The sequence below is a fragment of the Cupriavidus sp. FW305-26 genome, from assembly GCF_058787975.1.
Genome location: NZ_JBYTAH010000037.1, coordinates 1 through 54,651 on the forward strand (window position 1 = coordinate 1; position 54,651 = coordinate 54,651).

Below are 54,651 nucleotides of genomic sequence, written 5' to 3' on the forward strand. Positions count from 1 at the left end.
TGTCTGCAGCAGAGAAACGAGATTATGCAGAGCTTTCTTCGTTTCGTCAACCGTTTCAGCATCTTTTTTTGCTGCGGCCAGCGCGCCAACTTCGCTGCGCCAACCATCCCGGTCGACCCCGCAACCCTTGCGGCGTCTGCTTTGCAGCGCTGCGTTGTGTTGCGAGGGGGCGAATATTAAGGGACGCAGGACCGACTGGCAAGCGATTTCGCGAAATAATTCGAACCCCCCGTAAAAGCGGCGCACGAGGCTCAAATGTCGCGGTGGTGACAGCATCCAGCGGCGCCTCGGCTTAAGCTGAGACCGTGGGCGTTGGCCCAACCCGAGACGTCCTCTCTATATATAGACGTCGAATGCCAAGCAGAGCAGTTGAAGGAGACAAGATGACCCGACCCGTGACGCCCGGCCTCTCCGTGGTCGCCGGCAGCACCGACATCCCCCTGTCTGATGAGACGATTCCGGCATTGCTGGCGCGCACGGTCGCCGCAAACCCGGGCGCCCCGGCCGTGGTGTTCCGCGAGCATGGTGTGCGCTGGAGTTGGGCGGAGTTCAGCGACCAGGTCGATCGCCTGGCCAGCGGCCTGCTCCGGCGCGGGATCCAGCCGGGCGACCGGGTCGGCATCTGGGCGCCGAACCGGCCCGAGTGGCTGGTGACCCAGTTCGCCACCGCTCGTATCGGCGCCATCCTGGTCAATATCAATCCGGCCTACCGCCAGGCGGAGCTGGAATATGCGCTGAACAAGGCCGGCGTGCGCATGCTGATCACGGCCGCGCGTTTCAAGGCCAGCGACTACCTGGCCACCCTCCAGGCGCTGGCGCCGGAACTGGCCGAGGCCGAGCCGGGGGCGCTGCGCTCCGCCCGGCTGCCCCGGCTGCAGTGGGTGATCCGCATGGGAGGCGAGGCGACGCCCGGCATGCTCAATTACGATGCACTGCTGGCCGAACCCGATACTGTGCGCCTGGACGCGGTGACCGCGACGCTCTCCGCGCTCGACGCCATCAATATCCAGTTCACCAGCGGCACCACCGGCAACCCCAAGGGCGCCACCCTGACGCATCACAACGTGGTCAATAACGGCCGCTTTGTCGCCATAGCGATGCGACTTGGCGACAGTGACGTACTGTGCATCCCGGTGCCGCTCTATCACTGCTTCGGCATGGTGCTGTCGGTGCTGGCCTGCGTCTCGGTCGGCGCCTGCATGGTGTTCCCGGGCGAGGCCTTCGATCCGCTCGCGACCATGCAGGCGGCCAGCGAGGAACGCTGCACCGCCCTGCATGGCGTGCCGACCATGTTTATCGCCCAGCTGGACCATCCGGAGTTCAGCCGCTTCGACTTCTCGACCCTGCGCACCGGCATCATGGCCGGCGCCCCCTGCCCGATCGAGGTCATGAAACGCGTGGTGGCGGACATGCATATGTCGGAGGTCACCATTGCCTATGGCATGACCGAGACCAGCCCGGTCTCGTTCCAGAGCGCCACCGACGATCCGCTGGACAAGCGCGTCGCCACTGTCGGCCGGGTGCAGCCGCACCTGGAATGCAAGGTGGTCGACGCCCTCGGCGAGGTCGTGCCGACCGGCGCCACCGGCGAGCTTTGCACCCGCGGCTATTCCGTGATGCAAGGCTACTGGGAAGACGACGAGCGCACCCGCGAGGCCATCCGCGACGGCTGGATGCACACCGGCGACCTTGCCACCATTGACGACGAGGGCTACTGCAACATCGTCGGCCGGGTCAAGGACATGCTGATCCGCGGCGGCGAGAACATCTACCCGCGCGAGATCGAGGAATTCCTGTTCCGCCATCCCAAGGTGCAGGCGGTGCAGGTCTTTGGCGTGCCTGACCAGAAGTACGGCGAGGAGGTCTGCGCCTGGATCGTGCTCAAACCCGGCCAGAGCGCCAGCGAGGAAGAGATCCGGAAGTTCTGCCGCGATCAGATCGCCCACTACAAGATTCCGCGCTATATCCGCTTTGTCTCGGAAATGCCGATGACTGTGACGGGCAAGGTGCAGAAGTTTGTCATGCGCGACACCATGATTCATGATCTGGGACTTTAGCCGGACGCACATGCGTCGGCAGACATGAGCGGGATCCCCCATGACCATCCGAATCGTAAGACTGGGCACGCCGCGCGCGGACGATGAAGGCCTGCGCATCGGCACTGTGCGCCGGCCGCCGCGTGGCGTGCCCAAATCCGAGTTTGCCAGCCGCGATTTCTACGATGTCTGGTATCCCGTGCTGTCGCCATCGCCCGAGCTGGTGGCCCAGGCGCTGCAGGCCACCGATGACAAGCAATGGCGGGCGTTCGTGCGGCACTTCCGCAAGGAAATGGCCGAGCCGGACGCCAGCCGCACGCTCGACCTGCTGGCGGCGCTGTCGCACCAGACCAATTTCTCGGTAGGCTGCTACTGCGAGAACGAAGCGCACTGCCACCGCTCGATCCTGCGCGAGCTGCTGGCCGAACGCGGGGCCGTGATCGGCTGAGCTGCACGCCGTGCCGGGAATCTCCCCGGCTTTGATTTCCCCGCTTCCCGCATTCCGATGGCCCTGAACGTTGTCTGGCTCGGTTTCTTCCTGATTTCCTTTGTCGCCGCCTGCGTCCGCCTGGCCAGCGGCGATCTCACCGTGTTCCCGGCGATGCTGGCGAGCCTGTTCGACAGCGCGCGCACGGCCTTCGAGATCGCGCTCGGCCTGGCCGGGGTGATGAGCCTGTGGCTCGGCATCATGCGCATCGGCGAGCGCGCCGGCGTGGTCGATGCCTTTGCCCGGCTGGTGAACCCGCTGCTGCGCCATTTCTTCCCCGGCGTGCCGCAGGGGCATCCGGCACAGGGGGCGATGATGATGAACGTGTCGGCCAACCTGCTCGGGCTTGACAATGCCGCCACGCCGCTCGGCCTGAATGCCATGCGCGAGCTGCAGACACTGAACCGGCGCCCAGACGTGGCCACCGATGCGCAGATCATGTTCATCGTGCTGAATACGGCCGGGCTGACGCTGATCCCGACCTCGGTGATCGCGATCCGGCAGGCCATTGCGGTCAAGCAAGGGCTGGCGGGTTTCAATGCGGCCGATATCTTCCTGCCGACGCTGCTGGCCACCGGCGGCTCATGCCTGGCCGGCCTGCTGGCGGTGGCGTGGGTGCAGCGGCTGAACCTGCTGCGCCCGGCCGTGCTGGTGGCATTCGGGCTGGTCGCTGCGCTGCTGGGCGGGATGTTCGCCTGGCTGCGGCACGCGCCGCCGGAGCAGGTCGGCAGCGTGACGGCACTGGCCGGCGCCGGCTTCATCCTGTCGCTGATCACGCTGTTCCTGCTCTGCGGCGCGCTGCGGCGGGTCAATGTCTATGAAGCCTTTATCGATGGTGCCAAGGAAGGCTTTGGCGTCGCCGTGCAGATTATTCCCTACCTGGTGGCAATCCTCGTAGCCATCGGCCTGTTCCGGGCCACCGGCTGCATGGACGTGCTGATGGGCTGGCTGACGCTGGGCTTTGCCGAGCTGGGCATGAATACGGACTTCGTGCCGGCGCTGCCGGTCGGGCTGATGAAGATCCTGTCCGGCGCCGGCGCGCGCGGGCTGATGGTGGATGTGATGACGACCTATGGCGTGGACTCGTTCCAGGGAAGGCTGGCGGCGATCATCCAGGGCTCGACCGAGACCACTTTCTATGTACTGGCGGTCTACTTCGGCAGCATCAATGTGCGCAATACGCGCCACGCACTGGGTTGTGCACTGGTGGCCGATGCTGCCGGGATCATGTGTGCCGTAGGTGCCGCATATCTGTTCCGCTAGGACATGGATGCTGGAAACCGGATTTTGTCGCATCGATACAACACCATTGTGCGCAATGTCGGACATTGACACATGACCACTTGGTGCGTCGCAACAAATCATGTATATTGGAGTCTGTCTCCTCCACCACCTCGGTGGATTCCAACCCACGCACAACCTGCGTGGGTTTTTTTTCGCCTTCGCGCCGAAACGGTCACAACCCCTGTGCACGTTTGCGCCTGCTGGCGCAGCAATCGTGCTTGGATCCTCGCCACGGGGCTTGCTCGCGCCACCTTGGTGCGGCGACCTGATGCTGTGGCCGACAGGCCAGTTTTGTTGCAACGCAGCAAACGGTATCGTAGAGTGGTCTCACGACGGGCGCCCGACCGGGCAGGCCCGCGTGGATCCCGGCCCGCATGTTCGCCTCCGCCCTCCTTGCCCGCTACTGGCCTGACCCCGTCCTGCTCCGGCGCGGGATCATCTATGCACTGTCGTTCCTGGCCCTTGCCGGTATTGGCTGGCTGACCGGGGATGCAGGCTACCTGTGGTCGGCAACGGCCTCGATCTGGACCTGCCTGGCGGACCGGCAAGGCACGGCGTCGGCACGGCTATCCAGCCTGGGAGCGGTCGGCATTGGCGGGGCGGTAGCCAGCGCGCTGGGCGCGGCCGTCGCGCCTTCGCCCTGGCTGGCCGTACTGGTCGTGATGGCAGGAGGGCTTGCCGCAGGTCTGGCAGAGACGCGCGGCCCGGCCAGTGCGCTGGCGGCCAAGCTGCTCTATGTCGTGCTGGTGGCCGCGTGCCTGCAGCCTGCGGCCGGGCCTGAGCTCGCCGTGCAGGCCCTGCAAAGCGGGCTCGACTTCCTGCGCGGCGGCGTGTTCGCGTGCCTGGCTTGCCTGGCATTGATCCCGTCGACCCGCGACGACCGGCCACGCACCGAGATCGTGGCCGCATACGACGCGCTGGTCCGGCTCGCCACGGCACTCGCCGACACCCGCCACGGCAATGACCTCGCCACCTGCAAGCAGGACATCCGCAACCGCATCGAGGCTGCGCGCGGGGCCATCGAGGCCCGACGCAGCCTGCGCGACCCCAGCACGCTCCTGCACTATGGCTATGCCGTGGGTGTCGCCGACGCCCTGTTTGCGCTGCTGATCGTCGCGGGCGAGCTGCGCGAGCGCGCCGGCACCGCCCATGGCTTGCCGATGCAGCCGCCGTTGCGTCATATCGCACGCTGCATCGCCGACGCCCGCGAGCAAGTTGGCCAGGCCCTGGCGCGGCACGCGCCCGACCTGCCGGCATTGAGCGCGGCGCTGCGCCACGAACTGCGGCGCCTGACCGCGCCCGTGGCCAATGCCAGCGCCCCGCCCCCCTACCAGTCGGCACTATCCGCCCTGGCGCGCCATCCGGATTTCGACCGATGGCGCGCAAGCTTCCGCTGGCCGCGGCGCGGCATCGGGCACGGGCTGGCCCAGATGCTGCGCGGGCTGGCCGACCACGCCGCAGGCGATGCGCTGGCCACGCGCCACGCCCTGCGCCTGGCGCTGGCCGGCAGCCTCAGCCTGCTGCCGGCGCAGTGGTGGCGGCTGGACCATGGCTATTGGGTGGCGGTGACCGTGATCATGGTGCTCAGCCCCCAGTTGCAGACTACCCGGCAGGTTTCCGTAAAACGCTTTGCGGGCTCGCTGGCTGGCGCATTGTGCGCCTGTGTGATCGGCCTGCTCCATCCGGCGCCGGTGGTGGCGCTGGGCATCAGCGCGGCCTTCCTGGCCGGGGCCTATGCCAGCCGCCTTGCCGGGCAGCCCGGGGCGTTCGCGTTCTGCCTGACGCCGGCCGTGATCCTGTTCTCATGGGTGGGCGCGCCGGCCCTCGACAGCAGCCACTTTGCCGCGCTGCGCGGCATCGATACCGCGCTGGGCTGCCTGATCGCGCTGGCCACGTACTATGTGCTGGCACCGCGCGTGGAGATGTCGCGCGTGTTCCGCCATGCCGTCGACGCGGTGGCGGTCAACGCGGTCTACCTGCGAGCCGCCTTCGCGGCCAGCCGCGTGGCTGAGGCCGCGACGCCGCCTGCCGTGCCGCGGCTGGAAGCCTTGCGCATTGCCGCCGGACGGGCTTCCACCCGCGCCGAACTCACGCTGGCACAGACCGCCGGCGCGCTGGCGCCGGACTATACCGGGGCCTACCAGCGCGTGCATGCGAGCGCACGCCGCATGGCCGCGCTGGCCGGCGTGGTGCGAGCCGGGGTGGAGTCGGGCGTTTTCACGCTTCCCGCCGGGGCTGAAGTGCGCGCACTCCTGACGCAGCTGGAAGCCCAACTGGCCGAGCTGGCGATGCGGCCGGGCCTGGCAGACGCTGCCGGCGACACCGAGCGGCCCGCGCTGCCACCCGCTGGCGCGCTCGACGCCTTCCTGGCGGAACAGGCCGACTACGCCGCCGCGCATATCGCCGCCGCCCATGCCGCGGTGGCGGACCTGCGCACGCTGGGCGCGGCCGCGCGCAAGCCGCCGGTGCGCCGGCGGGCGCACAGCGGCTGAGAGGCATCAAGAAAGAAGCTTGCCGGCCCGGCCAGCGTACCGGCCGGGCTTTACGGAACGCGGCAATGGCCTATATTGATCTAATACGCTCGCCGCCAGCACGAGGCACGCCATGTCCGACATCACGTTCCCTCGCAGCCTCCCGACCTACTGCGCAGCCAGCCTCACGCTGTCCTGCCCCGCCACGGTCAACGGCAGTCCCACCCTGTATTCCGTCACCGCCGAGGCCCTCGAGGCCCATTTCGGCGCGCGTTCGCCGCGCGAGGAAGACCTGGTCGCAGCGTTCACCAGCAACCGCCAGCGCATCGAGCGCCTGGCCGAAAGCATGTTCGAGCTGACCGAGGCGCGCGAGATCGTGCTGCGCAGCGGCCATTTCCGCTTCGCCGGCTGAGTCCCGTCGGCTGCCCTGGCGTCCCCGATGGGGGGCACGATTTCATTCGGCCGTTCAGTCAGCCTTCGCCTCGCCGCGCACCAGCAGCACCGGCATGGTGGACTGGCGTATCACCGCCTCGGCCACGCTGCCCAGCACCAGACGGCGCACGCCGCGGCGTCCGTGCGTGCCGATCACCAGCAGGTCGGCGCCCCATTGGCGCGCGGCCTCGTTGATCGAGGCCCCCATGTCGCCTGGCACCGGCGCTTCGGTCACCAGCCGGGTTTCATGCGCCACGCCGGCCGCGGCCAGCCGCTGCGAGGCGGCCTGCAGCGCGCGCTGCCCGCTTTCCTCGAACGCCTTCTGCAGCTGGCTCGGATCGTAGTACCCGGCATCGAACATGGGCGTGCCGGTGTCCACGACATAGAGCGCCAGCACGGTGGCGCCGCCCGGAGCCGCCACGCGTATGGCTTCGCCCAGCGCCAGGTCGGACGTGCTGCTGCCGTCCACCGCCACCACGATCTTGCTGTATGCCGCGCTAGTCATAGGAATTGCCTCCGTTGGAAAGGGATGGCGGCGGTAACGCCGCCTGACTTCGATACTACACGTGCGGCAGCCGCCACGAGGCGAGCGGGATCAAGCCACGGCCACGGTAGCGGGCCTTCCCTTAAATTGACCGACCGGTCGGCATATATATAATAGGGCCAGCACTGCCCGCGATCCGGGCGGCATCCCGTCAGAGGAGACACCATGTACACGCAGAGTCTTGACCTGCCCGGCCAGCACGCCGATACGGCACCGGCCAGCGCGCCCCAGGACGAAGCCGCCCGCCAGGCCGCGTTCGACGCCTGCATGGCCGCCGACGGCAAGATCGAGCCGCAGGACTGGATGCCGCAGGCCTACCGCAAGACCCTGGTGCGCCAGATCTCGCAGCATGCGCACTCGGAGATCGTCGGCATGCTGCCGGAGGGCAACTGGATCAGCCGGGCCCCGTCGCTCAAGCGCAAGGCCATCCTGCTGGCCAAGGTGCAGGATGAAGGCGGCCATGGGCTCTACCTGTATTCCGCCGCCGAGACGCTCGACGCCTCGCGCGATGACCTGGTCGACGCGCTGCACAGCGGCAAGGCCAAGTATTCGTCGATCTTCAACTACCCGACGCTGACCTGGGCCGACGTGGGCGTGATCGGCTGGCTGGTCGACGGCGCGGCGATCATGAACCAGATCCCGCTGTGCCGCTGCTCGTACGGCCCGTATGCGCGCGCCATGATCCGCATCTGCAAGGAAGAGTCGTTCCACCAGCGCCAGGGCTTCGACGCGCTGCTGGCGATGATGCGCGGCACCGAGGCCCAGCGCGAGATGGTGCAGGACGCGGTCGACCGCTGGTGGTTCCCGGTGCTGATGATGTTCGGCCCGCCCGACGCGGCCTCGACCAACAGCGCCCAGACCATGGCCTGGGGCATCAAGCGCATCTCCAACGACGACCTGCGCCAGAAGTTTGTCGATGCCACGGTCGAGCAGGCCCGCGTGCTGGGCGTGACCCTGCCCGACCCCGGCCTGCAATGGAATGCCGAGCGCGCCCACTATGACTACAGCCCGCTGGACTGGGATGAGTTCTGGCGTGTGATCAACGGCGACGGCCCCTGCAACAAGGAGCGCCTGGCCACCCGCGTGAAAGCGCACGAGGACGGCGCCTGGGTGCGCGAGGCCGCGCTGGCGCACGCCGCCAAGGTGGCCGAACGCGAAGCCCGCGCCAGCCGCGCCGCGGCCTGACAACACGCCCGAGGACGGAGACAAACGATGCAACGCAAGGAATGGCCGCTGTGGGAAGTGTTCGTACGCAGCAAGCAAGGCCTGGAACACAAGCATTGCGGCAGCCTGCATGCCGCCGACGCGCAGCAGGCGCTGCACATGGCGCGCGACGTCTATACGCGGCGCCAGGAAGGCGTGTCGATCTGGGTGGTGCCGTCAGCGTCCATCACCGCGAGCGTGCCCGAGGAAAAGCCGGAGCTGTTCGACCCGATGGCCGACAAGATCTACCGGCACCCGACGTTCTACCAGCTGCCCGACGAAGTCAACCACATGTAAGGCCCGCACCATGACTGCGTCCCCACAGCCGACCGCGCCCGCCTCGCTCGACCACCTGCCGCCGGCACGCACTGCGGGCTTGCGCTACGTGCTGCGCCTGGCCGACAACGCCCTGGTCCTGGGCCAGCGCAACGCCGAATGGTGTGGCCACGGCCCGGTGCTGGAAGAAGACATCGCGCTGGCCAACATCAGCCTGGACCTGATCGGCCAGGCACGGCTGCTGTACGGCCGCGCCGGCGAACTGGAAGGCGAGCTGACCGGCCTGCCCCGCCATGAGGACGACTACACCTACTGGCGTGCCGAGCGCGACTTCCGCAACTGGACGCTGCTGGAGCTGCCGCACCGCGGCCCGCTGGCCGGCAACGCCGCAGCCGAGCGCGACTACGCCGTCACCATCATGCGCAACTTCCTGTACAGCGCGCTGATGGTCGAGCTGTGGGAAGCATTACTGGCCAGCCGCGACGACCAGCTGGCCGCGATCGCCGCCAAGTCGGTCAAGGAAGCGCGCTACCACCTGCACCACGCGGCTGGCTGGGTAGTGCGCCTGGGCGACGGCACCGAGGCATCGCACGCGCGCATGCAGCGCGCGCTGGAGCACCTTCTGCCCTATATGAACGAGTGCTTTGCCGAGGACGCGGTCGAAACCGAGGCCGCCACGCAGGGCATCGGCGTGGTCACGGCCACGCTGCGCCCGGCCTGGGACGCCACCGTCGCCGAGACACTGCAGGCCGCCACGCTGGACTTGCCCCAGGCCACGAGCTTTGTCTCGACCGGCAAGCACGGCGTGCACTCCGAACACATGAGCTACCTGCTGGGCGAGATGCAGGGGCTGGCGCGGGCCCATCCGGGCGCGCAATGGTAAGCGCCCGCTTCGGCGCAAAGGGTTGACCAACATGAACATCGCCGCCCTCCCCCTGCGCAACGACCGCGCCACCGACGGCCGCATCGCGCGTGCATGGGCGGCGCTGGGGGCGGTGCCGGACCCGGAGATCCCGGTGGTATCGATCCGCGACCTGGGCATCCTGCGAGATGTCCTGACCGCCGCCGACGGCGCGCTTGAGATCGTCATCACGCCCACCTATTCCGGCTGCCCGGCGATGTCGCAGATCGCCGAGGACATCGGCCGGGCGCTGGACGGCGCCGGGCTGGCGCCGTGGCGCATCCGCACCGTGCTGGCGCCGGCCTGGACCACCGACTGGATCACCCCGGCCGCGCGCGAGCGCCTGCGCGCCTTCGGCATAGCACCGCCGGGCCAGTGCGGCACGCCGGCCGCGGCGCAGCCGCTGCGCTTTGTGCCTCGCGCCGCCCGCGCGGGCGCGCCCGATGCCGTGGCCTGCCCGCGCTGCGGCAGCATGCATACGCAGGAAATCTCGCGCTTTGCCTCGACCGCCTGCAAGGCGCTGTACCGGTGCCTGGACTGCCGCGAGCCGTTCGACTATTTCAAACCTTACTGAGCCCCGCCGGGCCGAAGCCAGGCTGCCATGACTCCACAGTTCCATCCGCTGCGCGTGGCGCAGGTGCGCCCCGAGACCGCCGACACGATTTCGATCGCCTTCGAGGTGCCGGACGCGCTGCGCGACGCCTACCGCTTCACCCAGGGCCAGTTCCTGACGCTGAAGGCGCCGGTCGAAGGCAAGGACCTGCGCCGCTCCTACTCGATCTGCTCGGCCGTGCAGGACTACGACGCGCACGGCGAGCTGCGCGTGGCGGTCAAGCTGGTCGAGGACGGACTCTTTTCCACGCACCTGCATGATTCCATCGCCCCGGGCCAGGTGATCGACGTGATGACCCCCGACGGCCGCTTTCACGTGCCGCTCGATGCCGGCGCCGCGCGCCACTACGTGGCTTTTGCCGCCGGCAGCGGCATCACGCCGGTGCTGTCGCTGATCCGCACCACGCTGCAGGCCGAGCCGCACAGCCGCTTCACGCTGGTCTATGGCAACCGCAACGTCGACAGCATCATCTTCTCCGAGGCGCTGGAAGACCTGAAGAACCAGTACCTGGCGCGTTTCACGCTCTACCACGTGCTGTCGCGCCAGCCGCAGGAGGTGGACCTGCTGCATGGCCGGCTCGACCATGCCCGCGTGACCGCCTTCCTGCAGACCCTGATCCCCGTGGAAGACATCGACGCGGCCTTTGTCTGCGGGCCGGCCTCGATGATCGACGAGTCCGAGGCGGCACTGCGCGACGCGGGCGTCGACCCGCACCGCATCCACGCCGAGCGCTTCGGTGTGCCGCTGGCCCAGGCCAGGCGCAAGCCGGCCCCGGCGCACGCCGACCATGCCGGCACCGCCGAGCTGGTGGTGGTGCTCGACGGCAAGCAGCACAGCATGCGCCTGCCGCTGGAAGACGCCGTGCTGGACACCGCGCTGGCCGCCGGCCTGGACCTGCCTTTTGCCTGCAAGAGCGGCGTCTGTTGCACCTGCCGCGCCAAGGTGCTGGAGGGCCAGGTGGACATGGAAAAGAACTACACGCTCGAGCCGTGGGAGATGGAAAAGGGCTTCGTGCTCACCTGCCAGGCGCGGGCGCTGACGCCGCGGGTGGTGGTCAGCTACGACGAACGCTGATCCGGGCACGCCGGGGCGTGTGTATTCAGACAATTGCCGACATTGGCCAGCACCGGCCGTGACTACAATGGCGGCAGGCGGCTTCGGGCTGGCGCGATGCTTGCAGGACAGTGACCGGGCGGGCGGCGATCGCGCCTGTCGCACCGCCGCCGCGGCGGTGCCAGCGAACCGTCCACCCATATACAATCACGGCCATGCAATATATCCACGTCGTCAACGGTGATGTAGCAGGCACGACCCTGCGCCAGGCCCTGGCCCAGGCTGCGCGGCCGGACCCTGTCGTGGTGCTGCGCGACGACCTGGCGGTAGGCCCGCTGGCCGACATCGACAGCACCGGCCTGATCCGCTCCGGCTTCTGGCAGCGGGTCGCCCCGCATACCGACATCGATTTCGGCGCCGAGATGCGCCAGGCGCTGGACCAGCTCCAGGGACTGCGCCAGGACAACATGGAAGTGGCCATCTGGCACGGCCAGAGCGCGGCTGACCAGCTGATGCTGCGCCGGGTGGTGTTCCACCTGTACCAGGCGCCGCAGCGGATCAATGAAGTCGCCATGGACCTGCGCGAGCTGGAAATGCCCGCGCAGGGCAACCTGGCGGCGATCGGCATGTACACGCCCGCGCGGCTGGCGCGGCGCTTTTCCACCATCGCCCCGGTCTCGGTGCTGCGCCTGGGCCGCCTCGGCTACGAGTGGCAGCAGAACGTCAAGGAAAACGCCGACGTGCGGCTCTGGAAGGGCAACACGCTGGTGCCGGCGGCCTACCACACCATCGACGAGATCATCATGGAACGCGCCCCGTCCGAGTGGACGCCCGCGGCGCAGATGGTGGGCAGCGTGATGGGCGCGATCGAGGGTCTGCTGGCCAGCGACTGGTTCGTGTTCTGGCGCTGCCGCGAGCTGATCGCCATGGGCCAGCTGGTGCTGCGCGGCAATGCTGACTCGCTCGATACCTGCGAACTGCGCCGCCATCTCGGCAGCGGTGGCACCGGCGGCGAATAAACGAGAATATGGCCCGTACCAAGGCACCCGATTTCGAGGCGCAGCGCGAGCAGATCCTGGACCTGGCCGCCGCCGCCTTTGCCAACAGCAGCTACCCCAGCACCTCGATGGCCGACCTGGCCGCCGCCTGCGGCACCTCCAAGGCGCGGCTGTACCACTATTACGAGAGCAAGGAAGCGATCCTGTTCGACCTGCTGGACCGCTACACGCGCCGGCTGATGCTGCTCGTCACTGAAGTGGAGGCCGACGCCGAGCGCCACGCGCGCACCGACAAGGAAGCCTTCGGCAACCTGATCCGCGCCTTCCTGGCCGAGTACGAGACCTCGCAGACGCGCCATATCGCGCTGATCAACGACGTCAAGTTCCTGGCCGAGACCCAGCGCGACCTGATCCTGGGCCGCGAGCGCGACGTGGTCGCGGCGTTCTCGCGCCTGCTGCGCCGGGCCTACCCGGAGCGCGTCACGCGCGAGAACCAGACCGCGCTGACCATGACCATCTTCGGCATGATCAACTGGACCTTCACCTGGCTCAAGCCGGGCGGCCGGTTGTCCTATGCAGAGTTTGCCGAGATGGTGGTCGACCTGCTCGAAGGCGGCCTGCCCGGCCGGGCCGCGGCCGCGCGCTGACGCGGCGCTGGCCCGCCACCCTGCCGCTCACATCCACTCGGCCTCTTCGCGCTGGCGCCGCTGCTCGCGGTCCTGGCGGAACATCTCTTCCAGTTCGTCGCGCGCCTGGCGCGCCAGCGAGACCAGCTTCTTCTGGTCGGTGTAGTGCGGATAGAAGCGGTCGATCGCCTGGATGTTGTGGCGCCGGAAACGCAGTGCCACGTTGCGGGCCTCGGCCGGATCGAAACCCAGCCCCTCCAGCACGCGGCGGCCCAGCATCAGCGAGCCCTCGAACATCTCGCGCTCGAACAGGTGCACGCCGCGGTCCTTGAGCTGGTAGACATGTGACACATGGCGCGCCCGGGCGTAGATCTGCAGTTCGGGAAAGCGCTGGCGCACGCGGTCGATCAGTTCCAGGCTTTCGTCCATGCCGTCGATCGCCACCACCAGGATGCGCGCGTCGGCAATGCCCGCGGCCTCCAGCAGGTCCAGCCGGGTGGCGTCGCCATAGAAGACCTTGAAGCCGTACTGGCGCAGGAACTCGATCTGGTCGGGGTCGTGGTCCAGCACCGTCACGCCCACGCCCTGGGTGTACAGCAGGCGGCCGACGATCTGGCCGAAGCGCCCGAAACCGGCGATCAGCACCGGATTGTGCTGCGGCGTGATGGCCTCGTCCGGGCGGGCCTTGCCGCTGCCCAGGCGCGGCGCCACCAGCCGGTCATAGGCCAGCAGCAGCAAGGGCGTGGCCACCATCGACAGCGCCACCACCAGCACCAGCAGGGCCTCGGTCTCGCGCGGCAGCAGGCCGGCGGTGCCGGCCACGCCGAACACCACGAAAGCGAACTCACCGCCCTGCGAGATCAGCAGCGCAAACAGCAGCCGCTGCCCGCGGGCGATGGCAAAATACCGCGCCAGCAGCGCCAGCACCGCGGTCTTGGCAACCACGAAGGCGGCCACCAGACCCAGCACCAGCCAGGGCGAGTGTGCCAGCACGGCAAAGTCGATCGACATGCCGACAGCCATGAAGAACAGGCCCAGCAGCAGGCCCTTGAATGGCTCCAGGTCGGCCTCGAGCGCATGGCGGTATTCCGAATCGGCCAGCAGCACGCCAGCCACGAAGGTGCCCAGCGCCATCGACAAGCCCACCGCGTCCATCATCAACGCAATGCCCACCACCAGCAGCAGCGCAAACGCCGTGAACATCTCGCGCATGTCGGTGCGGGCGATAAAGCGCAGCGCCGGGCGCACCAGGTAGCGGCCGCCGACCACCACCGCACCGATCACCGCCACCGCCTTGCCCGCCGCCAGCCAGCCGGCCGCGCCCGGACCCGCGCCTGCGGCGCCCTGCGTGGCCAGCAGCGGCAACAGCGCGATCATCGGGATCGCGGCGATGTCCTGGAACAGCAGGATGCCGAAGCTGGCGGCCCCCGCCGGCGTGCCGAACAGGTTGCGCTCGGTCAGTGTCGCCAGCGCGATCGCGGTGGACGACAACGCCAGTCCCAGGCCCGCCACCAGCGCCACCTGCCACGGCGCGCCCGCCAGCGCCGCGACCGCGCCGATCACCAGCGCGCACGCAGCCAGCTGCGCGCCGCCGTAGCCAAAGATGCTCCGCCGCAGCGCCCACAGCTTGCGCGGCTCCAGCTCCAGGCCGATGACGAACATCATCAGCACCACGCCGAACTCGGAGAAATGCAGGATCGATTCGACATTGGTCACCAGGCGCAACGCAAACGGCCCGATCGCCGCCCCCGCCAGCAGGTAGCCCAGCACCGCGCCCAGGCCACTGCGCCGCGCCAGCGGCACCGCCACCACCGCCGCCACCAGGAACACCAGCAGCGCAATCAGGAAGTCGTGCTGGTTCATGCCTGTCCCCCCGCCGGCGCGGCGCCGGTGCCCAGCCGCCCGCAGACGTGGGCGATATGCTCGGCCAGCGCCTGGGCATCGGCATTGTTGGCGTCGTGCAGCACCACCGGCGGGAGCCAGCTCATGCCGCACAGCAAGGCGGTCTGTTCCAGCGGCAGCAGGAAGTCCCCGATCGGGTGACCATGGGTGCCGTCCGGCCCGTAGGAATCGGCGGTGCCGCCGGTGCTTACCACTGCCAGCAAGGACTTGCCACGCAGCGCAGTGCCGCCGGGGCCATAGGCCCAGCCTGGCTCCAGCACCTCGTCGAGCCACAGCTTGAGCAGCGCCGGCACGCTGTACCAGCGCACCGGGAACTGCAGCACGATGGTGTCGGAGACCGACAGCACGCGCTGCTCGGCGACGACATCGATGTCATAGTCGACATAGCTGCGGTAGAGATCGCGTACCTGTACCTGCGGCAGCGCGGCCAAGGCATCGGCCAGCGGACGGTTGACGCGCGAACGGCTGGGCGTGGGGTGCGCGTAGATCACAACGATTGGGGGCTCGGTCATCAAAGGCGATCGGCTGGGCAAGGGGAAGTCAGACGGACATGCGGGAGAACGCGGGATTGTGGCGTTGCACCAAATCCACATCCGGCACCACGCAACAATTCATCACATTTTCTCAAGCTTTTGATTTTATTCGATTTTTATTGATGCTGTGGTGAGACGGCGGCCTGCTGCGACGCGGGAAGCTTACGCCGAACCGACAATTCCACTACAATACTTTTGGCTCCGCATCAAGATGGTGTTTCCCCGAATTCTGCACCGAAGCAGGGAAAAGTGCCTGGAAAAACACCAACGCAGTGCTATGTTTATCTGTGATTGCACCTGGAAGGAAATAACGTGAATCCGCTCGAACTGAGCAAGGCCGTCGGCGCACTGACCGACGAAGATCTGCGCAAGGCAGCCGAAGCCGCCCAGGCCACCCACCGCACCACCGTACTGGTGCGCGAGCTGGCGGCCCACCACCGCTCGCGCCTGCTGAAGCATTTCCTCGCCCTGGGCGAGGAGGATCGCCTGCTCCGTTTTGGCCAGTCCGTGGGCGACCACGTGATCGAAGCCTATGTCGACAGCATCGACTTCGACCATGACAGCGTGTTCGGCGTCTACGACGACAAGCTCGAACTGATCGGCGTGGGCCACTTCGCCAACCTGCGCGACAACGCCCAGGGCCGCGTGGCGGAGTTCGGCGTGTCGGTGTCGGGCAGCGCCCGCGGGCGCGGCATCGGCAGCGCGCTGTTCGAGCGTGCCGCGATCCACGGCCGCAATACCAATGTGCGCACGCTGTACATGCACTGCCTGTCGCGCAACGCGGCGATGATGCACATTGCCAAGAAGGCCGGCATGAAGGTCCAGTACGCCTACGGCGAGGCCGATGCCTACCTGGAACTGCCGCCGGCCGACACCGCCAGCCGCCTGACCGAAGCGCTGGACGAGCAGCTCGCCGACCTGGACTACGCGGTGCGCCGCAACCTGCGTGACGCGCGCCGCTTCGGGCTGCGCTTCTGGCGCACCATGGTGCCGCAGAAGCACACTGCCTGAGTCCGCTGAACTCCCCCGGGCCCGCTCAATGCGGGTTCCACGCCAACGGCGCATCGCAACGATGCGCCGTTCTTGTTTGCGGCCTCAGGTTCGCCGTATCAAGCCGCGCCGCCCACCGGCAGCGCCGTGGTGTCCTTGATGCTTTCCAGCGCAAAGCTGGAGCGCACGTCGATCACCGACGGGTGCGCCAGCAACTGCTCCTGCATGAAGCGCGCGAAGTGTTCCATGTCTTCCACGTAGACCTTGAGCAGCAGGTCCATCTCGCCGGTCATGGCGTGGCACGCGGCCACCTCCGGCCAGACCGCGATCGAGGCGCGGAACAGGTCCAGCGGAGCCTTGCCCTTGGGCGCGCCGCCATGCTTTTCCAGCCGGACATTGATATAGGCCAGCAGGCCAAGTCCGATCTTGTTGGGCTCCAGCAGCGCTGCGTACTGCCGGATCACGCCGATCTCCTCCAGCCGCCGGATGCGGCGCAGGCAGGGGCTGGGCGACAGGTTGACGCGCTCGGCCACCTCCAGGTTGGTCAACCGGCCGTTGGTCTGCAGCACTTCCAGGATCTTCCGGTCGATCTTGTCCAACTCCACCTTGCTCACGATATTGTTGCTCCGCAATATGTTTATTGGCAATTTTTTTGCGCAAATTTAGCAAGCCGTGCACAAGTACGCAATTTTTTGTGAAATTACGTCCGATTCAGGGCCGATTCTGATGAGCCGGTAGCCTTATCGGTCACTCGCGCGGCAGCCGGTCGGGCTGGGCAGACCTGTGGGGTGGCGCCACCGCAAATCGCGGCCGCGCGCTCCGCCGGCCGGAAGCAGGCAAGGATGGTGCCAAGCCCGGCAAACAGGGAAGCGGCATTCTACGGGCGTTTGCGGGCGAGGTCAGATTCTTCCCAGTGCACGCACAAGGCGAACAGGCAAAGAAAAAGCGCGCGAACCCTAAGGCTCGCGCGCTTGGTGAGGCCTGGCAAGGTCCGCTGGCGCGGCCCTGCCTGGGCCGGTCAGCCGCCGCTGGTGGACGGGGCGCCCGGTGCCGCGGGCGCCGGCTGGCTGCCCGGTGCCGCCTGGCCACGCGGGCCGCGGTCGCCGCGGTGCGAATGGTCGCGGTGCATCTTTTCCATGCCGGCGCGGATTTCGTCGCGGGTCAGCTTGCCGTCGCGGTTGGCGTCGAGCTGGTCGAAGCGCTTGGCCAGGCGCGGCAGGCCGGCGTTGGCCTCAGCCTTGGTCAGCGCGCCGTCGCCGTTCTTGTCGGCAGCCTTGAACTTCTCGTCGAACGCTGCCTGCATGCGCGCATGGCGCTCGGCCATGGTGGCCTTGCGGTGCGCGTCCATCTCGGCCTTGTCGATCTTGCCGTCGCGGTTGGTGTCGAGCTTGTTGAACCAGGCGTCGGCTTCCGCCTTGGAGATCGCGCCATCGCCGTCGGTATCGATTGCCTTCATCCACATGCCGCCACCGTGGTGCTGGTGGTGACCCATGCCGGGCTTGCCGGCTGGCGCAGCGGATGGTGCCGGGGCGCTGGCCTGGGCAAATGCGCCACCGGCGACCAGGAGGGCGGCCGATGCGGCCAGGAACTGCTTCAGGATCTGCGGCTTGTGATTGCGTTGCATGTCTTGCTCCTTTTCATCACGTTTGGCATGTACGGATTAGAACGCAGACGATGCGGGGAAGTTGGCGCTTTTAATACGATGTTACCGGGCTCACAGAAAGGCCCGCGCGCCGTAAGGGAACGCAAGCAAGCGCGAATATTTCGCGCCCGGAATCAGTCCTTCGGCGCCAGCTGGCCTTCGCCGGCCGCCTGCGGCGCCATCGCCGGCTGGTACTGGCGCGGATCGACCGGTTGCGGCTGCGGTTGGGCGGGCTGGGCCTGCTGCGCTGGCGCCTGGCCTTGCGGCTGCTGGGCCGGTGCGGCGGGCTGGCTCACCACCGGTGCCGGGGGCGGCATCGGCGTTGCCATCGGTGCCGCGGCGCCGGCGGGCGGCGTGGGCAAGGCACCGGCCGCTGCCGGTGCGCCGCGCGTGGCACCGGCCTGCAGCGGCAGCACGATTTCCTGGCGCACGCCGCTGCGCTCGATCACCACCGCACGCTGGCGGATCTCCGCCAGCCGGATCTGCGGCGACAGCTCGGCGCCGGCGCGCACCGCCTTGGGCGGGCCGCCATCGATCGACACGATTGCCGCGCCCGCGCCGCCATCCACCTCGGCCACCACGCCGATCAGCTGCACGTCGCGCGGGCCGCCCTGCGCCGAGCCGCCGAACAGCGTCGCGACCGCGCCGGTCTCGACCGCCTCGGTCTGGGCCACGCGCGCGCTCTGCGGCACCGGGATGGTACGCATCGCGCTGAAGGTCAGCACCCAGTAGGTGGCGAGCGCACACAGCGCGATAAACAGCACCAGGCTGGCCAGGCGCGGCAGCCAGGGCGCGGAGGCATCGAAGCGGAGCGAAGGCCGGAGGGACAGTTGCATGGGATCGGGACCCTGGATACCCACAAGGCGGGCAATGGCGCGTGAGCGCAGACGCGCCAAGCGTACCAGAGCCCCATGACACTGTCTGCCGTGCCGGTGCCGCGCCGCCGCCCCTTAGAGCAGGTCGTCGAGCAGGTCCGGCCCGAACACCTCGCGCTCGATATGCGCCACCGGCACGCCTGCGCTGACCAGCGCATGGCGCTGCGCCTGCATGAAGCCGAGCGGTCCGCACAGGTAGAAGCTGCCGTCGACAAAGCGCTGCAGGTCATGCTGGCGCAGCAGTTCGGCCACCGGCATGGTGCCGGCGTGGTCGTAGTCGCGACCGGCGACGTCGCCCGCTTGCGGGGTTTCATAGCTGATGTGCGTGGCCAGCTGCGGCAGGCGCTCGCGCGCCCATTGCAGGTCGACGCGATGGGCGTGGTGGCGGCCGTCGCGCGCGGCATGGGCAAACAGCACCTGGCGCTGCGAGCCTTGCGCGGCCAGCGTGCGCAACACTGACAGCATCGGCGTGATGCCGATGCCGGCCGACAGCAGCACCAGCGGACGGCGGCCGTCCAGCGCCGGCGTGAACTCGCCGAACGGCGCGCTCACCTTGAGTTCAGTGCCCTCCTGGGCATTGGCGTGCAGCCAGTTGGACACCGCGCCGGCCGGGGTGGTGCGGTCGCCGGCCTCGCGCTTGACCGAGATGCGCCAGGTCGGCAGCCCGCTTTCGGCAGACAGCGAATACTGGCGCAGCTGGCGCTGGCCGTCGTCCAGGTGCGCCTCGACGCTGATGTACTGGCCTGGGCGGAACGCGCGCAGCGGCTGGCCGTCAGCGGCAGCCAGCGTCAGCGCCACCACCTGGTCGCCCTGCGCCTCGCGCCGCACCACGCGCACCGGCGTCAGCTCGCCGGCGGCCACGCCGGTGCGCTGGTACAGGCGCGCCTCGGCGGCGATCAGCTCGCCGGCCAGCAACCAGTAGGCCTCGTCCCAGGCGGCCAGCAGCGGCGGCGTGGCGGCCTCGCCCAGCACCGCGGAGATGGCGCCCAGCAGGTGGCGGCCGACGATCGGGTAGTGCGAAGGCGTCAGGCCCACGGCCGCATGCTTGTGGACGATGCGCTCGAGCACCGGCCCCAGCGCCGCCGCGTTATCGATATTGGCCGCATAGGCGAACACGGCCGAAGCCAGCGACTGCTGCTGGCTGCCGTTGGCCTGGTTGCCCATGTTGAACATCTGCGTCAGCTCGGGCCGGTCCGCGAACATCTCGCGGTAGAAATGCGTGGTGATGGCCAGGCCGTGCTCGCGCAGCACGGGGACGCTTGCATCGATATAGGGGCGGGAAGCGGCGGACAGCATCAGGAAACACTCCGTTTTAAATCATGCAAATTAAATGCATGTTTTTGCTCAAAATAAAACCGGCTCTCGCCGGCCCGCACGGACAGGATCCGCTCAGGCCGAACGCCGGTTCAGGAAATCGCGATGCAGGCGGATGATCGACTCGGCCGTCTGGCTGCCGGTGACATCGGCCAGCGTGAGGTCGTCCAGGGCAAGGTAGAAAGCTTGCTCGGCCACGTCCAGCGCGCGCTTCAGGCGGCAGTTGCCGTTCAGCGCACAGGGCGGGTTGTCGCAGTCGATCACCGCCTTGTGCCCTTCCAGCTCGCGCAGGATGGTGCCGATGGTCAGCCGCTCGGCGCCGGGGCCCAGTTGCAGGCCGCCGTGGCGGCCGCGCGTGGCACTGATCCAGCCCAGCTTCGACAGCCGCGCCGCCACCTTGACGAGGTGGTTGTGCGAGATGCCGAACTGCTGCCCCACCTCGGCAATGGTGATCGGCCGGCTGCCGTCGCCACGGGCGACGTACATCAGCAGGCGCAACGCATAGTCGGAAAAGCGGGTCAGTTGCATCGTGACGCCATCTTAAAAAAGATGCATCCAGGATGCAAGTTATTTGACTGCCGGATGCCAGTTCTTAGTAACTGTGATCCGGATCAGACTTTGCCGAGGTGCCGAAGGGGCCGCCCATAAAACAGTCATGTGGCGCCGGTTATACTGACTGGCGAACCCGGCCCGACGCCCCCTCACCGGTGCGGGCCCAGCCATTCAAGCCAAGAGGTCCACCGACGATGCGCAGATTCACTCCCCAGATTGCCAGCCCCGCCCGTTCCGTGCGTGCCCGCCGTGCGCGCGGCTTCACCCTGATCGAGATCATGGTCGTGATCGTGATCCTTGGCGTGCTGGCGGCGCTGGTGGTGCCCAAGATCATGAGCCGTCCGGACGAGGCCCGCATCGTGGCCGCGCGCCAGGACATCTCGTCGGTCATGCAGGCGCTCAAGCTGTATCGCCTGGACAACAGCCGCTACCCCACCACCGAGCAGGGCCTGGCCGCGCTGGTGGCCAAGCCCACCACCGAGCCCGTGCCCAACAACTGGAAGGGCGGCGGCTACCTGGAAAAGCTGCCCAAGGATCCCTGGGGCCATCCGTACCAGTACCTGAACCCGGGCGTGCGCGGCGAGATCGACGTGTTCAGCTTCGGCGCCGACGGCCAGGCCGGCGGCAACGGCAACGACGCCGACATCGGCAACTGGGAATAAGCCCAGCCCCGCCGCCGCCCCCTGCAACCATGACCACGGCGCCGCGCCGCCGCGCGCCCGGCCCCCGGCGCCGCGGCTTTACGCTGCTCGAGCTGCTGGTGGTCATGGTGATCGCCGGCATCGTGATCTCGCTGGTGGCGGTCAACGCCTCGCCCAATGAACGGAGCCGCGTGCTCGACGACGGCCAGCGCATCGCGCGGCTGTTCGAGCTGGCGCAGGAGGAGGCGCAGCTTGGCGCCCGCCCGCTCGCCTGGGAGGGCGATGCCAGCGGCTGGCGCTTCCTGGAATCGACCCCCAACGGCTGGATCCCCATGCGTACCGACGTGTTTGCCCCGGGCCACTGGCGCCTGGCGCTGGACCAGGTCATCGTCGCCGAAGGGGGCCGCAGCACCGGCACCAGCAGCCCGCCCCGGCTGATCTTCGGGCGCGAGCTGATCGATGCCCCGCAGCGGCTGATCCTGGTGCGCGGCGATATCCGCGTGGACATTGCCGGCGACGGCAGCGGCCGCTATTTCGCCAGCACGCCATGAAACCCTGCCCTCGCGCTTTGCCCCGGCCGGCCCGGCGCGGGCGCCATGCTGGCTTCACGCTGATCGAAGTGCTGGTGGCGCTGACCATCCTGGCGGTCGCGCTGACCGCGGCGATGCGCGCGATGGGCTCGATGGTCGATGCCAGCGCGTCGCTGCAGGCGCGCATGCTGGCCGAGTGGAGCGCCGAGAACCACCTGGCCGCGCTGCGCCTGGCCAAGACCTGGCCCGAGCCCGGCGTCAGCGGCTATGCCTGCCCGCAGGGCGGCACGCCGCTGTATTGCGAGCAAGCCGTCTCGGGCACGCCCAATCCCGTTTTCCGCCGCGTCGAGATCGCGGTCTACCCGTCCGCCACGGACAAGTCCGTACGCCTGGCATGGCTGGTCACCATAGTCCCCAATGAAACCCGCAACGTGCTCTGAGCGCCGCCGCCAGCGCCAGCCCGGCGGCTTCACGCTGCTGGAGATGCTGGTCGCCATCACGCTGCTGGCGGTGATGGCGGTGATCGGCTGGCGCGCGCTGGACAGCCTGACGCGCAGCCGCGAGCGCCTCACCGACCACGATGCGCGCCTGGACGCGCTGAAGGTGCTCTACGGCCAGCTCCAGGCCGATTGCGAGCACCTGGCCAACCCCACGCTGCTGCAGGCCAGCCCGGTCGAGATCGGCCAGAACCGGCTGCTGCTGGTGCGCGACCGCCGCGACGAAGGCCAGCCGCCGACCTGGCAGGCGCTGTCGTACCAGCTCGACGGCAATACCCTGGTGCGCGTGGCCGCGCCGCCGGTGAACAGCCGCGCCGGCCTGCAGTCGGCCCTGCTGGCGCTGCGCCAGGGCGGCAGCAACACCGCGCAGGTGCGGCGCGTGCTGGCCGACGTGGACGGCATCAGCACGCGCGCATGGGTGGAGCCCGCCGGCTGGCAGGCCGACAGCGGGCGCATCCGCAACGTGCTGTTCACAGGCAACGCCGCCAGCGCCGTGGCCGCCTCCGCGCCCGGCGCCGCGCTGCCCAACACCGCGGTGCGCGCGGTGGAACTGACCATCTTCGCCCGCATGGGTGACGGCGATGCGCCGCGGCAGTTCCAGAAGATCTGCATGACCGGGCTATGAGGCAAGCCAGCCGCCCGCCTCGCCTGGCGCAGTTGCGCCGCCGCTCGCGCGGCGCGGCCGTGGTCACCGCGCTGCTGATCGTGACGCTGGCCGTGGTGGTGGTGTCCGGCATGCTGTGGCGCCAGCAGGTGCAGATCCGCGCCATCGAGAACCAGCGGCTGCTGGCCCAGGCCACCTGGATCGAGCGCGCCGCCGTGGACTGGGCGCGGCTGATCCTGCGCGACGACCAGCGCCGCACCAACGTCGACGAACTGGGCGAGCCGTGGGCGGTGCCGATCGCCGAGACACGGCTGTCGGACTTCCTCGGCGCGGCACTGCGCACCGACGTCGCGGGCGAGACCTCGTTCCTGTCGGGCCGCATCCTGGATGCGCAGGCGCGCCTGAACCTGGCCAACCTGGTGATATGGACCGCCACTGGCGGCGCAGACGGCCAGCCAGGCCGCGCGGCCTCGGTCGACCCGGCGGCGCTGGCCGCATACCGCCGCCTGCTGCAGACGGTCGGCCTGAACCCGGAGCTGGCCGAGACCACGGCGCGCTACATGCTGCAGGCCGCGCAGGGCGGCAATGCCAGCGGGCAGCCGGCGCCGCGCCCGCTGGACAGCGTGCAGGGGCTGATGGCGCTGCCCGGCTACACGCCGGAGATGGTGGCGGTGCTGGAGCCCTTTGTCACCGTGCTGCCCGAGCGCACGCCGGTCAACGCCAACACCGCCGAGGCCGAGGTGCTGGCCGCGGTCATCAACAAGCTGCCGCTGGAGCGCGCGCGCGAACTGGTGCGCCAGCGCGACCGCGCCCACTTCAACAACCTGGGCAACCTGCAGACCCAGCTGGCCGCGGTGGCACCGCAGGCGGATGCCGCCAACCTCGGCAACCTGCTCGACGTGCGCACGCACTACTTCCTGGTCTATGGACTGGTGCGGCACGAGCGCGCCACCCGGCTGCAGGTGTCGCTGGTCTTCCGCGGCGAGCCGCTGGGTACGGCCAACACCACCCGCGTGGTCTGGATCCAGGATGCGGACCGGCTGCCGGACCTGCGCTAGGCGGCGCCCACCAGGCCAGGCGACAGGCCGAATTTGCACGCGCGGGCAACCGGGGAGAATGGTATTGACGCGGTTTAGTCACACAGGCAAGGTATGCTGCGGCGCTGGCGCGAGCGTGGCACCAGCCTACCCGCCGCCGTCCGGCCTTCCTGGCCGCCCGCCGGCGTCCCCGCACCCCGGCATGTTTCCGACTCCGGGGCGATCCAGGGCGCATCCCAACCGGCCATGCGCCTGCCCGAGCCGTTCCATTGACGCCAAAGCAAGGAAACCTTGAGCACCACCCTGTACGTCCGCCTGCCACACCGGCCGCATGACCAGCCGCAACCGTGGCAGTTCGGCACCCTGCCGTTCGCGCTGGTGCGCACTGCCACGGCCGATACGGCGCGGCGTGGCCAGGCCCGTGCGACGCCGGAAGTGTTGCGCGAAGGCCACGCCCGCATCGCTGACCTGCCCGCGGCCGAGCGCCTGGTGCTGATCCTCGCCGCCAGCGACGTACTGCTGACCACCGCCAGCGTGCCGCCGCTGCCGCCCGCCCGTTTGAAACAGGCGCTGCCCAACCTGGTCGAGGACGCGCTCGCGACCGAGGCGCAGCCGTGCCATATCGGCGTGGGCCCTGCCCTCGACGGCAGCGCCGCGCGCGGACCGCGCCAGCGGCTGCTGATGGTGGCCGACCGCGCCTGGCTGCGCGCCGTGCTCGACGCCTTTGCCGAACACCGCCACCGGCGCCGCCATGTGCTGGCCGCGCAGCTGTGCGTGCCGCTGGCTTCCGCCGCTGAAGCCGGCACCGAGCCGTCACTGGCGAGCGCCGACGCGCCGCCGCCGGCGGCCGCGCTGGTGGTCGAAGCCGCCGCCAGCGCCCTCGCCCGGAGCGGCGAGTTGGGCGATGAGTTAGGCGGCGAGCTGCCCGGCACCGGCTCCGACGCCGCGCGCCAGTGGCAACTGACCGTACGCACCGGCGCACACGCCGGCTACGGGTTGCTGCTGGGCGACGATGCCCTGGCCGCGTGGCAGGCGCTTGCACCCGCCGGCACCTGGTATGCCGATGCCGACGCTGCCGCCGCGGCGCCGGTGCCCGACCTGCGCCAGGCAGCCCGCGCCAGCTGGCAGCTGTGGATCGAAGGCGCGCAGGAATGCCTGCGCGAGCCGGCGCTGGACCTGGCGCAGTTTGAATTCGCGCAGGGCCGGGCCGACCGCTGGAACCTGGTGGCATGGCGCGTGCCGCTGGCATTGCTGGCGGGCATCGTGCTGGTGCAGGTCATTGGCATGAACACGCACTGGCTGCTGTTGCGGCGCGAGCAGCAGCGGCTGGAAGCCGCGCAGCTGCAGGCGCTGCGCGGCGCCTTCCCGCAGATCCAGACCGTGCTCGACGCGCCGCTGCAGATGCGGCGGCAGGTCGAGCAGCTGCGCACCGCCAGCGGCCGCAGCACGCCGGAAGACTTCCTGCCGCTGGCCGACCGCTTTGCCCAGGCCGCGCGCAGGCTGCCGCCCGACGCGCTGCAGGCGCTGGAGTACCGCGGCCGCATGCTGGTGGTGACGCTCAAGCCGGGCACGGACACGGCCGGACTGCGCAGCGCCGCGCGCCAGGCCGGGCTGCAGATGGAAGAAGACAAGGCCGGAGGTGCCGCTGGCAGTACCAGCAGCAGCGCAGGCACCCCGGTGACGCCCGGCTCGCGCTGGACCGTCAGGCCCGGCCTGTAAGCGGGCCCACCAGCAAGCATGAATCCGATGAAAGACACAGCCCGAAGCCAGACGCCACGCGCCAGCCGGCCAGGCGCGACCTCTGCGCTGCGCACGCGCCTGGCGCGGCTGCGCCCGTCCGTGCCGCAGGCGTGGCAGGAGCGCTTCAACGCCTTCTGGTCGGCGCGCAACCCGCGCGAACAGGCCATCCTGGCCGGCGGCGGCGCCCTGCTGGCGCTGGTGATCGGCTACCTGGTGCTGTGGGAACCGGCCGCCGACGGCCGCGAGCGCCTGGCGCGCAACCTGCCCAAGCTGCGCGCCGACCTGGCCGAAATGGAATCCCTGGCGCAGGAAGCCCGCGGCCTGAAGGCCACGCCGGCGCCGGCGCTGCGCGGCGACGCGCTCACGCAGGCGCTGCAGGACAGCCTGGGCCAGCACGGCCTGAAGGCGACCCGGCTGGCCGCCGGCGCCGACAACAGCGTGCAGGTGCAGCTGGACAAGGTGCCGTTCGGCGCGGTCAGCGGCTGGCTGCAGGACGTGCGCCAGCAGCAGCGCATGAAGGTGATCGACGCCCGTATCGTCTATGTTGGCGCCACGGCGCTGGTGAACGTCAGCGCGACCCTGCAGGGTCCGGGCGGCCGCAGCTGATGGTACGGCTGGAAACGCTGCGCCTGCCGCGCCGCAAGCTGCGCCAGCCGGCCGCAGGGCGGCGCCTGCGCTGGCTGGGGCTTGGCCTGGCGAGCGCCGCGGTGACCGTGGTGGCGATGCTGCCGGCGGCATGGATCGCCGCGCGCGTGGCCACGCAGACGCAGGGACGGGTACTGCTGGCCGATGCCAGCGGCTCGCTCTGGCATGGCAGCGCCACGCTGGCGCTGTCGGCCGGCGCCGGCAGCCAGACCGCGACCGTGCTGCCGGGCCGACTGCAATGGACGCTGGCGTTCTGGCCGCTGCTGGGCGGCAGCGCGCGCCTGGTGGTGAGCCACTCCGAGGCCATGGCCGCGCCGGTCGCCATCACCGTGACACCCGGCGGCTGGAGCGCACAGGCAGGCGCCATGCGGCTGCCCGCGGCGCTGCTCGAAGGCATCGGCGCGCCGTTCAATACGCTGCGCCCGGACGGCCTGATGCGCGTGGACTGGTCCACGCTGCAGGGCCGCTTTTCGGGCCAGGGCATGAGCGGCCATATGACGCTGCGCATCGAACAGGTGTCGTCGGCCGTGAGCCGGCTGCGCCCGCTGGGCAGCTACCGCGCCGAACTCGACTGGACCGGCGAGGGCGGCGGCAAGCTGCAGCTGAGCACCATCGCCGGGGCGCTGCACCTGGAGGGCAGCGGCACGCTGGGGCGGCAGGCGCGCTTCGAGGGCACCGCGCACGCCGAGCCCGAAGCGGCAACCCAACTGACCAGCCTGCTGAGCCTGCTGGGACGACGAGACAACCATGTGACAAGGCTGCGCTTCTGATGCCAGGCCAATCCAGGAGCGCCCGGAAATGACTATGAAAACCCACGCCATCCGACCTGTTTTCCATACCGCCTGCGCCCGCGCCGTGGCCCTGCTGTGCGGGCTCTCGCTGCTGGCGCCCGCGCCGCTGTGGGCCCAGTCCGGCGCGCGCACCGGCACCCCGCCCGCGCCACCCGACATCACGCCGTCCAACCGCGACCAGGTGGTGCTGAACTTCGTCAACGCCGACCTGGATTCGGTGATCAAGGCGGTCGGCCAGGCCACCGGCAAGAACTTCGTGATCGACCCGCGCGTGAAGGGCACGGTCAACCTGGTCACCGAGCAGCCGGTCTCGCGCGCGCAGGCGCTGCAGACGCTGGGTTCGGTGCTGCGCATGCAGGGCTATGCCATGGTCGAGAGCAACGGCTTCACCAAGGTCGTGCCCGAGGCCGACGCCAAGCTGCAGGGCTCGCCCACCGTGATCGGCGCCAGCCCCAGCCGCGGCGACCAGGTGGTGACGCAGGTATTCCGGCTGAACTATGAATCGGCCAACAACCTGGTGCCGGTGCTGCGGCCGATGATCGCGCCCAACAACACCATCACCGCCTACCCGGCCAACAACACGCTGGTCATCACCGACTACGCCGACAACCTGCGCCGGCTGGCGCGCATCATCGCCGCGGTCGATGCGCCGGCCTCGGGCGAGGTCGAGCTGGTGCCGCTCAAGCACGCGCTGGCCAGCGATACCGCGGCGGTGCTGCAGAAGCTGCTCGACCCCGCCGCCGCGGGCGCCGCCGGCGGCGGCGCACCGGGAGCCGATGCCAGCCTGCGCACCTCGGTGGTGGCGGAGCCGCGCAGCAATTCGCTGATGATCCGCGCCACCAGCCGCGCGCGCCTGCAGCAGGCGCGCCACCTGATCGAGAAGCTCGACCAGCCCTATGCACGCCCGGGCAATATCTGGGTAGTGCCGCTGAAGAACGCCGATGCGGTCAAGCTGGCGGCCACGCTGCGCGCCATCGTCGCAGCCGACAGCAGCTTCGCCAGCGCCACCCAGCCCGGCGGGCAGGCCGGCGGCATCGGCGGCGCGGCGGGCATGACCAATGTCTCGACGCCTGCCGGCGGGCAGTTCACCGGCGGCGCCACCGGCACCCAGGCCGGCATGCGCGGCGGCACCGGCGCGTCCGGAGGCACGGGCGGCGCCTATGGCAACTCGGCCTTCGCCGCGTCGTTCGGCACCAGCACCCAGCCGACCACCGGCGGCATCATCCAGGCCGACCCGTCCACCAACTCGCTCATCATCACCGCCAGCGAACCGGTCTACCGCAACCTGCGCGGCGTCATCGACGACCTCGACGCGCGCCGCGCGCAGGTCTACATCGAATCGATGATCGTCGAGGTGACCTCCACGCAGGCCAGCGAGCTTGGCATCCAGTGGCAGGGCCTGATCAGCTCGCCGGGCGGCAACAACAACGTCTTTGCCGGCACCAACTTCGGCACCGGCGGACAGAACATCCTGAACCTGACCCTGGCCGGGGCGCTGGCCGACAGCAACCGCACCGCCGGCATCGCCGCGGCGCAGGGGCTGGTGCAAGACATCGGCGGCCTCAACCTGGGCATCGTCAACAAGGCCATGGGGCTGGGCGCGCTGTTGCGCGCGCTGGGTTCCAACGGCAGCGTCAACCTGCTGTCCACGCCGAACCTGATCACGCTGGAGAACGAGGAAGCCAAGATCCTGATCGGCCAGAACATCCCGATCACCACCGGCTCCTATGCCCAGACCGGCGGCGCGGCCTCGGTCACGCCGTTCCAGACCTTCGACCGCAAGGACGTGGGCATCACGCTGCGGGTGAAGCCGCAGATCACCGACGGCGGGCTGGTGAAGATGCAGATCTTCCAGGAATCGTCGAACGTGGTGCAGGCGACCGCCAACCTGATCCAGGGCCCGACCACCAATGTGCGCTCGATCGAGACCAATGTGCTGGTCGACGACGGCCAGATCATCGTGCTGGGCGGCCTGATCGAGGACTCGTACGGCGACGGCGTGCAGAAGGTGCCGCTGCTGGGCGACATCCCATGGATCGGCGGCCTGTTCCGCTACGAGAACAAGAACCGCGCCAAGACCAACCTGCTGGTGTTCCTGCGCCCCTATGTGATGCGCACGGCCGGCGCCGCCGACCGCCTGACGCAGGACCGCTACGACTATATGCGCGCGCAGCAGCAGGGCTTTGTTTCGCCTAACATCATGGTGCGTGATACCAACACGCCGTTGCTGCCGCCGGCCGACGCCCCGTCCACGCCGTTCGTCGATCCGCGTGCAAACGGTCCGCTTGCCGCCCCGCTGCCGCTGCAGCAGACCCTTCCGCAGAATGCCCCGCAGCCCGGCGTGCCGGGCCAGCCACAGCCCATGCAGCCGGCACCGCAGCAGCTGCCGCAACCACCGGCGAACGCATCCCAGCCGCTGAACCCGCGCGGCGAGTCTGCGCTCCAGAACTAAGCCCCGACATGGCCAGCGAAGTCCAAACTGCCCTGCCCGCCGGCACCAGCGCGCCGGCCGAGACCCTGGAGCCGCCCTCGCCGTTGGCGGCGCGGCTGGTCTCGTACGGCTTTGCGCGCGAGGCGCCGCTGCTGGTCGCGCACCAGCGCCCTGACGGACTGGAAGTCTGGGTGACCCGCGCCACCTCTCCGACCGCGCTGGCCGAGGTCGCGCGCGTGCATGGCGCGCTGCGCCTGCGCGTGCTGGAGCCCGACGCGCTGGAGCGCGCCATGGCCGATGCCTACAACCGCCAGGACGCCGGCAGCGCCGCGCAGGTGGTGGGCGAGGTCGAAGGCGAAGTCGACCTGTCGCGCCTGATGCAGGACATCCCGGCGGTGGAGGACCTGCTTGAATCCGAGGACGACGCGCCGATCATCCGCATGATCAATGCGCTGCTGACACAGGCCGCGCGCGAAGGCGCCTCGGATATCCATATCGAGCCGTTCGAGTCGTCGTCGGTGGTGCGCTTCCGCGTCGACGGCACGCTGCGCGACGTGGTGCGGCCGAAAAAGGCGCTGCACGGCGCGCTGATCTCGCGCATCAAGATCATGGCGCAGCTCGACATCGCCGAGAAACGCCTGCCGCAGGACGGCCGCATCACGCTGCGCGTGGGCGGGCGCCCGGTCGACGTGCGGGTCTCGACCCTGCCCACCGGCCATGGCGAGCGCGCGGTGCTGCGCCTGCTGGACAAGGAAGCAGGCCGGCTCGACCTGGCCAAGCTGGGCATGGCGCCCGGCACGCTGCGCGGCTTCGACCACCTGATCCGCCAGCCGCACGGCATCGTGCTGGTGACCGGGCCGACCGGCTCGGGCAAGACCACCACGCTGTATGCGGCGCTGTCGCGGCTGGATGCGCGCACCACCAACATCATGACGGTCGAAGACCCGATCGAGTACGACCTGGACGGCATCGGCCAGACCCAGGTCAACGCGCGCATCGACATGACCTTCGGCAAGGCCCTGCGCGCGATCCTGCGCCAGGACCCGGACGTGGTCATGATCGGCGAAATCCGCGACCTGGAAACCGCGCAGATCGCGGTGCAGGCCTCGCTGACCGGCCACCTGGTGCTGGCCACGCTGCACACCAACGACTCGGCCTCGGCGGTGACGCGGCTGGTCGACATGGGGATCGAGCCGTTCCTGCTGTCGTCGTCGCTGCTGGGCGTGCTGGCGCAGCGGCTGGTACGCCGCCTGTGCCAGCACTGCAAGCGCGAGGAAGTGATCGAGGTCACTGCCGCCGAGGCCGAGGTGCTGCACGCGCAGGGCAAGCCGCTGCAGACCGTGTGGCACCCGGTGGGCTGCGACAAGTGCGGCCAGTCCGGGTACCAGGGGCGCATGGGCGTCTATGAGCTGCTGACCGTCGGTGACGAGATCCGCACCATGATCCACCGGCAGGCGCCGGAGTCCGAGATCAAGCAGGTGGCACTGGCGCACGGCATGCACACCATGCGCGGCGACGCGCAGCGCTGGATCGACAGCGGCGCGACCTCGCTTGAGGAAGTGCTGCGCGTGACGCGCGACTAAAGCGGAGCCGCCCGGATGCCAGCCTTCCGCTATGAAGCCGCCGACGCCGCCGGCAAGACCGACCGCGGCGTGATCGAGGCCGACAGCCCGCGCCAGGCGCGTTCGCAGCTGCGCGCGCGCGGGCTGACACCGCTGACCGTCGACCCGCTCGCCGGTGCCGGCCTGGCGCCGCGCAGCGGCAGCCAGCTGTTTGCGCGCAAGCTGTCGACGCAGGAACAGGCGCTGTTCACGCGCCAGCTGGCCAGCCTGATCGTGGCCGGGCTGCCGCTGGACGAGGCGCTGGGGGCACTGGCCGACCAGGCCGAGCGCGCCTATGTGCACGAGCTGCTGGCCGGCATCCGCGCCGAGGTGATGGGCGGCAGCTCGCTGTCGGTGGCGCTGGCCCAGCATCCGCGCGACTTCCCCGACATCTACCGTGCGCTGGTCTCGGCCGGCGAGCACTCCGGCCACCTGGGACTGGTGCTGGAGCGGCTGGCGGGCTATATCGAGTCGCGCAACACCCTGACCTCCAAGATCCGGCTGGCCTTCACCTACCCCGCCATCGTCACGGTGGTGGCATTCGCCATCGTGATCTTCCTGCTGTCGTACGTGGTGCCGCAGGTGGTGAGCGTGTTCGCCAATACCAAGCAGAAGCTGCCGATGCTGACCATCATCATGCTGGCGCTGTCGGACTTCGTCCGGAACTGGTGGTGGGCAGCGCTGGCGGTGCTGGCGGCGGCAGCGTTCACAATCCGCAGCGTGCTGAAGCAGCCCGCGGTGCGGCTGGAATGGCACCGCTGGCTGCTGACCGCGCCGCTGCTGGGCAAGCTGATCCGCGGCTACAACACCGCGCGCTTCGCCGGCACGCTGGCGATCCTGGTGTCGGCCGGCGTGCCGATCCTGCGCAGCCTGCAGGCGGCGGGCGAGACGCTGACCAACGAGGCGCTGCGCGCCAACGTGGAAGACGCCAACACGCGCGTGCGCGAAGGCGCCTCGCTGGCGCGCGCGCTGGCGGCGCAGAATCAGTTCCCGCCGGTGCTGGTGCACCTGATCCGCTCCGGCGAAGCCACCGGCAATCTGCCGGTGATGCTGGACCGCGCCGCGCAGGGCGAGGCGCAGGAACTGGAACGCCGCACGCTGTTCCTGACCAGCCTGCTGGAGCCGCTGCTGATCCTGACCATGGGCGTGGTGGTGCTGCTGATCGTGCTGGCGGTGCTGATGCCGATCATCGAGATCAACCAGCTGGTGCGGTAAGGACCTCTGCCAAAGAAAACGCCGGCGCGAAGCCGGCGTTTTCTTTGGCGGGCAGGGCCGGCATGGCGCCGGCCGGCCACATCACTCCGCTTTCTTGGCCGGGCGCTTGCGCGTCTTCCTGGCCGGTGCCCGGGCAGGCGCCGCCTCGGCAGTGGCTGCCTCGGGCTGGGGCTGGGCCTCTGGCTGCGCTTCAACCTGCGCCGACAGCACTGTCGTGCCCGGCGCGGCAAAGATCGACTGGTCGATCGGCCACGGGGTTTCGCTCAGCGTCACGTCGGGGCGGCGCGTGGCGCGCTTGCGTGCGGGGCGGGCCTTGGACTCAGCCTGCGGCGCTGCCTCCGCCGCCGGCTCGGCCACTTCGGCGGCGACGACAGACAGCTCGATCTCGGGTTCGCGCACTGGCACAGGCTCAGGCGCCGCCTCTGGCTGGGCCACGGCGGGCGCAGGCGGATCCGCGGGCACGGGCGCCGGTGCCGGCTGGCGGCGTGCTTCAGGCTGCGCCGGACGCTGCTGCTGTTGCGGTTGCGACTGCTGCTGGCCGCGGCCATCGCCCTCGCCACCGCCCTTGGCGCGCTTCTTCAGGCGCACCCAGATGGTCTTGTTGTTGCCGCCGTTGCGGGTCTCGACCTCGAACAGGCCGGTGGCCTGCACCAGCTCCGAAAGCTTGCCGTACCCGTAGTTGCGCGAATCGAATTCCGGCGCCTGCTTGGCGATGTGGTTGCCCATGCTGCCCAGCGTCAGCCAGCCGTCCTCGTCCGACACCGCCTGCGCCGCACTCTGCAGCAGGCGCACCAGGCGCGAATCCTGGCGCAGCTCGCCGGTGCTGCGCTTGCGCGTGGGCGCGGCAGCCCCGTCGACGCCTTCGGTCCCTTCCGTATCCGCATCGGCGCGCAGGACGTCGGAGTAGATGAACTTGTCGCAGGCGGTGACAAAGGGCTTGGGGGTCTTGCGCTCGCCAAAGCCGTACACGGTCAGCCCCTGCTCGCGAATGCGCGAGGCCAGCCGGGTGAAGTCGCTGTCGCTGGAAACGATGCAGAAGCCGTCGAAGCGCCCGGTGTACAGCAGGTCCATGGCGTCGATGATCATGGCGCTGTCGGTAGCGTTCTTGCCCACGGTGTAGCGGAACTGCTGGATCGGCTGGATCGAGTGCGACAACAGCCGCTCCTTCCATCCGGCCAGGTTGGGCCGGGTCCAGTCGCCGTAGATGCGCTTGACGGCGGCCACGCCATACTTGGCGACCTCGGCCAGCAGGCCTTCGACGATGGCGGGCGCCGCGTTGTCGGCATCGATCAGCACGGCCAGGGTCGCGGTGCCCTGGCGGGGGGAATTGGTCATGTTCAGGTAGTCACTGGTTTGCCCGTCCCATGCGTGCATCAGGACGGCAATCGGAAATCAGGTTGCACCAGGCTGGCTGTGCAGATGTGGCGCATCGCAGGCAGCCCGGCAGCGGCACGGGCCATCTCGATGCAACGCAGTGTACACGCGAACCCCTGTCCATACGGGAAATCACGGGCACGGCGGGCACGCTTTGTGCTGCATTGCAAGGTACCGCCGATTTTGTGGCGGTGCTACCATGCCGCGCAGAGACACGACCGTCCAACACCTTCACAAGAGGTCATGAGGCGGTCGCCCACAACTGTAGGTGTCGGTGATCCCGACAGCACGCCCATAGAGGAGCACCTATGAATGCCCCCCTGACCTCCCCGGTCAGCGACGCCATCCGCCGCGCGCTCGAAAACGTTTCCCTCGAAGACAAATACACGCTGGAGCGTGGCCGCATCTATATCAGCGGCACGCAGGCCCTGGTACGCCTGCCGATGCTGCAGCAGGAGCGCGACCGCGCCGCCGGGCTAAACACCGCCGGCTTTATCTCCGGCTACCGGGGCTCGCCGCTGGGCGCGCTCGACCTGTCGCTGTGGAAGGCCAAGAAGCACCTTGCCGCGCACAACATCGTGTTCCAGGCTGGCCTCAACGAGGACCTGGCCGCGACTTCGGTATGGGGGTCGCAGCAGGTGAACATGTATCCGGACGCCAAGTTCGATGGCGTGTTCGGCATGTGGTACGGCAAGGGGCCGGGCGTGGACCGCACCGGTGACGTGTTCAAGCACGCGAACTCGGCGGGATCGTCGAAGCACGGCGGCGTGCTGGTGCTGGCCGGTGACGACCACTCGGCCAAGTCCTCGACGCTGGCGCACCAGTCCGAGCACATCTTCAAGGCCTGTGGCCTGCCGGTGCTGTACCCGTCCAACGTGCAGGAATACCTGGACTACGGCCTGCACGGCTGGGCCATGAGCCGCTACTCCGGCCTGTGGGTGGCGATGAAGTGCGTGACCGACGTGGTGGAATCGTCGGCCTCGGTGGAGCTGGATCCGCACCGCGTGCAGATCGTGCTGCCGGACGACTTCATCATGCCGCCGGGCGGCCTGAACATCCGCTGGCCGGACCCGCCGCTGGAACAGGAAGCGCGCCTGCTCGACTACAAGTGGTACGCGGGTCTGGCCTATGTGCGGGCCAACAAGATCGACCGCATCGAAATCGATTCGCCGCACGCGCGCTTCGGCATCATGACCGGCGGCAAGGCTTACCTGGACACGCGCCAGGCGCTGGCCGACCTGGGCCTGGACGATGCCACCTGCTCGCAGATCGGCATCCGCCTGTACAAGGTCGGCTGCGTGTGGCCGCTGGAGGCGCATGGGGCGCGCGCCTTTGCCGAAGGCCTGCAGGAAATCCTGGTGGTCGAAGAGAAGCGCCAGATTATGGAGTACGCGCTAAAGGAAGAGCTGTACAACTGGCGCGACGACGTGCGCCCCAAGGTCTACGGCAAGTTCGACGAAAAGGACAACGCGGGCGGCGAATGGTCGATCCCGCAAAGCAACTGGCTGCTGCCGGCGCACTATGAGCTGTCGCCGGCGATCATCGCCAAGGCCATCGCCACCCGGCTGGACAAGTTCGAGCTGCCGATCGACGTGCGCGCGCGCATCACCGCGCGCCTGGCCATCATCGAGGCCAAGGAAAAGGCGCTGGCCACGCCGCGCGTGACGGCGGAGCGCAAGCCGTGGTTCTGCTCGGGCTGCCCGCACAACACCTCGACCAATGTGCCCGAAGGCTCGCGCGCGCTGGCTGGCATCGGCTGCCACTACATGACGGTGTGGATGGACCGCAATACCAGCACCTTCAGCCAGATGGGCGGCGAAGGCGTGGCGTGGATCGGCCAGGCGCCGTTCGCTGGCGACAAGCATGTGTTCGCCAACCTGGGCGACGGCACCTACTTCCACTCCGGTCTATTGGCGATCCGCGCGTCGATCGCGGCCAACGTCAACATCACCTACAAGATCCTGTACAACGATGCGGTGGCGATGACCGGCGGCCAGCCGGTGGACGGCCAGTTGTCGGTGCGGGACATCGCCTGGCAGGTGCATAGCGAAGGCGCGAAGAAGATCGTCATCGTCAGCGACCAGCCGGAGAAGTACAACGGCGCGATCAAGCTGCCCGAAGGCATCGCCATCCATCACCGCGATCAGCTCGACAGCGTGCAGCGTGAGCTGCGTGAGGTGCCGGGCTGCTCCATCCTGATCTACGACCAGACCTGCGCCACCGAGAAGCGCCGCCGCCGCAAGCGCGGCACGATGGAGGATCCGCAACGCCGCGCCTTTATCAACGACGCGGTGTGCGAAGGCTGCGGCGACTGCTCGGTCAAGTCCAACTGCCTGTCGGTGGAACCGCTGGAAACGGATTTCGGCACCAAGCGCCAGATCAACCAGTCGTCGTGCAACAAGGACTTCTCGTGCGTGAACGGCTTCTGTCCGAGCTTTGTCACGGCCGAAGGCGCGCAGGTGCGCAAGCCCGAGCAGCACGGCGTGTCGATGAACACCCTGCCCGCGCTGCCAGAGCCTGAGCTGCCGCCGATCCGCCGCGCCTACGGCATCCTGGTGACCGGCGTGGGCGGCACCGGCGTGGTGACCATCGGCGGCCTGCTCGGCATGGCCGCGCACCTGGAGAACAAGGGCGTCACCGTGCTCGACATGGCGGGCCTGGCGCAGAAAGGCGGCGCGGTGCTGTCGCACGTGCAGCTGGCCGCGCGCCCGGACGACCTGCACGCCACCCGTATCGCCATGGGCGAGGCGGACCTGGTGATCGGCTGCGATGCGATCGTGTCGGCCACCGACGAAGTCATCTCCAAGACCCAGGCCGGCCGCACCCGCGCCGTGGTCAACACCGCGCAGACGCCGACCGCCGACTTCATCAAGAACCCGAAGTGGCAGTTCCCCGGCCTGTCGGCCGAGCAGGATGTGCGCACCGCGGTGGGCGAGAAGTGCGAGTTCATCAACGCCTCGGGTCTCGCCGTGGCGCTGCTGGGCGACGCGATCTACACCAACCCGCTGGTGCTCGGCTATGCCTGGCAGAAGGGCTGGATCCCGCTGACGCTGCAGGCGCTGGAGCGCGCCATCGAACTCAACGGCGTCGCTGTCGAGAAGAACAAGGCCGCGTTCGACTGGGGCCGGCATATGGCGCACGACCCCGAGCACGTGCTGTCGCTGACCGGCAAGCTGAAGAACACCGCCGAAGGCGCGGAAGTGGTCAAGCTGCCGACCTCGAGCGGCGCGATGCTGGAGAAGCTGGTCGCCCGGCGCATGGAACACCTGACCGCCTACCAGGATGCCGCCTACGCGCGCACCTACCGCGAAGCCATCGACCGCGTGCGCGTGGCCGAAAGCACGCTGGCTGGCAGCGGCAAGGCCCTGCCGCTGACCGAGGCTGCGGCGCGCAACCTGGCCAAGCTGATGGCGTACAAGGACGAGTACGAAGTGGCGCGGCTCTACACCGACCCTGTCTTCCTCGACAAGCTGCGTGCGCAGTTCGAAGGCGAGCCGGGCAAGGACTACCAGCTCAACTTCTGGCTGGCGCCGCCGATTAACGCCAAGCGCGATGACAAGGGCCACCTGGTCAAGCGCAAGTTCGGGCCGTCGACGATGAAGCTGTTCCGCGTGCTGGCCAAGCTGAAGGGGCTGCGCGGCGGTGCCTTCGACATCTTCGGCAAGACCGAGGAGCGCCGCACCGAGCGCGCGCTGATCGGCGAGTACCGGGCCTTGCTGGATGAACTTGTGGCGGGCCTCAATGCCGCCAACTACGACACCGCGGTCACGCTGGCGAACCTGCCGGACGATATCCGCGGCTTCGGGCATGTGAAGGAAAACAACCTGAAGGCGGTACGCGGGCGCTGGGCGAAGCTGCTGGAGCAGTTCCGCCATCCGGAGACGGCGCAGCGCGCGGCCTGACTGGCCATGGCATGACACAACGGCCTCGCTTCGCATGAAGCGAGGCCGTTGTGCTTTCAGGGCTGTGCCAGCGTCGCTTCTCCCGGCTTCACATACATCGAGTTGCGCGGCTGCGCCAGCACGCGCCGCACCATCGGCTCGAAGAACGACAGCGGCAGCGTGTCGTAGTCCGTCATGAAGGCGGCACCGTCGTACTTGCGGCAGAACTCCGCGGTGCGCTCGAACAGCTCGGGCTGGCTGCGGTACTGCTCGCGCAGGTTGCGGTCCAGGCCGAGGTGATGGAAGAAGTAGTAGCCCTGGAACACGCCGTGCTTTTCCACCATCCACAGGTTCTCGGGGCTGACGAATGGCTTGAGGATGGCGGCGGCAATGTCGGGATGATTGAAGCTGCCGAGCGTATCGCCGATATCGTGCAGCAGCGCGCAAACCACGTATTCCTCGTCCTGGCCGTCGCGGTGCGCCAGTGTCGCGGTCTGCAGCGAATGCGTGAGCCGGTCCACGGGGAAGCCGCCGCAATCGCCATCCAGCAGGCGCAGGTGCGCCAGCACGCGATCCGGCAGCGCCCGCGCGAACGGCATGAACTCGGCGGAGATGGCGGCCCAGTCCTCGCGGGTGCCGTGTTCCATATGGCTGAAGGTGGCGCGTGCAGGCGCGTGGGTGTCCCTCATGCGGGTCTCCTTTGGTGGCAGCGTGCGCGATGGCCGCGCATCGTCTCGTCATGTCTTGCAGGCATTGTGGCACCCGCAGCGGCGCTACACTGTCAAAAAGCTAACAATGTGCCGGCATATTGCGGCGCACCAACAAGCATGCTGATCCGTCCTTTCCGCCCGGAAGACCAATCCTGCGTCATTGCCTTGTGGCAGGCCTGCGGCCTGACCCGTCCGTGGAACGACCCGCAGCGCGATATCGCGCGCAAGCTGACCGAGCAGCCTGAACTGTTTCTGGTCGGCGACATCGACGGCCGACCCGTCGCCACTGCCATGGTGGGGTTCGACGGGCATCGCGGCTGGGTCTACTATCTGGCGGTACAGCCCGACCTGCAGGCCAAAGGGTACGGGCGCATGCTGATGGCGCATGCCGAGCAGTTGCTGATCGAGCGGGGCTGCCCCAAGATCAACTTGCTGGTACGCGCAGGCAACCGCGCCGTGATCGATTTCTACGACAAGCTGGGCTATGCGCCCGATGAAGTGGTCAGCCTGGGCAAACGACTGATTCCAGATATTTAGTGGGCACGCCGGACCGACCTCAAGGAGACGACATGACTTTCCACGGAAGCTGCCACTGCGGCGCCATTGCCTTCGAGGTGGAGGCCGACGGCATCCCCAGCGTGATCCGCTGCAACTGCTCGATCTGCCGCCGGCGCGGCCACCTGCTGTGGTTCGTGCCGCGCGCGACGTTCAAGCTGGAAACGCCGGAGAGCAATGCCTCCACCTACCGCTTCAACACCATGAAGATCGCGCACCGCTTCTGCCCGGTGTGCGGCTGCGGTCCGTATGCGGACGGGCAGGACAAGGACGGCAAGCCGATGGCCGCAGTCAATGTGCGCTGCCTGGACAATGTCGACCTGGACAGCCTGAAGGTCATCGACTACGACGGACTGCACCACTGAGGCCGCCATGTTCCGCATCCTGGGCATCGACCACCTGGTGTTGCGCAGCGCCGACGTGGACGCGCTGCGGCGCTTCTATGTCGAGGTGCTCGGCTGCAGCGTTGAGCGCGAGCAAACCGAGCTGGGCCTGACGCAGCTGCGCGCGGGCAGCGGGCTGATCGACCTGGTCGCGCTCGACGGCCCGCTCGGCCGCGCCGGCGGCGCCGGACCGGGAGCGCAGGGCCGCAACCTGGACCATTTCTGCCTGCGCATCGACCCGTTCGATGCCGACGCGGTGCGGGCGCACCTGGCGCGGCATGGCGTGGACGCCGGCGAGGTGGCGCAGCGCTTCGGCGCCGAAGGCAAGGGACCGTCGCTCTATGTGAGCGATCCGGACGGCAACGTGGTCGAGCTCAAGGGACCGCCCGCGCCGGTGACCGCACAGTAACGCGCGTGCCCCGTGCGCGCAGTGCGCGCGGGATCGCTACAATTTCCGACTGGCCCAACGCGCCGCCGTCTATGGCGACTACCCCCGCCGGGCCCGCCATGACAACAATAGAAGCCAGCTCCGACGCGGACGCCGCCAGCACCGACCCAGACGCCAGCCCGGCACGCACCGGACCCGCGCACCCCGCCACGCCGCCGCGCCGGCTGGTCTGGATCCTCGGCCTGACCGAGACCATCTCCTGGGGCACGCTGTTCTTCGCCTTCACCGTTTTCATCGACCCCATGATCCGCAGCCTGGGCTGGTCCAAGCCCTTCCTGGCGGGCGGCTATTCGCTGGGGCTGCTGGTATGGGCGCTGTGCTCGTTCGCGGTGGGGCGGCTGCTGGACCGCGCGCCGGCGCGCAAGGTGATGGGCGCGGGCTCGGTGCTGGCCGGGCTGGGCCTGCTGCTGTGGGCATGGACGCCGTCGCAGCCGGTGTTCCTGCTGATGTGGGTGCCGATCGGGCTGGCCATGGCGACCACGCTGTACGAGCCCGCCTTCGTGGTGCTGCGCCAGGCCTATGGCGACCAGTACCAGAAGCCGATCGTGGTGGTCACGCTGATGGCCGGCTTTGCCAGCACGATCTTCGTGCCGCTGGCGCAATGGCTGGTGATCCATCTGGGCTGGCGCCCGACGCTGATCGGCTTCGCCGCGCTCAACCTGCTGGTCTGCGCGCCGCTGCACGCGCGCATGCGCTACGCGCTGCATCCCACCTATTCCGGAATGACCCCCGCCGACGGCCAGGCCGGCAGCCGCGACATTGCCCGCGCCACGCTGCGCCAGCCGGTGTTCTGGGCGGTGGTGCTGGCCTTTACCGCGACCGCGGTGGTGGCCTCGCTGCTGGGCGCGCACCTGATCCCGATGCTGACAGAGAAGGGCATGCCAGTGGCGCAGCAACTGGTGGTGGCGGCGCTGATCGGCCCGGCCCAGGTAGCGGGCCGCATGCTGATGATGCGCGCGGGGGTGCGCCACCCGGTGCGGCTGTCGCTGCCGGTCTATGCGCTGATGGGCGCCGGGCTGCTGTGCTTTGCGCTGGGGCACGGCGCCTGGCTGATGGTGGCCGCGGTGCTGTACGGCTGCGCCAACGGCGTCAACACCATGCTGCGCGCGATGGCCATGCCGGAACTGATCTCGCGCCATCACTACGCCACGCTCAACGGCCTGATGATGACGCCGGTGTTGCTGATGCAGGCCGCCGCGCCGTGGCTGGGCGCGCTGCTGTGGCGTGCCGCCGGCGGCTACTGGCTGATGCTGTGGGTGATGGTGGCGCTGGCGCTGGGCGCGCTGCTGGCCTTCGGCTACGCGCTGCACCGGCGCGGACTGCTGCGCGTGGATGGCGCCGGCCGGTAGCACGGCGTTGTCATACCCGCCTCACGCCGATGCGGGACAATGACGGCCTTTGCAGGGGCACCGCTGCCCCGCCTGCCGCACCCTCCCATGCCTGATCCGCACTCCCCGACGGCTTCCGCGTCCTTGCCGGCCGCGGTGTCGCGCGCCACGCGCGGCACCATGGCGCTGTTCTTCGTCAATGGCGCCACCTTTGCCACGTGGGGCGTGCATATTCCCACCATCAAGGCACGCTTCGGCCTGTCCGACGCGATGCTGTCGCTGGCGATGCTGGCCGTGGCCGGCGGCGCCATCCTGGCGATGGGCCCGGTCGGGCGCTGGGTGGCGCGCGCGGGCAGCGCACGGGCGTCGATGACGGGCGGGCTGCTGTTTGCGCTGGCCACGGTGGCGATCCTGGCGATGCCGTCGTTCTGGCTGCTGCTGCCCGCGCTGGTGGCGTTCGGCATGGCCAATGCGGCCTTCGATGTCGCCATGAACGCACAGGCCGCCACGGTCGAGGCCAGCCGCACGCGGCCGGTGATGTCGGCGCTGCACGGCATGTTCAGCCTGGGCGGCATGGCCGGTGCGGGCGCGGGCGGCCTGATGCTGTCGCTGGACGTGGCGCCGCTGGCACATGCGGCGATGATGGCAGGCGTGACCGCGGCGGTGGCGCTGGGTACGCTGCCCGGGCTGCTGTCGGACCATCCGGTGCTGCCATCGGCGGCCCACCACCGCGACCACGCGGTGCGCGCGCTGTGGCTGCTGGGCCTGCTGGCGTTCCTGGGCCTGGTCGGCGAAGGCGCGATGTACGACTGGACCAGCGTCTATATGCGCGACGTGGCGCAGGCCCCGGATGGCTGGATCAGCCTGGGCTACGCCGCGTTCTCGGGCGGAATGGCGTGCGGACGCTTCGGCGGCGACCGCCTGCGCGCGCGCCTGGGCGACGGCGCCACGCTGACTGGCAGTGCCTGGCTGGGCTTTGGCGGCATTGCGCTGGCGCTGCTGGTGCCGCTGCCGCTAGCCGCGCTGGCGGGCTTTACGCTGATGGGGCTGGGCGCGGCCAATATGGTGCCGATCTTCTTCGTTGCCGCGTCGCGGCTGCCGGGCGTGGCGCCGGCCGAAGCAATTTCGCGCGTGGCGCGCTTTGCCTACCTGGGGCTGCTGCTGGGGCCGGTGCTGATCGGCGGGGTCGCGCACCTGTCCAACCTGCGCATCGGGCTGGCGCTGGTGGCGCTGACCATGGGCTGGATCGCGCTTGCGGGCGCGCGCTCGGCACGGCGCTACCTGCCGGCGCGCGCCGGCACGCCGGCGGCGCACGCCCCGGCCGAACGGTAAGGCGCGTCAGGCCGCCGCGCGCAGCGGCGCGCCGGCGCCCAGGCCCTCGAACACGAAGCTGTCCATGGCGAGCACGCCATAGGTCACCTCATCGGCAACCCGCGATACACTGGCCGGCGCCGGCCCTGCGCCACTGGCAGCCTGCGGCCCCAAGGCCGCGCCCAGCGCCACGAAGAACGGCAGCAGGTGCTCGTCGGTCGGGTGCGCGCGGCGCGCATACGGCGCCTGGGCGCGGTAGTCGGCAATGCGGCTGGTATCGCCGCTGGCCAGGGCCTCGTCGAGGGCTTCCGCCATCCAGCCGCGGAAGGCTTCCACATACGGCTCGGCCTGCGGCCCATGCTGGTCGCGCCGGCCGCCGCCAAACACTTCCTGCAGGTTGTGCGTGAAACTGCCGGAGGCCAGCACCAGCACGCCCTCGTCGCGCAGCGGGGCGAGCGCGCGGCCGATCTCGATCTGCGTTGCGGGCGACAGGTAGGGGTTCAGCGCCAGCTGCACCACCGGCACGTCGGCATCCGGGAAGAAGTGGCGCATCGGCATCCAGGCGCCGTGGTCCAGCGGGCGTTCGTCGTCCTGGCCGACAAACCCGGCACCGGGGACCGCTGCCGCCTCGACCAGGGCCTTGACCCGCCCGGCCAGCGCCGGCGAACCCGGGGCGTCGTAGCGCAGTGCGTACAGTTCGCGCGGGAAGCCGCCGAAATCGTGCCAGGCTTCCTGGCGCTCGCGGCTGGAGACAGCCAGCGTGCTGTAGATCCAGTGCGCCGAGATCACCAGCACCGCGCGCGGGCGCCGGGTGCGCAGTTGCCCGCCCAGCGCATCGAAGGCGGCGCCGGTGGGGCCGGGATCGATGGCGAGCATCGGGGAACCGTGGGAGATGTAGAGCGAGGGAAGCATGGCAGGACCACCTTCAAACTGTTTGTGTACTTGCATCCAGTTTGGCAAAGATCCGCGCTGGGCACGGGCGCCATTTGCGGACACGTCGTGCAAAAAAGTTGAACGGCCGGGCCCAGCGTGGCGTGGCGCACACAGCGCCTCGGTCACCGGCAACGCAGCCAGGGGCGATCGGCCTATGATGCAACCGTGAGCCCCCGGCGGTGTCGTCCGGCGGGGCTCCTGCAACGCCTTGATGCCACCGGCACGCCCCGCGCGCCATGCGTGGCCGGAGACTTCGGTGGTACCGCGCATCCCGCGCCGCCCCGGGCGGCACCCTCCCTTCCTGGCCCACTGGTGGCAACCGGGCGTCTACTGCAGCGTGCCCGCCGTCGCCCTGTGGATCCTGGCGCGCCTGCCGGCCGGCTTGCTGGCATCGCTGGCCGGCACGCCCGCTGCGGCAACCTGGCTGAACCATGCCGGCGACACCGTGTTCGTGACCGGCTGGGCCGCCAGTGCGCTGCTGCTGTGGCTCACGCGCCGCCGGCCGGCGCCCACCCATCCGGCCATGCCGGCTACGCCGCCCTCCCCGCCCTCCGGACCGTCGACCCGGCGCCATCCGGCCGCATGACCGGCGCCGCGCCGATTTAAGGCGGCAGCAGTCCGATCTGAAAGATTTCGCGCGACGCTCCCTCACAATCCTGCGCCGCTAGAATGCGCGGGAGATTGCCGCACGGCAGCGCGCTGCGGCACTGACTGCACAGAGATTGTCCATGTCCGCACGCCAGCGACACCGCCGGTTCCACCCCGCGCCTAGCCGCCGCTCGCGGCCCCTTTGGCGGGCGGCCCTGGCCGCCATGGGCGCGGCGGCGCTGCTGGCCGCCGGCGCGGCACATGCCCAGAGCGCGCCCGGACTGCGCCTGGCCGGGGCCAATGTGCAGCGGCACGCCAACGCGGTGCTGTCGCTGATGGCGTACTCGGTGGTGCCGGACCTTACCTCCAGCTCGCTGTCGATCAACAACACCAGCACCGACGATCCCGGCATCGTCATGTCGCAGCTGGGCGGCGGCTTCACCATCAGCAAGTCGTTCCCGCTCTACCTGGAAGGCGCCATCGCCTACAGCCGCTACGATCCCACCTTCATTGCCACCAATGGCGCCGAATCCCGCGCCATCCCGACCCGCTGGAACACCTTTTCCGGCACCATCGGCGTGGGCTGGGACTTTCCGCTGACGGCCAACAAGGAACTGGTGTTCCGGCCGATCTTCAACGCCTCGCTGGGCAATGTCTCCAGCGACCTGTCAATCGGCAAGTTCGCGGTCGAGCAGGTCACCGACCGCCAGCTCAACTTCCTCGACGGCGGCAGCCTGAATGCCTACGGGCTGGGCGGGTCGGTGATGCTGGACTGGGAGCACTACCGCGAGAACTACGAGATCGACGTGGAACTGCGCTACACCAATATCCACCTGCAGAGCTTCGGCGGCACGTCCAGCGCGGTCACGGGCACGGCCACGGCGCAGACCGCCAACCTGTGGGCGCGCTGGCGGGCCCCGACCGGGATGCATGCGTTCGACCGGCCGGTACGATACGTGCTTGAGCTATCACATTCGCATTATCTTGGCAGCCAGGCCGGCATCCTCGGCTTCAACTACCTGACCACGCTCGGCACCGGGCTGGAACTGGACACCAGCGCGCACGAGGTCTTTGTCACGCGGATCCGGGCAGTGTTGCGCTATGTGTTCGGCAACAACGTGTCGGGCGTCTCGCTGGGGCTGGCGGTCAGCTTCTGAGCCTGGCCTGGCCTTATTGGATTGGCGCCGAACCAAACAGTGCGCGCGGACAACCCAACCTAGCTCGCCTCGTGCTCGTCCCGGTGGATATTGATCACATGCCGAGCCTCGAAGCACAGCGGCATGCCCGGGTTCATCTCCTCGGTGCAATACGGCTGGTTATCGAGCTCGCCGGTATAAAGGCTGCCCTCGCGCCCGGTGACGATCACCCACATCCGCTCCACGTGAACCTCTTCGCTGCCCGTCTCGTCCGCGACCAGGATGCGGAAGATCAGCTTGACCAACTGGCCGGGTGCGAGTGCATCACGCTCCTCGCGCGGCGGCATCCAGAAGGTCTCGGGATGGGCGGCGGCGATGGGCTCGGCGTCGTCGAGCTCCCATCCGTCTTCGTCCAGGGTTGTCAATCGCATGTCCATTTTCAGCCTTCCGCAATCTCTCAGGTGCGGGCATGATCGCAGCAAATGCGCCGGTCGGCGAGAGCCTGGCCGGCGTGCGGGACTTTCAACAGGGAACATGTACCCATGACAAGCAAGAAGGAAGCAGCGGTGCGCTGCGGCTGGTGCGGCACGCTGGAGGACTATTGCCACTACCACGACACCGAGTGGGGCTTTCCGGTCGCCGACGACCGCCGGCTGTTCGAGAAGCTGTGCCTGGAAGGCTTCCAGTCCGGCCTGAGCTGGCTGACCATCCTGCGCAAGCGCGAGGCCTTCCGCAAGGCATTTGCCAATTTCGACATCGAAAAGGTGGCGCGCTTCGGCGAGCGCGATATTGCGCGCCTGCTCGGCGACGCCGGCATCGTGCGCCACCGCGGCAAGATCGAGGCGGCCATCAACAATGCGCAGCGGGCCCGCGAACTGCTGGAGACGGAATCATCGCTGGCCGCCTACTTCTGGCGCTTCGAGCCCGATCTGGCCAGCCGGCCCAAAGTGCTGACACCCGAGGTGCTGCGAACCATGGCGACCTCGCCGGAATCCACGGCGCTGTCAAAGGACCTGAAGAAGCGCGGCTGGCGCTTTGTCGGTCCCACCACCATGTACGCGCTGATGCAGGCGATGGGGCTGGTCAATGACCACCAGGAAGGCTGCACGACCCGTGCCGAGGTACTGGCTGCACGCAAGGTGTTCAAGGTGCCGCGCTAGCGTTGCGTGGACGTATACCCGGCGCGCCAGGTATACGCCGGCGTACCAGCGCCATGGCCGCGTAAACGTCAGGCCAATGCGAACAGCGCAATGGTCCTGTCTATGTCTTTAATATTGTTTACGTATGTAAACATAGTAGTAGTAGGTAAACCAGGCATCAGGCCGTGGATAAGTCACCTTTCCCCTTTTGGCTCAGGGACTTGCAGCAAAGATAACCACTGCGGGATAACCCTGATTCGCCGGGATAGCGCGGCAGTCACGTATACGTCGGCAGTGCGGGCGTCTGAGTTATCCGTATACGTCCCACAAGGCGCCCCCAGGCGGGGCACAGCTTGTCCGGCCGGTTATCCCCAGCAACCGGCAAAGATGTCCACAGGCCGGGCTCAGGCAGCGCTGGCCTGGCTGCTCATGTATACGGGATCGACGTGCGTCATCACGTTGAGCACGTGATGGTTCTCCAGGGTGCGGCGCCGGGCTTCGACCGCGATCGCATGCCCCTGCGCCACCGTCAGCGCGGCATCGATCTCCAGGTGCACGTCAACCAGCACCTGGTCGCCCATCTTGCGGGTGCGCAGGTCGTGCAGGCCCAGCACGCCGGGCGTGCCCAGCATGGTCGCGCGGATCGCCGCGACGGTTTCCTCGTCGGCCGCGCGGTCCATCAGGTCGTTAAGCGCATCCCAGCCGAAACGCAGGCCCATGCGCGCAACCATCAGCCCGACCACGATGGCCGCCACCGGGTCGAGCATGTGGTAGCCCAGCAGGTTGCCGCCAATACCCAGCGCCACCACCAGCGACGAGGCCGCATCCGAGCGCGCATGCCAGGCATTGGCCACCAGCATGCCCGAGCGCACGCGCCGCGCCACCGCGAGCATGTAGCGGAACAGCAGTTCCTTGGACACCAGCGCGACCAGCGCCACCCACAAGGCCACTGGCTGCACCGGCTGCAGGCTGGCCGGGTGCTGCAATTTGTCCACCGCCGCCCACAGCATGCCTGCCCCCACCGCCAGCAGCAGCACGCCAAGTGCCAGCGACGCCGCGGTCTCGAAGCGCAGGTGGCCGTACTGGTGGTGGGCGTCCGGATCCTTGCGGCTCTGCCAGGCGGCCAGCAGCACCACGAAGTCGGACAGCAGGTCCGAGAGGGAATGCGCGGCGTCGGCGATCAGCGCCTGCGAGCCAGAGATGACACCGGCCACCGCCTGCGCGGCGGTCAGGCCGATATTGACGGCCACGCTGACCAGCGTGCTGCGCCGGCCAGCCCGGTGGCGCGCGTCGGCCTCGGCCGGGCTGGCGGCGGTGGCGTCGTCCGGAAGGCCGGCGGATGCCGGCCGCAGAGGGTTGTGTTCCGATTCCATCGGGGTGACTATAGCCCAACATCCGCGATAGGCGGACCGGGCCACGGCGGCGCTGCCGTGCTGATTTCGTAACAGCGCTGGCGAAGTTCTGGTGTCGCCTTTACCGTTACACAGGACGGAAACACCCGGACACTGCAAGGAGGACCCAACGATGGCGATTCGGTCACTTGCCTCGCACAGCACATCCCAGCTGCGCCGCCTGGTCGGACAGATGCAGGCGGAAGTCGATGCATTAGAGAACCTTTCCACCCCTGACGCCGATGCGCAAAGCCGCCTTGGCTATGCCATCGGCCGCCTGCGCGACGGCATCGAGGCAGTCGAGGACGCGCTGCAGTCGCTGCGCGCGCTGCAACAGGTACGGCCCTCGGCGATGAAGGCCCGCCGGCCAACCCGGGTGGCCTAGCCTACCCGCGCCTGCACGCTGGCGCGACCCAGCTCCTTGTTGTCCCCATGGGCCGGCTTACGCCGCCGGGCAATAGCGCAGCGCCCGCGACATGGCCGCGCACGCCGCCGGCACCGGGCCGATGACGGGAATCGGAAAGCGCTGGCCCAGCGCCCGGGCGGCCTCGCCCAGCGGGCCGCCGCCGATGATCACGGCTTGCGCGCCGTCGGCTCGGATGCAGGTATCGACTGCGCCCGCCAGCAGGTCTTCCTGCTGCTGCGGCGCGCCGCCCAGCGCGCGCGGATCGCCCTCGGTGAAGCGCGTGCCCGTGAACAGCTCGTCCAACCCCTGCCGGCGCACGCTGGCGCTGATCGACGCCGCCAGCCGCGGCGTGGTGGTGGCGATGCCGAAGCGCCGCCGCCCGGCCGCGGCCGCGTGCATCGAGGCTTCGCCGATACCCACCACCGGCACTGACAGCTGCGCGCGCAGGGCCTCGATGCCGGGGTCGCCGAAGGCGCCGACGATCACGCCGTCGGCACCGCCGGCCAGGCGCAGCATGTCTGCATCACACATAGCCTCGGCGGCGACGGCAAGGTCGTCTTCATCGATGATCATCGGCGCCCCGCGCGAGACCGTCGCGCCGACCACGGCCGGCGGCGCGGCCATGGCCTGCGCGAACCAGGCGCGCGCGATCTCGACCATCATCTGCGTGGTGGCACTCGACGTATTCGGGTTGATCAGCAGGATGTGGCTCATGGATGTCTCTTGAGATTCAGGATTGCCAGCGCAGGGACATCGCCAGCGGGTGGCTCGATTTCCTGTTGGCTTGCATGGGATCGAACAAGGCCCCGGCGGGCGTAGGTTGGCGGCGGCAAAGGCGCGTACGCCTGTGCCGAGGAGTCAACGATAGCGTATGGCGGCTGCCAGCGCGAGATGACGGACAGCGCAGGCGGCAGAAACACAAAAGCCCCGGAAAGCGTTGGCTTTCCGGGGCTTTTGCGCGGGATATCTGGTGGACCGAAGGAGGATCGAACTCCCGACCTCTGCATTGCGAACGCAGCGCTCTCCCAGCTGAGCTATCGGCCCGTGGCGGTTGATTGTAGCGTAATACCGCAGCGCCCTTCAATCCTCTGCGCGGCGCGTGACGGGGCCGCACAACATCAGGCGGCCATGCCCGGATTGCCGTCCATGCCGCGCACGCGCGGCAGGTTCAGCGGGCGGGCGCTGACTTCCCTGGTGCTGCGCAGCCACTGCGCCATCACGTCCCAGATCGGCGCGCCGCCGGCCTGGCGCGCCTCTTCGGCCACCGGGGCCCAGCCCGCCACCTTGTAGGTCTTGCCGGCTTCCAGCGGCTTGCCGGCCAGGCGCATGTCGCTGATGCGCTTGCCCATGCCGGCGGTCGGATCGATGGTGTACTGCAGCCCGCCCACGCGCACCATGTCGCCGCCCTGCTGGTAGTACGGGTCGGGGTTGAACAGGTTGTCGGCCACGTCTTCCAGGATGGTCTTGATGGTCTCGCCGCTCATCTGCGTCACCGTGGTGTACGGGTAGGTGATGGCGGTCTGGTCCATCAGGTGTTCCATGGTGATGGCCTCGCCCGGCAGCAGCGTGGTGCCCCAGCGGAAGCCCGGCGAGAACGCGATCTGCGCGCCCTGGGCCTGCATCAGGCCGTCCAGGATCAGCTGGTCGAAGGTGCCATTGAAATTGCCGCGGCGGTACAGCAGGCCGCGGTTGACGGCCAGCACTTCGCCCAGTTTTTGCTCATAGGGCGCGCGTACCTTCCTGATCAGCGCGTCCATGGCGGGGTCGGCCGGCAGGTAGTTGGCGAACACCGGCAGCAGCCGGTAGCGAAAGTCCGCGACCTTGCCGCGCTTCACATCAAAGTCCAGCACGCCGAGGAACTTGCCGTTGGAGCCGGCATTGGTCACCAGCGTGGTGCCGCCGGCATTCTTCACCGGCACCGGCGCGGGCATGCCGTCATGGGTATGGCCGCCCAGGATGGCATCGAGCCCGCGCACGCGCGAGGCCAGCTTCAAGTCCACATCCATGCCGTTGTGGGACAGCAGCACCACCGCCTGCGCGCCCTTGCCGCGCGCTGCGTCGATGACCTGCTGCAGGTTCTCTTCCTGGATGCCGAAGGTCCAGTCCGGCACGAAGTAGCGCGGGTTGGCGATGGGCGTGTACGGGAACGCCTGGCCGATGATGGCCACCGGCACGCCGTTGATCTCGCGGATCACGTACGGATCGAACACCGGATCGCCGAAATCGTTGGTCTTGATGTTCTGCGCCAGGAAGGCGACCTTGCCCTTGAAGTCCTTGTCGACGATCTCCTTGACGCGGTCCGCGCCCAGGGTCATCTCCCAGTGCGGCGTCATCACGTCCACGCCCAGCGCCAGCGCGGCGTCGACCATGTCCTGGCCCTTGGTCCATAGCGCGGTGGCCGAGCCCTGCCAGGTATCACCGCCATCGAGCAGCAAGGCGCCCGGCCGGTCCGCCTTCAGCCGTTTCACCAGCGTGGCCAGGTGCGCAAACCCGCCGACCTTGCCATAGCGGCGCGCGGCCTCGTTGAAATCCAGGTAGGTGAACGCATGCGCCTGCGGCGTGCCGGGGCGGATGCCGTACTGGCGCAGCAGCGCGTCGCCGACCAGGTGCGGCGGCTTGCCGGCATAGTCGCCGATGCCCAGGTTGACGTTGGGCTCGCGGAAATACACCGGCCGCAGCTGCGCATGGCAGTCGGTGAAATGCAGCAGGTGGACGTTGCCGAAGCGCGGCAGGTCGTACATGGCCTCGGCGGCCTGCGCGGCGTGCGCGTCTTGATGGGGGAACGTCATGCCGCCGGCGCCGGCAATGGCCAGCACCTGCAGGAACTCGCGTCGGTTCATGTCTCTTCCTGGAATTGGCGCTGGCGGTCGGCCCTGGCGCGGGCGTCCGCCATCGCAAAACTATGGCCGCGCGTACCGCTCCAGCGCCGCCACGTCGTCTTCAAGCATTTCGCCCACTTCCTTCTGCGCCACGCGGCCGCGCGCGTCGATCACGTACAGCTCCGGCAGTCCCTTGCGCTTGCCGAACACGGCCTGCAGCTCGGGCGAATCCATCGTCGCCAGGAAGGTGTAGCCGCGCTTCTTCATGTAGTCGGCAGCCTCGCGCGGATCCTTGTCGATGCTGACGGTCAGCACCTGCAGCGGCGTGCCGCGCGTGCGTTCGTAAAGCTTCTGCAGGCGCGGGTTCTGCATCGCGCAGAACGGGCACCACGAGGCCCAGTATTCGACCACCAGCGGCTTGCCGGCCAGCGCGCCAGCGCTGAGCGTGCGTCCGTCGAGCGTGCGCACGTCGGGCAGGCGCACGGTGTCGCCGACCTCCAGCGCTGCCGCGCCAGCTGCGGCGCCGGTCAGGCTGAAGGCCAGCAGCCAGCGCAGCAGCACGGCAGGCGCGCGCATCGGCCTTACTGGTTGACCGGCGAGGCCGGGTCGAGCAGCAGCGCCATCACGTCGCGGATCTGGGCCTCGGTCAGGATGCCCTTGTGGCCAAAGCGCGGCATGTTGGAGCAGGCGGCGTAGGCGCTGGAGTCCCAGATCTTGCCCCAGGTGTACTTGATGACTTCCTGCGAGTTGCCGCGCAGCTTGCCGTACTGGTACAGCGACGGGCCGATATTGCCGAACGAGATCTCGGCCTTGGTCATCTGGTGGCAGGCGTAGCAATTGCCGCCGTTGGTGCCGCCGACCTGGTCGGTGAACTGCATGCCGCGGCCGTTCTGGGCGACCTTTTCGCCTTCCTTCCAGTCGCCCAGCCATTTGTCTTCGGCGGGGTATTTCACCTGCTTGAGCTCGGCCGCTTCGATCTTCTTGGCAAGCTTTGCCGGCACCTTGGTGCGGTCCGGGTACTGGCTGCAGGCCAGCTGCATGCCGTCCTGGTTGAGCACGCCCTCGACCGTGACCGGCCCGCGCGACGAGAACGAGTCCTCGATCAGGTGCTTCATATCGGCACCGCTGACGGCGGCGGGCTTGCCCTTGGGCGCGCGGGCCTTGGCGCTGTCCTGCGCGTGGGCGCCGCTTGCCAGCAGGGTGGCCAGGGCCGCGATGGCCAGTGCCTGGTGTTGTCGTTGCATGTTGTCTCTCCCGTACTGGTCAGCGCTTCATCGCCGGACCGTCGTAGGTCCCGCCGTTGGCGTTCTTCGCCAGGAACATGGTCAGCGCGGTGATCACGTCCGAGCCATAGGCGGGTTCGGGAAAGCGCTGCTGGCGCAGGCAGTCGTACAGGCGGTGCTGCATGGTGCGGACCTCGCCCTGCGAGACGCGGTAGGCGGGCCAGGTGGTGTAGGCCGCCTGCGCGCCCTTGTCGGTCAGCAGGTTGGGCAGGTCCTGCAGGCGGATGCGCTGGCCGTCCACCGCATGGCAGGTGGCGCAGGCAAAGTCATAGGCGCCGCCGCGGTAGAAGAACATCTTCTCGCCCAGCGCATAGGTGCGCTTTTCTTCGGGATGGCCGAGCTGCACGTTCATCTTCACGCCGCGCGACTCGCCGGTCAGGTAGGCCACCAGGCGCTCGATCTCGGACGGCTTGCCCGACGACGAGAACGGGTTCTTCGTTGCCTCTTCCCTGGTCAGCCCCTGCAGCGTCATGCGGCAGTAGGCGAGCCGCTGCTCCAGGTCCATCACCTTGCCGGCGTCCTTGAAGTAGCGCGGCAGCTCGGCGTAGGCGCCCTTGGTCACGCCCGGGCCCTTGCCCAGGTCGCATTGTTCCAGCGAGGCGTTCTTCGGGCCGGCCGGCTTCTTCCACAGTTCTTCGCCTGCGGCTTCCCACAATTCGGCGGGATTGCCTTCGGCCAGCATCTGGCGGTACTTGGCGATTTCGTCGGCGGTGCTGCCCTGCGCATGCACGGCGGCAGCTGAGGCCACCGCAGCGGTGGCCGCCGCGGCCAGCGCGGCGCGCCGGGCCAGGCTTCGGATGGTGTTCATGGGGCTTCTCCTCGCGGCCTCGCACCGTGGCGGGCCGTTCTCTCTCTTGTTGCCGGAAGCTACGCCGCCCGGCTCAGGGCTTGATATAGGCGTAGCCTTCTTCGGCCTGCAGGCGCGCAATCTCGACCACGCCGGCCGGTACCACTTTGGCTTCCATCAACAGGCTCGATTCCGCAATCTTGCGTGCGGTCAGCGTGTTGCGGCACACGCGGAACTCCACCCCGGCCGAGGCCAGCGCGCCCACCGGGCCGTCAAAGGTGTTGCCGCGCGCATCCTTGGCGCCTTCGACCAGGAAATCGATGCCGTAGCCGAACGCCACCACCACGATCTTCGTTCCCGGCGCGCCGTTCAGGTGGTTGCGCAGGTTGCCCATCGCGCGCACCGCCTGGTCGATGCCTTCCGACAGCTGGTACACCACCTTGATGCGCCCGCCCTTGCCCGCAGCCGGCGCGGCCTGGGCCGCGGCTTTTGCCGACAGGCCGATGGCGGCCAGTGCCGCCGATGCTCGAATAAATGCTCGCCGCATGTTGTTCCTTCCCGCCGGGCCAGTCCCGGCATCCGTCCCGAACCTTAGCAGAGGACGGCATGGCCTGCCGGCCGCGGAACGGCTGTCAGGCGATGGTCGCTTCGTCGGTGCGCTTGTCGCCCTTGTTGTCGATCCAGGTCACTGCGACCTTGTCGCCCTTGGCGCCGCCCTTGAACTTGAAGTTCAGGAACGGGTCCTTCGACACCGCCGGGCCGAACTGGGCGCGGAACACTTCCTTGCCCTTGCACTGGGCGGTCACGGTCTGGATATGCCAGGCCGGCACGGCCTTGCCGGATGCGTCCTTGCGCTGGCCGGTTTCCATGTCGTGCTTCATCAGAATCTTGACGTCAACCACGCCGCCGTTTTCGGTGGCGCGTACGCGCATCGGGTCTGCCATGTGTTTCTCCTGTTGCAGTTTGGGAATCTCGATCCGGGGCGCGGCGTCAGCCGCCGCAGCCGCCCAGCGTGACCTTGATTTCCTTCGATGCCACGTACCACTTGCCGCCGGCCTTGACCGCGGCATGCACGACCGAGGTCTGGCCCATCTTCACGCGCGTGGAGACGAACGGCTCGGTGCCGGCCGGGATGATGAAGTCGGCGGCCAGCGTGTTGGGGTTCTTTTCCACCAGGATCGCGATCTGCTCGGTATCCGGGATGGTGCTGGTCACGGCCACCGGCACCACGGCGCCGTTCTCGGCGATGTCGGGGGCGGTGAAGGTGATGGCGGTGCTTTTCTCGGTGCCGCTGCCGCCGAGCGCCTTGATCACGTCGGCAACGCTCTTGCCGTCAAAGGCGTTCTTGTTCCACTCGGCCGCCTGCGCCTCGCTGATCAGGCCGGTGGCGGCCATCAGCGACAGGACAGCGGTGACCCGCAGCACTTCTCGTCGTTTGGAATTCATGTTTCTGCTCTCCGGCTACTCCGTTCCAGTCGGTCGATGACCGCTTCGGGGATCTGCTTCATGCGGCCGGTACATGGCCGGCCGCTGGTCTGTCCTGGCCGCGCGGCATTCACCGCCCGGCCTGGTGCATCGGCGGACTGCCCGCCTGGTCGGTAAGGCTTACTTGGCGGGGGCGCCAGCCAGCACCCACTCGACCACGGTCTTCAGGTCGGCGTCGTTGAGCGCCGCATTCGCGGGCATCGGCACCGGGCCCCAGACGCCCGAGCCAC

At 68.8% G+C, this 54,651-nt stretch carries 57 protein-coding genes and 1 tRNA gene (1 of these 58 only partly in view); 34 read left to right on the top strand and 24 right to left on the bottom strand.

Going from position 1 to position 54,651, the window contains the following annotated elements; genetic code table 11:
* A partial coding sequence (locus AC3WQZ_RS19770; RefSeq protein WP_492301110.1) for a hypothetical protein occupies nt 1-276 on the bottom strand: 276 nt, incomplete at its 3' end.
* A 107-nt stretch (nt 277-383) separates the two neighbouring features.
* On the opposite strand from AC3WQZ_RS19770, the gene AC3WQZ_RS19775 reads away from it, so the two are divergent.
* The 5 genes from AC3WQZ_RS19775 (at nt 384) to AC3WQZ_RS19795 (ending at nt 6,690) form a co-directional block, all read left to right on the top strand.
* Nucleotides 384-2,057 carry an AMP-binding protein gene (locus AC3WQZ_RS19775; RefSeq protein ID WP_058698122.1) on the top strand — a complete coding sequence of 558 codons (1,674 nt, stop codon included), beginning with the start codon at nt 384-386 and terminating at the stop codon, nt 2,055-2,057.
* A 40-nt stretch (nt 2,058-2,097) separates the two neighbouring features.
* A complete protein-coding gene (locus tag AC3WQZ_RS19780) occupies nt 2,098-2,484 on the top strand; it encodes a DUF488 domain-containing protein (RefSeq protein ID WP_010813475.1) in 387 nt (128 codons plus the stop codon).
* A 57-nt stretch (nt 2,485-2,541) separates the two neighbouring features.
* Nucleotides 2,542-3,786 carry a nucleoside recognition domain-containing protein gene (locus tag AC3WQZ_RS19785; RefSeq protein ID WP_010813474.1) on the top strand — a complete coding sequence of 415 codons (1,245 nt, stop codon included), beginning with the start codon at nt 2,542-2,544 and terminating at the stop codon, nt 3,784-3,786.
* Between the two features lie 395 nt (nt 3,787-4,181).
* The gene (locus tag AC3WQZ_RS19790) at nt 4,182-6,299 is read left to right on the top strand and encodes an FUSC family protein (RefSeq protein WP_058698121.1); all 2,118 of its coding nucleotides are present in this window, start codon (nt 4,182-4,184) and stop codon (nt 6,297-6,299) included.
* 112 nt (nt 6,300-6,411) lie between these two features.
* Complete coding sequence (locus tag AC3WQZ_RS19795) at nt 6,412-6,690, top strand: DUF1488 family protein (protein ID WP_010813472.1); 279 nt, start codon at nt 6,412-6,414, stop codon at nt 6,688-6,690.
* 54 nt (nt 6,691-6,744) lie between these two features.
* Here AC3WQZ_RS19795 and AC3WQZ_RS19800 read toward each other — a convergent pair whose 3' ends face one another.
* A complete protein-coding gene (locus AC3WQZ_RS19800) occupies nt 6,745-7,215 on the bottom strand; it encodes a universal stress protein (RefSeq protein ID WP_011616168.1) in 471 nt (156 codons plus the stop codon).
* A gap of 204 nt (nt 7,216-7,419) precedes the next feature.
* On the opposite strand from AC3WQZ_RS19800, the gene paaA reads away from it, so the two are divergent.
* From paaA to AC3WQZ_RS19835, 7 genes are all read left to right on the top strand, one after another.
* On the top strand, nt 7,420-8,439 hold the full coding sequence (paaA, locus tag AC3WQZ_RS19805; RefSeq protein ID WP_010813470.1) for a 1,2-phenylacetyl-CoA epoxidase subunit PaaA: 1,020 nt from the start codon (nt 7,420-7,422) through the stop codon (nt 8,437-8,439).
* Between the two features lie 27 nt (nt 8,440-8,466).
* A complete protein-coding gene (paaB, locus tag AC3WQZ_RS19810; protein WP_010813469.1) occupies nt 8,467-8,754 on the top strand; it encodes a 1,2-phenylacetyl-CoA epoxidase subunit PaaB in 288 nt (95 codons plus the stop codon).
* 10 nt (nt 8,755-8,764) lie between these two features.
* The gene (gene paaC, locus AC3WQZ_RS19815) at nt 8,765-9,616 is read left to right on the top strand and encodes a 1,2-phenylacetyl-CoA epoxidase subunit PaaC (protein ID WP_010813468.1); all 852 of its coding nucleotides are present in this window, start codon (nt 8,765-8,767) and stop codon (nt 9,614-9,616) included.
* A 31-nt stretch (nt 9,617-9,647) separates the two neighbouring features.
* Nucleotides 9,648-10,208, top strand: coding sequence for a 1,2-phenylacetyl-CoA epoxidase subunit PaaD (gene paaD, locus AC3WQZ_RS19820; protein WP_011616170.1), 561 nt, complete (start codon nt 9,648-9,650; stop codon nt 10,206-10,208).
* 27 nt (nt 10,209-10,235) lie between these two features.
* Nucleotides 10,236-11,321: a 1,2-phenylacetyl-CoA epoxidase subunit PaaE gene (gene paaE, locus AC3WQZ_RS19825; protein WP_011616171.1), complete on the top strand. Its 1,086-nt coding sequence runs from the start codon at nt 10,236-10,238 to the stop codon at nt 11,319-11,321.
* Between the two features lie 194 nt (nt 11,322-11,515).
* Nucleotides 11,516-12,319, top strand: coding sequence for a DUF1835 domain-containing protein (locus AC3WQZ_RS19830; RefSeq protein WP_010813465.1), 804 nt, complete (start codon nt 11,516-11,518; stop codon nt 12,317-12,319).
* Nucleotides 12,320-12,327: 8 nt separating this feature from the next.
* Nucleotides 12,328-12,945, top strand: coding sequence for a TetR/AcrR family transcriptional regulator (locus tag AC3WQZ_RS19835; protein ID WP_010813464.1), 618 nt, complete (start codon nt 12,328-12,330; stop codon nt 12,943-12,945).
* A gap of 27 nt (nt 12,946-12,972) precedes the next feature.
* Here AC3WQZ_RS19835 and kefC read toward each other — a convergent pair whose 3' ends face one another.
* Both kefC and kefF read right to left on the bottom strand, forming a co-directional pair.
* Nucleotides 12,973-14,787 carry a glutathione-regulated potassium-efflux system protein KefC gene (kefC, locus tag AC3WQZ_RS19840; protein WP_010813463.1) on the bottom strand — a complete coding sequence of 605 codons (1,815 nt, stop codon included), beginning with the start codon at nt 14,785-14,787 and terminating at the stop codon, nt 12,973-12,975.
* Nucleotides 14,784-15,338: a glutathione-regulated potassium-efflux system oxidoreductase KefF gene (gene kefF, locus AC3WQZ_RS19845; RefSeq protein ID WP_010813462.1), complete on the bottom strand. Its 555-nt coding sequence runs from the start codon at nt 15,336-15,338 to the stop codon at nt 14,784-14,786. The genes kefC and kefF overlap by 4 nt, the downstream gene beginning before the upstream one ends.
* A gap of 333 nt (nt 15,339-15,671) precedes the next feature.
* Here kefF and AC3WQZ_RS19850 point away from each other — a divergent pair, with 333 nt between their 5' ends.
* A complete protein-coding gene (locus AC3WQZ_RS19850) occupies nt 15,672-16,370 on the top strand; it encodes a GNAT family N-acetyltransferase (protein ID WP_492301112.1) in 699 nt (232 codons plus the stop codon).
* A gap of 98 nt (nt 16,371-16,468) precedes the next feature.
* Here the strand turns inward: AC3WQZ_RS19850 and AC3WQZ_RS19855 are convergent, their stop codons facing one another.
* The 5 genes from AC3WQZ_RS19855 to AC3WQZ_RS19875 form a co-directional block, all read right to left on the bottom strand.
* Nucleotides 16,469-16,963 (bottom strand): Lrp/AsnC family transcriptional regulator, encoded by a 495-nt coding sequence (locus AC3WQZ_RS19855; protein WP_010813460.1) that lies wholly within the window; start codon nt 16,961-16,963, stop codon nt 16,469-16,471.
* Between the two features lie 404 nt (nt 16,964-17,367).
* Complete coding sequence (locus AC3WQZ_RS19860) at nt 17,368-17,973, bottom strand: EF-hand domain-containing protein (protein WP_492298183.1); 606 nt, start codon at nt 17,971-17,973, stop codon at nt 17,368-17,370.
* A 152-nt stretch (nt 17,974-18,125) separates the two neighbouring features.
* Nucleotides 18,126-18,827, bottom strand: a complete 702-nt coding sequence (locus AC3WQZ_RS19865) for a type II secretion system protein N (protein WP_010813458.1) — start codon at nt 18,825-18,827, stop codon at nt 18,126-18,128.
* A gap of 114 nt (nt 18,828-18,941) precedes the next feature.
* A complete protein-coding gene (locus tag AC3WQZ_RS19870) occupies nt 18,942-20,162 on the bottom strand; it encodes a globin domain-containing protein (RefSeq protein ID WP_492301114.1) in 1,221 nt (406 codons plus the stop codon).
* Between the two features lie 93 nt (nt 20,163-20,255).
* Nucleotides 20,256-20,708, bottom strand: coding sequence for an RrF2 family transcriptional regulator (locus tag AC3WQZ_RS19875; RefSeq protein ID WP_010813456.1), 453 nt, complete (start codon nt 20,706-20,708; stop codon nt 20,256-20,258).
* Between the two features lie 218 nt (nt 20,709-20,926).
* On the opposite strand from AC3WQZ_RS19875, the gene gspG reads away from it, so the two are divergent.
* The 11 genes from gspG (at nt 20,927) to gspF (ending at nt 32,464) form a co-directional block, all read left to right on the top strand.
* Entirely contained in the window at nt 20,927-21,394 is a 468-nt protein-coding gene (gene gspG / locus AC3WQZ_RS19880; protein ID WP_010813455.1) for a type II secretion system major pseudopilin GspG, read from the top strand.
* 29 nt (nt 21,395-21,423) lie between these two features.
* A complete protein-coding gene (locus AC3WQZ_RS19885) occupies nt 21,424-21,924 on the top strand; it encodes a GspH/FimT family pseudopilin (RefSeq protein WP_010813454.1) in 501 nt (166 codons plus the stop codon).
* Entirely contained in the window at nt 21,921-22,343 is a 423-nt protein-coding gene (gspI, locus tag AC3WQZ_RS19890) for a type II secretion system minor pseudopilin GspI (protein WP_011616178.1), read from the top strand. The genes AC3WQZ_RS19885 and gspI overlap by 4 nt, the downstream gene beginning before the upstream one ends.
* A complete protein-coding gene (locus AC3WQZ_RS19895; protein ID WP_011616179.1) occupies nt 22,321-23,025 on the top strand; it encodes a PulJ/GspJ family protein in 705 nt (234 codons plus the stop codon). Before gspI ends, AC3WQZ_RS19895 begins: the two co-directional genes overlap by 23 nt.
* Nucleotides 23,022-24,062: a type II secretion system minor pseudopilin GspK gene (gspK, locus tag AC3WQZ_RS19900; protein WP_058698119.1), complete on the top strand. Its 1,041-nt coding sequence runs from the start codon at nt 23,022-23,024 to the stop codon at nt 24,060-24,062. Before AC3WQZ_RS19895 ends, gspK begins: the two co-directional genes overlap by 4 nt.
* Before the next feature lie 270 nt (nt 24,063-24,332).
* The gene (gene gspL / locus AC3WQZ_RS19905; protein ID WP_011616181.1) at nt 24,333-25,760 is read left to right on the top strand and encodes a type II secretion system protein GspL; all 1,428 of its coding nucleotides are present in this window, start codon (nt 24,333-24,335) and stop codon (nt 25,758-25,760) included.
* An 18-nt stretch (nt 25,761-25,778) separates the two neighbouring features.
* Nucleotides 25,779-26,387, top strand: coding sequence for a type II secretion system protein M (locus tag AC3WQZ_RS19910; RefSeq protein WP_052181617.1), 609 nt, complete (start codon nt 25,779-25,781; stop codon nt 26,385-26,387).
* On the top strand, nt 26,387-27,196 hold the full coding sequence (gene gspN, locus AC3WQZ_RS19915) for a type II secretion system protein N (protein ID WP_492301116.1): 810 nt from the start codon (nt 26,387-26,389) through the stop codon (nt 27,194-27,196). The genes AC3WQZ_RS19910 and gspN overlap by 1 nt, the downstream gene beginning before the upstream one ends.
* A 34-nt stretch (nt 27,197-27,230) precedes the next feature.
* A complete protein-coding gene (gspD, locus tag AC3WQZ_RS19920; protein WP_011616183.1) occupies nt 27,231-29,669 on the top strand; it encodes a type II secretion system secretin GspD in 2,439 nt (812 codons plus the stop codon).
* Nucleotides 29,670-29,677: 8 nt separating this feature from the next.
* Nucleotides 29,678-31,231, top strand: coding sequence for a type II secretion system ATPase GspE (gene gspE / locus AC3WQZ_RS19925; RefSeq protein WP_010813446.1), 1,554 nt, complete (start codon nt 29,678-29,680; stop codon nt 31,229-31,231).
* A 15-nt stretch (nt 31,232-31,246) separates the two neighbouring features.
* Nucleotides 31,247-32,464, top strand: a complete 1,218-nt coding sequence (gene gspF / locus AC3WQZ_RS19930; RefSeq protein ID WP_010813445.1) for a type II secretion system inner membrane protein GspF — start codon at nt 31,247-31,249, stop codon at nt 32,462-32,464.
* Between the two features lie 81 nt (nt 32,465-32,545).
* Here gspF and AC3WQZ_RS19935 read toward each other — a convergent pair whose 3' ends face one another.
* On the bottom strand, nt 32,546-33,799 hold the full coding sequence (locus AC3WQZ_RS19935; protein WP_439671057.1) for an NYN domain-containing protein: 1,254 nt from the start codon (nt 33,797-33,799) through the stop codon (nt 32,546-32,548).
* A 347-nt stretch (nt 33,800-34,146) separates the two neighbouring features.
* Here AC3WQZ_RS19935 and AC3WQZ_RS19940 point away from each other — a divergent pair, with 347 nt between their 5' ends.
* Entirely contained in the window at nt 34,147-37,740 is a 3,594-nt protein-coding gene (locus tag AC3WQZ_RS19940) for an indolepyruvate ferredoxin oxidoreductase family protein (protein ID WP_492301117.1), read from the top strand.
* Between the two features lie 56 nt (nt 37,741-37,796).
* On the opposite strand, the gene AC3WQZ_RS19945 is transcribed toward AC3WQZ_RS19940, so the two are convergent.
* A complete protein-coding gene (locus AC3WQZ_RS19945) occupies nt 37,797-38,408 on the bottom strand; it encodes an HD domain-containing protein (RefSeq protein WP_492301119.1) in 612 nt (203 codons plus the stop codon).
* 138 nt (nt 38,409-38,546) lie between these two features.
* Here AC3WQZ_RS19945 and AC3WQZ_RS19950 point away from each other — a divergent pair, with 138 nt between their 5' ends.
* The 5 genes from AC3WQZ_RS19950 to AC3WQZ_RS19970 all read left to right on the top strand — a co-directional run bounded on the left by AC3WQZ_RS19950 (nt 38,547) and on the right by AC3WQZ_RS19970 (nt 42,475).
* Nucleotides 38,547-38,966 carry a GNAT family acetyltransferase gene (locus tag AC3WQZ_RS19950; protein WP_010813441.1) on the top strand — a complete coding sequence of 140 codons (420 nt, stop codon included), beginning with the start codon at nt 38,547-38,549 and terminating at the stop codon, nt 38,964-38,966.
* A 32-nt stretch (nt 38,967-38,998) separates the two neighbouring features.
* On the top strand, nt 38,999-39,349 hold the full coding sequence (locus AC3WQZ_RS19955; protein ID WP_010813440.1) for a GFA family protein: 351 nt from the start codon (nt 38,999-39,001) through the stop codon (nt 39,347-39,349).
* 7 nt (nt 39,350-39,356) lie between these two features.
* Nucleotides 39,357-39,776, top strand: a complete 420-nt coding sequence (locus AC3WQZ_RS19960; protein WP_010813439.1) for a VOC family protein — start codon at nt 39,357-39,359, stop codon at nt 39,774-39,776.
* A gap of 98 nt (nt 39,777-39,874) precedes the next feature.
* Nucleotides 39,875-41,164: an MFS transporter gene (locus tag AC3WQZ_RS19965; RefSeq protein ID WP_010813438.1), complete on the top strand. Its 1,290-nt coding sequence runs from the start codon at nt 39,875-39,877 to the stop codon at nt 41,162-41,164.
* Between the two features lie 87 nt (nt 41,165-41,251).
* Nucleotides 41,252-42,475 (top strand): MFS transporter, encoded by a 1,224-nt coding sequence (locus tag AC3WQZ_RS19970; protein ID WP_037024166.1) that lies wholly within the window; start codon nt 41,252-41,254, stop codon nt 42,473-42,475.
* 6 nt (nt 42,476-42,481) lie between these two features.
* Here AC3WQZ_RS19970 and AC3WQZ_RS19975 read toward each other — a convergent pair whose 3' ends face one another.
* Complete coding sequence (locus AC3WQZ_RS19975) at nt 42,482-43,366, bottom strand: DODA-type extradiol aromatic ring-opening family dioxygenase (protein ID WP_010813436.1); 885 nt, start codon at nt 43,364-43,366, stop codon at nt 42,482-42,484.
* Nucleotides 43,367-43,598: 232 nt separating this feature from the next.
* Between AC3WQZ_RS19975 and AC3WQZ_RS19980 the strand changes: the two genes are divergently transcribed.
* Both AC3WQZ_RS19980 and AC3WQZ_RS19985 read left to right on the top strand, forming a co-directional pair.
* Nucleotides 43,599-43,973, top strand: coding sequence for a hypothetical protein (locus AC3WQZ_RS19980; RefSeq protein WP_058698114.1), 375 nt, complete (start codon nt 43,599-43,601; stop codon nt 43,971-43,973).
* A gap of 142 nt (nt 43,974-44,115) precedes the next feature.
* On the top strand, nt 44,116-45,132 hold the full coding sequence (locus tag AC3WQZ_RS19985; protein ID WP_371258348.1) for a hypothetical protein: 1,017 nt from the start codon (nt 44,116-44,118) through the stop codon (nt 45,130-45,132).
* Nucleotides 45,133-45,191: 59 nt separating this feature from the next.
* On the opposite strand, the gene AC3WQZ_RS19990 is transcribed toward AC3WQZ_RS19985, so the two are convergent.
* Complete coding sequence (locus AC3WQZ_RS19990; RefSeq protein WP_010813433.1) at nt 45,192-45,548, bottom strand: hypothetical protein; 357 nt, start codon at nt 45,546-45,548, stop codon at nt 45,192-45,194.
* 105 nt (nt 45,549-45,653) lie between these two features.
* Here AC3WQZ_RS19990 and AC3WQZ_RS19995 point away from each other — a divergent pair, with 105 nt between their 5' ends.
* Entirely contained in the window at nt 45,654-46,271 is a 618-nt protein-coding gene (locus AC3WQZ_RS19995; RefSeq protein WP_492301121.1) for a DNA-3-methyladenine glycosylase I, read from the top strand.
* 383 nt (nt 46,272-46,654) lie between these two features.
* Here AC3WQZ_RS19995 and AC3WQZ_RS20000 read toward each other — a convergent pair whose 3' ends face one another.
* On the bottom strand, nt 46,655-47,623 hold the full coding sequence (locus AC3WQZ_RS20000; protein ID WP_439668347.1) for a cation diffusion facilitator family transporter: 969 nt from the start codon (nt 47,621-47,623) through the stop codon (nt 46,655-46,657).
* Between the two features lie 151 nt (nt 47,624-47,774).
* On the opposite strand from AC3WQZ_RS20000, the gene AC3WQZ_RS20005 reads away from it, so the two are divergent.
* Nucleotides 47,775-48,026, top strand: coding sequence for a hypothetical protein (locus AC3WQZ_RS20005; protein ID WP_010813430.1), 252 nt, complete (start codon nt 47,775-47,777; stop codon nt 48,024-48,026).
* A gap of 57 nt (nt 48,027-48,083) precedes the next feature.
* Here AC3WQZ_RS20005 and AC3WQZ_RS20010 read toward each other — a convergent pair whose 3' ends face one another.
* The 10 genes from AC3WQZ_RS20010 to AC3WQZ_RS20055 form a co-directional block, all read right to left on the bottom strand.
* Entirely contained in the window at nt 48,084-48,761 is a 678-nt protein-coding gene (locus AC3WQZ_RS20010) for an aspartate/glutamate racemase family protein (RefSeq protein ID WP_010813429.1), read from the bottom strand.
* 254 nt (nt 48,762-49,015) lie between these two features.
* Nucleotides 49,016-49,091, bottom strand: a tRNA-Ala gene (locus tag AC3WQZ_RS20015).
* A 74-nt stretch (nt 49,092-49,165) separates the two neighbouring features.
* Nucleotides 49,166-50,887, bottom strand: a complete 1,722-nt coding sequence (gene soxB, locus AC3WQZ_RS20020) for a thiosulfohydrolase SoxB (RefSeq protein WP_058698101.1) — start codon at nt 50,885-50,887, stop codon at nt 49,166-49,168.
* Nucleotides 50,888-50,947: 60 nt separating this feature from the next.
* Nucleotides 50,948-51,442: a TlpA disulfide reductase family protein gene (locus AC3WQZ_RS20025; RefSeq protein ID WP_492301124.1), complete on the bottom strand. Its 495-nt coding sequence runs from the start codon at nt 51,440-51,442 to the stop codon at nt 50,948-50,950.
* 5 nt (nt 51,443-51,447) lie between these two features.
* Nucleotides 51,448-52,110: a sulfur oxidation c-type cytochrome SoxX gene (gene soxX / locus AC3WQZ_RS20030; protein WP_011616196.1), complete on the bottom strand. Its 663-nt coding sequence runs from the start codon at nt 52,108-52,110 to the stop codon at nt 51,448-51,450.
* Nucleotides 52,111-52,129: 19 nt separating this feature from the next.
* Nucleotides 52,130-52,957, bottom strand: coding sequence for a sulfur oxidation c-type cytochrome SoxA (gene soxA / locus AC3WQZ_RS20035; protein ID WP_010812115.1), 828 nt, complete (start codon nt 52,955-52,957; stop codon nt 52,130-52,132).
* Between the two features lie 73 nt (nt 52,958-53,030).
* Nucleotides 53,031-53,483, bottom strand: a complete 453-nt coding sequence (locus tag AC3WQZ_RS20040) for a DsrE family protein (RefSeq protein ID WP_010812116.1) — start codon at nt 53,481-53,483, stop codon at nt 53,031-53,033.
* A gap of 85 nt (nt 53,484-53,568) precedes the next feature.
* Nucleotides 53,569-53,880, bottom strand: coding sequence for a thiosulfate oxidation carrier complex protein SoxZ (gene soxZ / locus AC3WQZ_RS20045; RefSeq protein WP_010812117.1), 312 nt, complete (start codon nt 53,878-53,880; stop codon nt 53,569-53,571).
* A gap of 46 nt (nt 53,881-53,926) precedes the next feature.
* Nucleotides 53,927-54,382 (bottom strand): thiosulfate oxidation carrier protein SoxY, encoded by a 456-nt coding sequence (soxY, locus tag AC3WQZ_RS20050; protein ID WP_010812118.1) that lies wholly within the window; start codon nt 54,380-54,382, stop codon nt 53,927-53,929.
* 159 nt (nt 54,383-54,541) lie between these two features.
* Nucleotides 54,542-54,651 carry the 3' portion of a c-type cytochrome gene (locus AC3WQZ_RS20055; protein WP_010812119.1) on the bottom strand. Its footprint extends 217 nt past the window's final position, so only the last 110 of its 327 coding nucleotides appear in the window; the start codon falls outside the window, past its right edge; the stop codon is at nt 54,542-54,544.

Coding starts and splice junctions, on each gene's coding strand:
- AC3WQZ_RS19775 (WP_058698122.1), top strand. CDS start 384: ATGACCCGACCCGTGACGCCCGGCCTCTCCGTGGTCGCCGGCAGCACC.
- AC3WQZ_RS19780 (WP_010813475.1), top strand. CDS start 2,098: ATGACCATCCGAATCGTAAGACTGGGCACGCCGCGCGCGGACGATGAA.
- AC3WQZ_RS19785 (WP_010813474.1), top strand. CDS start 2,542: ATGGCCCTGAACGTTGTCTGGCTCGGTTTCTTCCTGATTTCCTTTGTC.
- AC3WQZ_RS19790 (WP_058698121.1), top strand. CDS start 4,182: ATGTTCGCCTCCGCCCTCCTTGCCCGCTACTGGCCTGACCCCGTCCTG.
- AC3WQZ_RS19795 (WP_010813472.1), top strand. CDS start 6,412: ATGTCCGACATCACGTTCCCTCGCAGCCTCCCGACCTACTGCGCAGCC.
- AC3WQZ_RS19800 (WP_011616168.1), bottom strand. CDS start 7,215: ATGACTAGCGCGGCATACAGCAAGATCGTGGTGGCGGTGGACGGCAGC.
- paaA (WP_010813470.1), top strand. CDS start 7,420: ATGTACACGCAGAGTCTTGACCTGCCCGGCCAGCACGCCGATACGGCA.
- paaB (WP_010813469.1), top strand. CDS start 8,467: ATGCAACGCAAGGAATGGCCGCTGTGGGAAGTGTTCGTACGCAGCAAG.
- paaC (WP_010813468.1), top strand. CDS start 8,765: ATGACTGCGTCCCCACAGCCGACCGCGCCCGCCTCGCTCGACCACCTG.
- paaD (WP_011616170.1), top strand. CDS start 9,648: ATGAACATCGCCGCCCTCCCCCTGCGCAACGACCGCGCCACCGACGGC.
- paaE (WP_011616171.1), top strand. CDS start 10,236: ATGACTCCACAGTTCCATCCGCTGCGCGTGGCGCAGGTGCGCCCCGAG.
- AC3WQZ_RS19830 (WP_010813465.1), top strand. CDS start 11,516: ATGCAATATATCCACGTCGTCAACGGTGATGTAGCAGGCACGACCCTG.
- AC3WQZ_RS19835 (WP_010813464.1), top strand. CDS start 12,328: ATGGCCCGTACCAAGGCACCCGATTTCGAGGCGCAGCGCGAGCAGATC.
- kefC (WP_010813463.1), bottom strand. CDS start 14,787: ATGAACCAGCACGACTTCCTGATTGCGCTGCTGGTGTTCCTGGTGGCG.
- kefF (WP_010813462.1), bottom strand. CDS start 15,338: ATGACCGAGCCCCCAATCGTTGTGATCTACGCGCACCCCACGCCCAGC.
- AC3WQZ_RS19860 (WP_492298183.1), bottom strand. CDS start 17,973: ATGCAACGCAATCACAAGCCGCAGATCCTGAAGCAGTTCCTGGCCGCA.
- AC3WQZ_RS19865 (WP_010813458.1), bottom strand. CDS start 18,827: ATGCAACTGTCCCTCCGGCCTTCGCTCCGCTTCGATGCCTCCGCGCCC.
- AC3WQZ_RS19870 (WP_492301114.1), bottom strand. CDS start 20,162: ATGCTGTCCGCCGCTTCCCGCCCCTATATCGATGCAAGCGTCCCCGTG.
- AC3WQZ_RS19875 (WP_010813456.1), bottom strand. CDS start 20,708: ATGCAACTGACCCGCTTTTCCGACTATGCGTTGCGCCTGCTGATGTAC.
- gspG (WP_010813455.1), top strand. CDS start 20,927: ATGCGCAGATTCACTCCCCAGATTGCCAGCCCCGCCCGTTCCGTGCGT.
- AC3WQZ_RS19885 (WP_010813454.1), top strand. CDS start 21,424: ATGACCACGGCGCCGCGCCGCCGCGCGCCCGGCCCCCGGCGCCGCGGC.
- gspI (WP_011616178.1), top strand. CDS start 21,921: ATGAAACCCTGCCCTCGCGCTTTGCCCCGGCCGGCCCGGCGCGGGCGC.
- AC3WQZ_RS19895 (WP_011616179.1), top strand. CDS start 22,321: ATGAAACCCGCAACGTGCTCTGAGCGCCGCCGCCAGCGCCAGCCCGGC.
- gspK (WP_058698119.1), top strand. CDS start 23,022: ATGAGGCAAGCCAGCCGCCCGCCTCGCCTGGCGCAGTTGCGCCGCCGC.
- AC3WQZ_RS19910 (WP_052181617.1), top strand. CDS start 25,779: ATGAATCCGATGAAAGACACAGCCCGAAGCCAGACGCCACGCGCCAGC.
- gspN (WP_492301116.1), top strand. CDS start 26,387: ATGGTACGGCTGGAAACGCTGCGCCTGCCGCGCCGCAAGCTGCGCCAG.
- gspD (WP_011616183.1), top strand. CDS start 27,231: ATGAAAACCCACGCCATCCGACCTGTTTTCCATACCGCCTGCGCCCGC.
- gspE (WP_010813446.1), top strand. CDS start 29,678: ATGGCCAGCGAAGTCCAAACTGCCCTGCCCGCCGGCACCAGCGCGCCG.
- gspF (WP_010813445.1), top strand. CDS start 31,247: ATGCCAGCCTTCCGCTATGAAGCCGCCGACGCCGCCGGCAAGACCGAC.
- AC3WQZ_RS19935 (WP_439671057.1), bottom strand. CDS start 33,799: ATGACCAATTCCCCCCGCCAGGGCACCGCGACCCTGGCCGTGCTGATC.
- AC3WQZ_RS19940 (WP_492301117.1), top strand. CDS start 34,147: ATGAATGCCCCCCTGACCTCCCCGGTCAGCGACGCCATCCGCCGCGCG.
- AC3WQZ_RS19945 (WP_492301119.1), bottom strand. CDS start 38,408: ATGAGGGACACCCACGCGCCTGCACGCGCCACCTTCAGCCATATGGAA.
- AC3WQZ_RS19950 (WP_010813441.1), top strand. CDS start 38,547: ATGCTGATCCGTCCTTTCCGCCCGGAAGACCAATCCTGCGTCATTGCC.
- AC3WQZ_RS19955 (WP_010813440.1), top strand. CDS start 38,999: ATGACTTTCCACGGAAGCTGCCACTGCGGCGCCATTGCCTTCGAGGTG.
- AC3WQZ_RS19960 (WP_010813439.1), top strand. CDS start 39,357: ATGTTCCGCATCCTGGGCATCGACCACCTGGTGTTGCGCAGCGCCGAC.
- AC3WQZ_RS19965 (WP_010813438.1), top strand. CDS start 39,875: ATGACAACAATAGAAGCCAGCTCCGACGCGGACGCCGCCAGCACCGAC.
- AC3WQZ_RS19970 (WP_037024166.1), top strand. CDS start 41,252: ATGCCTGATCCGCACTCCCCGACGGCTTCCGCGTCCTTGCCGGCCGCG.
- AC3WQZ_RS19975 (WP_010813436.1), bottom strand. CDS start 43,366: ATGCTTCCCTCGCTCTACATCTCCCACGGTTCCCCGATGCTCGCCATC.
- AC3WQZ_RS19980 (WP_058698114.1), top strand. CDS start 43,599: ATGCCACCGGCACGCCCCGCGCGCCATGCGTGGCCGGAGACTTCGGTG.
- AC3WQZ_RS19985 (WP_371258348.1), top strand. CDS start 44,116: ATGTCCGCACGCCAGCGACACCGCCGGTTCCACCCCGCGCCTAGCCGC.
- AC3WQZ_RS19990 (WP_010813433.1), bottom strand. CDS start 45,548: ATGGACATGCGATTGACAACCCTGGACGAAGACGGATGGGAGCTCGAC.
- AC3WQZ_RS19995 (WP_492301121.1), top strand. CDS start 45,654: ATGACAAGCAAGAAGGAAGCAGCGGTGCGCTGCGGCTGGTGCGGCACG.
- AC3WQZ_RS20000 (WP_439668347.1), bottom strand. CDS start 47,623: ATGGAATCGGAACACAACCCTCTGCGGCCGGCATCCGCCGGCCTTCCG.
- AC3WQZ_RS20005 (WP_010813430.1), top strand. CDS start 47,775: ATGGCGATTCGGTCACTTGCCTCGCACAGCACATCCCAGCTGCGCCGC.
- AC3WQZ_RS20010 (WP_010813429.1), bottom strand. CDS start 48,761: ATGAGCCACATCCTGCTGATCAACCCGAATACGTCGAGTGCCACCACG.
- soxB (WP_058698101.1), bottom strand. CDS start 50,887: ATGAACCGACGCGAGTTCCTGCAGGTGCTGGCCATTGCCGGCGCCGGC.
- AC3WQZ_RS20025 (WP_492301124.1), bottom strand. CDS start 51,442: ATGCGCGCGCCTGCCGTGCTGCTGCGCTGGCTGCTGGCCTTCAGCCTG.
- soxX (WP_011616196.1), bottom strand. CDS start 52,110: ATGCAACGACAACACCAGGCACTGGCCATCGCGGCCCTGGCCACCCTG.
- soxA (WP_010812115.1), bottom strand. CDS start 52,957: ATGAACACCATCCGAAGCCTGGCCCGGCGCGCCGCGCTGGCCGCGGCG.
- AC3WQZ_RS20040 (WP_010812116.1), bottom strand. CDS start 53,483: ATGCGGCGAGCATTTATTCGAGCATCGGCGGCACTGGCCGCCATCGGC.
- soxZ (WP_010812117.1), bottom strand. CDS start 53,880: ATGGCAGACCCGATGCGCGTACGCGCCACCGAAAACGGCGGCGTGGTT.
- soxY (WP_010812118.1), bottom strand. CDS start 54,382: ATGAATTCCAAACGACGAGAAGTGCTGCGGGTCACCGCTGTCCTGTCG.